Below are 56,427 nucleotides of genomic sequence, written 5' to 3'. Positions count from 1 at the left end.
GCCATCCGCGACGTCGAGAGCCGCTCCCGCAACGACTACGGCGAGGCCGCGATCGACATGTCGTCCGGCCACACCGGCGAGCCGACACTGCCCGGCACGTTCGTCGACTACGACCTCGCCCCGCGCGAGTACGAGCTGAGCGTGGCCCAGACCATCCTGCGCGTCCACACCCGCGTCTCTGACCTGTACAACCAGCCGATGAGCCAGCTCGACCAGCAGTTGCGGCTCACCATCGAGGCGCTGCGCGAGCGCCAGGAGCACGAGCTGGTCAACAACCGCAGCTTCGGCCTGCTGCACAACGCCGACTTCTCCCAGCGCATCCGCACCCGCGGCGGCGCGCCCACCCCCGACGACCTCGACGAGCTGCTCGCCAAGGTGTGGAAGGAGCCGGCCTTCTTCCTCGCCCATCCGCAGGCCATCGCCGCCTTCGGCAGGGAGTGCTCCAAGCGCGGCCTGTACCCGCAGGCCGCCGAGGTCGGCGGGCACCGCGTGCCGGCCTGGCGCGGCGTGCCCATCTTCCCGTGCAACAAGATCCCGGTGACCGACACCCGCACCACCTCGATCATGCTCATGCGCACCGGCCAGGAGAGCCAGGGAGTCGTGGGCCTGCACCAGACCGGCATCCCGGACGAGTACCAGCCAGGCCTGTCGGTCCGCTTCATGAACATCAACGAGAAGGCCGTCATCTCCTACCTCGTCACCGCCTACTACTCCGCCGCCGTCCTGGTGCCCGACTCGCTCGCCGTCCTGGAGGACGTCGAGCTCGGTCACGAGCACTAACAGGTCATCGGTCAGGTCATCAATCAGGTCGAGGGATGGGTGGTGCCGGTTTGACGGAGCAGCATCGGGAAGCAGAGCGCCAGAGCCTCGACACCCAGGCGGCGCGGCTGCTGGCCACGACGACCAAGACACCGCCGCAGACCCGCGAGATCACACCTCGCTGGCTGACGCGGGTCCTGCCCTGGGTGGAGGTGGCCGGCGCCGTCTACCGGGTCAACCGCCGGCTCACCTATCCCGTGGGCGGCGGCCGGGTGGGCTTCACCCACGAGGGGGCGCGGGTCCGGGTGATCCCGCCGAGCCTGGCCGAGCTGCCGCCGCTGAGCGGTCTCGGCGACGCCTCCGTCCTGGAGCGGCTCGCCGGCCTGTTCGAGCAGCGCGAGTACGCGCCGGGCGAGGCCATCGCGCGGGCCGGCGAGCCCGCCGGCGGCCTGGTGCTGCTCGCGTTCGGCAAGGCCGCCCGGCTCCAGCCCGGCCCGTACGGCGACGACCTCGTCCGGGCGACGCTGTCGGCCGGCGACCACGCCGGGTTCGAGCGGTCCGGGCCCGACGCCCGCTGGCCGTACACGCTGGCGGCCCGCACGCCGTGCACGGTGCTCTACCTGCCGTGGGAGGCGTTCGAGGCGCTGGCCGCCCGGTCGCCGTCGCTGCGGGACCGGCTCGACCGGCACCGCGCCGACCTGGCCAGGCCGCACAACAAGCACGGCGAGGCGGCCATCGCCGTGGCCGCCGGCCATCGGGGTGAGCCGGTCCTGCCGGGCACGTTCGCCGACTACGACCCCGGCCCGCGCGAGTACGAGCTGAGCGTCTCGCAGGCCGTGCTCCGGGTCCACACCCGGGTCGCCGACCTGTACAGCGAGCCGATGGACCAGACCGAGCAGCAGCTCCGGCTGACCATCGAGACGGTCCTGGAGGCGCAGGAGCACGCGCTGGTCAACGACCCGGGCTTCGGGCTGCTGCACAACGTGGACCCCCGCCAGCGGATCCCCACGCGCGGCGGCCCGCCCACCCCCGACGACCTCGACGAGCTGATCAGCCGCCGCAAGAAGACGCGTTACCTGCTCGCCCACCCCCGGGCGATCGCCGCGTTCGGCCGGCAGTGCAACCACCTCGGCGTCCATCCGGAGCCGGTCACCGTCGAGGGGCGGACACTGCCGGCCTGGCGCGGGGTGCCGCTCCTGCCCTGCGACAAGCTGCCCGTCAGCCCGGCGGGCACGACCGCGATCCTCGCCTTCCGCACCGGGGAGGACGACCAGGGCGTGGTGGGGCTGCGGCAGACCGGCCTGCCGGGCGAGCGCCTTCCCGGCCTGAGCGTGCGGTGCACCGGCATCGACGACCGGGCCATCGCCTCCTACCTGGTCAGCGCCCACTACTCGGCCGCCGTCCTGGTGCCCGACGCGCTCGGCATGCTCACCGACGTAGAGGTTCACGAGCAAGGTCAACGAGCCAGAGGTTGACGAGCCAGAGGTTAACGAGCCAGAACGGAGCGACCCCATGACCGACCAGCCGTTCGAGCTGCCCGACTTCTACCTGCCGTATCCCGCCCGGCTCAACCCGCACCTGGAGGAGGCCCGTCAGCACTCCAGGCAGTGGGCGCGCTCCATGGGCATGCTGGAGGGCTCAGGCGTCTGGGAGCAGCGCGACCTCGACGCCCACGACTACGCCCTGCTGTGCGCCTACACCCATCCTGACTGCGACGGGCCCGAGCTCAGCCTGATCACCGACTGGTACGTGTGGGTGTTCTTCTTCGACGACCACTTCCTGGAGCTGTTCAAGCGCACCGGTGACCGCCGGGCCGGCAAGGAGCACCTCGACCGGCTGGCCGCGTTCATGCCGCTGGACCTCTCCGCCGGCCTGCCCGAGCCGGCCAACCCGGTGGAGGCCGGCCTTGCCGACCTGTGGGCCCGCACGGTGCCCAGCCGCTCGCCGCAGTGGCGCGAGCGGTTCGCCGAGAGCACCCGCAACCTGCTGAACGAGTCGCTCTGGGAGCTGTCCAACATCAACATCGGGCGGGTGCCCAACCCGGTCGAGTACATCGAGATGCGCCGCAAGGTGGGCGGCGCGCCGTGGTCGGCCGGCCTGGTCGAGCACGCCGTGGGGGCCGAGGTCCCGGCGGCCGTGGCGGCCTCGCGGCCCATGAGGGTGCTGCGTGACGCGTTCTCCGACGGCGTCCACCTGCGCAACGACCTGTTCTCCTACCAGCGGGAGGTCGAGGAGGAGGGCGAGCTGAGCAACGGCGTGCTGGTGCTGGAGACGTTCCTCGGCTGCACCACCCAGGAGGCCGCCGACGCGGTCAACGACCTGCTCACCTCGCGGCTCCAGCAGTTCGAGCACACGGTCGCCACCGAGCTGGGCCCGATGTTCGTGGAGCACGGCCTCGACCCGTTGTCGTGCGCCGGCGTGCTCGCGTACGTCAAGGGGCTGCAGGACTGGCAGTCGGGCGGCCACGAGTGGCACATGCGCTCCAGCCGCTACATGAACGAGCGCGCCTCCCGCGGCGCCGGGCTCGGCATGCGCTCGGTCGTCGACCTGCTCGGCGCCAAGCGGTTCCGCTCGCACGCGCACGTCCCCCACCGGCGGGTCGGGCCGTCGGTGATCCCCGAGCTCGCCATGCCGTTCGAGCCTCGCCTGTCGCCCCACCTCGGCTCAGCCCGCGTCAACGTCATCACCTGGGCGCGCGAGATGGGCATCCTCGAAGCGCAGCCGGGCGTGGTCGGCTCAGCCGTGTGGGACGCGGACAAGCTGGTCGACTACGACCTGCCGCTGTGCGCGGCGGGCATCCATCCCGACGCCTCACCCGAGCAGCTCGACCTGTCGTCGGCCTGGCTGGCCTGGGGCACCTACGGCGACGACTACTTCCCCGTCGTGTTCGGCCGCACCCGCAACCTGCCCGCCGCCAAGGTGTGCGTCGAGCGGCTGTCGGCGTTCATGCCGCTCGACGGGCCGCCGCTCACGGCGCCGGTGAACGCGCTCGAACGCAGCCTGGCCGACCTGTGGGCCCGCACGGCCGGGCCGATGCGGCCGCCGGAGCGCCGCAGGTTCCGCGGGGCCATCGAGGACATGGTCCAGAGCTGGCTGTGGGAGCTGGCCAACCAGATCGCCAACCGGGTGCCCGACCCCGTCGACTACGTGGAGATGCGGCGGATGACGTTCGGTTCGGAGCTCACGATGAGCCTGTGCCGCCTGGCCCACGGTGACCGGGTGCCGCCGGAGATCTACGCGAGCGGGCCGATGCGGTCGCTGGAGAACTCCGCCATGGACTACGCGGCGCTGCTCAACGACGTGTTCTCGTACCAGAAGGAGATCGAGTACGAGGGCGAGACGCACAACGTCGTCCTGGTCACGGAGACCTTCTTCGGCTGCGGCTACCCCGAGGCGCTCGGCATCGCCGCCGACCTCATCAACTCCCGGATGCGGCAGTTCCAGCACGTCGCCGAGCACGAGCTGCCGGTGCTGTACGACGACGCCGAGCTGGGCGAGGAGGCGCGTGAGGTGCTGCGCGGGTACGTGACGGACCTGGAGAACTGGATGTCGGGCATCCTCGTGTGGCACCGCGACTGCCGCCGCTACGACGAGAGCTCCCTGCGCCGCCACCACCAGCCGCCCCGGTGGCGGCTGGCCGGGCCCACGGGCCTCGGCACCTCGGCCGCGATGATGTGGGGCTCGGCGGTCTAGGGCTTTCAGGGCGCGGCCTGCGGTGTGGCGCTGTCCGGCTCCGGGTTCAGCTCGTAGAACCAGCCGATCAGGCGCAGCAGCCGTCGCTGGTACGGCGTGACGTTGCGCAGGCGCACCCAGCGCTGCGACGCGGGCAGCGCCGGCATGAGCAGCGCCCGCAGGCCGGCCAGGTCGATGAAGGTGATGCGGCTGGTGTCGACGGTCACGCGCCCGCCGGCGACGCGGCAGCCGGCCAGCACCCGGGACAGCGCCTCGCAGTTGCTCACGTCGATCTCGCCGACGACGACGAGCAGAGGGTCCGCTGTCCCGAGCGGGAAGTCGAGATGGTGGGGCACCTTCCGCGGATCCCGTGCGGGTGCCCGCAGAGAGATCCGGACGAGCCGGTCCGCGTACAGCAACCGCTCGCTCATGTCCGTGTCACCGCTCATCGGCCGCGCACCCCCATCTCCTTGAGCGTGGGGGTCGTGTCCCGGCCCCTGCGCGCAGGGGGACGGACCGGCGTCGCGTCTTCGCCAGTCCGGAACCAGATTACACGAAATGTCTTTCGTTAAGTGATATTCAGGACAAAGAGGCGGTATGTCTGCTGGGGGTATGAGCGGACCCGGAGCTCTGCGGGTCCGTCCTCTGATATGTACCCGTTCCACGGCGATCGAAGTGCGCTCGACTCATGGCGAGTTCGTCTGCGCCTGCCGTGCCCGTTTCGCGGCGATGTCCGCCGGCTGGGGCGTGGGCTCCCTGTACCAGGTCGCCATCTCCCGCCCACGCCTGCCGGCGGATCACGCCATTCCTCCGATGTGACTCCGCTGAGGACGGCTTCATGACGGCCTCCTCAGCGGTCACGCAGGCCCGACCCTGTCGGTCGTCGTCGCCGTCGCCCTGCTGGCTCGCGAATCCCGGCTCCTACGACCGCCGGTCGTCAACGGCTTCGTGCTCGTGACCGCGCAGTTACCGGCCCGGGTCCACCTGGGAGTGCACTGTCCCACCGGCACCCGTCGTCTCGATCCCGGCGAGCACCGCCGCCATCCGGCTGGTGCTCCCCGCCTTCGAGCCTCTACGCGTACGAGCCACTCGGGGTGACCCCACACGGGCGCCGACCGGCCCCAGTCCGTCTGAGAACGCGGGCCCCCGATCATGCGAGCACGAAGCACCTACGTCCCGCCGGAGCGGACGGGCCTGTCCGTGCCCAACCGTGCTTACCTATGGTTCCCGCTGGTTCAGCAGGGGGCGAGCACGGAGGTGGACGACGCCTGGTGGTTGTTCAGCACGCCGACGTTGACCTTGTGCAGCTGACCGACGTTCAGAACGTTGATGTTCTTGACCGAGTCGTTGGCCACGTCGTTCAGCAGAACGAGGTCGTTGGCCGCGGCCCACTGGCTGCCGACCTGGGTGCCGGTGTTCACCGGGTTGCCCGCCGGCACGTAGCTGGTCGAGCTGGTGGCGGTGGAGGACGTGGCCGTGGAGCTGGTGGTGTGGTTGGTCGTGCACTGCGTCGTGCAGCTGGTGCACTGCGTGGTCGTGGTGGTGGTGACGACCTTGGTGCCGCAGGGAACCGCGATGACCGGCTTGGGGGCGCAGTCCGTCGCGACGGTCGGCTTGGGGGTGCAGTACGCGCTGGAGCCGCTGTCCGCGTAGGCGCTCACGGTTGAGAGGCCGAAGACGGCACCGGCGAGGGCTGCACCGACGAGAATGCGACGCATCATTTCGAGTTCTCCTTCGTGGGAATCAGCGCGGAAGGGGATGCGCTTCATCTGAATTCGCTCTCTCACAGGACTGGAAGAGGCCGGACAACGATCCCGCGCCATGGCGGTTCACCGCAACTCGAATTCGCTAAGCCGAAGTCAAATGCAACCCTCAATTGCTTGGCGCTTGATTATGCGTCGCCCGGATATGCCCCGATATTCGGGGTTCGACGGATTGCTATGAGGCGTTATTGATGGGCTTGTCGAGATATGCCCCCACCGATTTGTCCTGACGCCCAGGCCGGCGCGACCGGCCTCTCGGGGTAGTGGTGTGGCGGTCACCCTGCGTCCAGTCCTCAGCGACCTCGGCCGGCCACCCCGGCCACCTCCTGTAGGCCGCCACCGCCTCGGCGACACCCGCCGGCCGTTTCGGGGTGGCTCGCGGCGAGCCGCGCCTGTCGTCATGCGCGGGCGGTGAGGCGCTGGGCAGGGCGCGTGGCCCGGGAAGCGTCGAGGCGCGTGGCATGAGGATGCGCGCCGCCACGTAGGGCCCGAGGGCACGCAGCCCAACGGCGCGACACGGAACGCGGCGCTGTAGGAAGCAACACTTCAGGAGGCAGCGCTCCAGGAGGCGGCACTCCAAGAGGCGGCGCTGAGGGAAGGGCGCGCAGACCGAAGGGCACGGCCGAACGCGCACAAAGACGGACGAACCCGACCTGAAGCATGCGGCCCAGGAGGCGGAGGCGGAAGGAGCCGGAAGCGCCAGGACCGGCGCGGGGAAGAGTCCGGAGCGGGGAGGAGCCCGGGGCCGAGAAGGACCGGCGCGGGGGCGGTGGCAGGGGGAACGCGGAGGGGAGGGGGAACGCGGAGGGGAGTGGGTGTGGCGTCAAGGGCGGCGGCGGCCCGGGGCGTGTCGCTTGGAAGCGTACGTCCCGGGCCGTCGGCACATCAGGCCCCACCGGTGCGTCAGGCCCGGCGGGCTCGACCGGCTCGACCGGCCTGACCGACTTGGCCGGCTCGGCCGTGGATCTCATGGATCCCGTGTATCGGTTGGATCGTGTGGTTCCGTGCGGAGCCACGGGCGTTCTCGCGGGCGCTGGGTCGCGCGGGGATGGCGGCCGCCGGCCGACCGGCGCGGAGCCGGAGGGCTGGCGAGGGAACCGCGGGCCGGCGCCTCGCGACAGTGGGTCAGCCGTTGTTGAGGACCGCGACGTCGACCTGGTCGACCTGGCCGATGTTGAGCACGTTCACGTCCTTGACGGAGTCGTTGAGCACGCCGTTCAGCACGGTGGCGTTGTTCAGGGCGCTCCACTGGCTCAGCCAGCTCTGGCCGCTGTTGTACGGGTTGGAGTCGGCCGAGGCGGCGGCGGCGGAGAAACCGAGCGCGATGCCCGCGATGGCAGCACCGGCGAGAATACGACGGATCATGTTTGTTTTCCTCCATTGATCGGCGCGGAAATCACCAGCGCCATAGTCGTTTGTGCAGGGCGGTGAGGGTGCCGTCAATAACGATCCCGGCACCGGGCGGGTGCCGCAACCCAAGAACGCCTCCTGGCGGTCAAGGAGCCGCCTCGTTTTCTTGGCACACACGCTTTCCACGGCACGCGCGAATCACCGGCATATACAGAATGGCGCGGCTCCGGGACATCGTTGTTTAAGCACGATCATCCAAAACTTGAGCGCGCCATTCGCTCAGGAGGACAATTCGTCGACAGCGGCGGACAGGCGGCGCAATGCCCGCAGACAGTCCCGCGTGTCCGCTTCGCCCAGTCGGGCAGCCAGGCGCTCGGCGAAGCGCCGGTGTCCCGGGGTGATCCGCGCGATCGCGTCGCGGCCGGCCGGGGTGGGCTGGAGGAGCTTGGCGCGGCGGTGGGCCGGGTTGGGCCGGTATTCGGCGCGGCCCTTCTCCACCAGCAGGTCCGCGATCCGCCGCACCCCCTGGCGGGTCATCACGCGGGCGACGCCGGCCACGGGCAGCGGCTCGGGCATGACGGTGGCGAGCACCTGCCACCACGCGAGCCCCCAGCCTCCGCGCGTCGAGGAGCGCGCGGGCCGTCCGGGCGTTCCCACTCATGACACCATGCGTTACTACGACAACATACTGTCAATCCATTTGCGTGCGAGGATATGCCCATGGCACAGATCGTCGGCGGGGGACGTCCGGTCAACGACGCGGAGCGGCGCGTGATCGCCTATCTGCGCGACCAGGCCCCGGCCGACTGGCTGCTGCTCCACAACGTCGAGGTGCCCCGCGGCGAGGACGTGTTCGAGGTGGACCTGCTGGTCCTGACCGGCCACTCCCTGGTGGTCGTCGACGTCAAGGGCACCCGTGGCCGCATCCAGGTGTCGGGCCCGCGGTGGTTCCCGCCGCGCCGGGAGGCGTACGGCTCGCCGGTGACGAAGCTGAGGGGCACCGCGCGGGCGCTCAAGGGCCTGCTGGTCTCCCGCGCCACCCAGCTCGAACGTGTCTACGTCGACAGCCTCGTGGTGCTCACCTCGCCCGACGCCGAGCTGGTCGATCCCACCGGGCGCGACGCGGCCCACGTCACGGACCTGGACGGCCTGGTGCCGATGCTGGCCGACGCGTCGCGGGTCAAGCGCGGGTGCAGCCCCGACGCCCGGCCGTACCTGAGCGCGATCCTCGACGCGCTCCACCAGACGGTACGGCGGAGCACCGCGCCCCCCAGGTACGGCAACTGGGAGGTCGAGGAGCAGCTCGGCGGCGACACCAGGGTCACCGAGTACCGCGCGTTCAACGCGACGCTGCCCGGCAGCGAGACCGTGCTGCTGCGCGTCTACCAGGCCGACCCCCTCGCCGACGAGGCCGCGCGGGCCGCCGAGCGGCAGCGCATCGCCAACGCCTACCAGTCGCTGGCCCGGATCCCGCCCCACCCCTGTGTGGTCCGCTCGCGCGACTTCTTCGCGATCGACGACGAGAGCCGGTTCGTGCTGGTGCTCGACGACGTCCACGGCGAGGCGCTGCATCTGAGCCCGGGCCGGGGCGCCGGGTCGCCGTTCGTGATCCAGGACCTGCTGAGCGGGCTGGCGCACGCGCACGCCCACGGCGTCATCCACCGCGCGCTGACACCCGCGTGCGTGCTCGTCACCGACGACGGTCACGCCGTGCTGACCGGCTTCGACTACTCCAAGCCCGGCCCGCGCAACTTCACGGTGGCGCACGAGCTGACCAACGTGCTCGACGGCCACTACGTCGCGCCCGAGTGCCAGGACCAGCCCGACCGCATGACGGCCGCCTCCGACGTCTACGCGGCCGGCGTGATCGCCTACCAGCTCCTCACGGGCGAGCTGCCGGCGGGCCCCGACGCCCTGGGCCCGGAGGTGCCGGACGTGGTGCGGCGGATGCTCGACCACTCGCCGGCCAAGCGCCCCTCGGCGGCCGAGGCGCTCGACGCCCTCCGCGGGATCCCGCAGCGATCCCGCCTCAGGCGGCTGGTCCGCCGCATCGTCCCCGGTTCATGACGATCACCTAGGAGCCGGCCGCCCGGACACGGGCCGGCCTCGGCATCCAAAGGCCAGGCACGGGCGCGGGCCGGCCTCGGCGTCCAGACACGGTACGGCTAGACGGGCAGCCGACGGCGCAGGTCGCTGGCGTGCTTGAGGTAGTCGAGCGCCAGCCCCGTACGACCGGCCGTGCGGTGCAGCTCGCCCAGGAGCTGCGTGGTCGACGCCTCGCCGCTGCGGTCGCCCAGCTCCTGAAACACCCCGAGGGAGCGTTCGAGGCCGGCCGAGGCGGGGGTGAGCTCGCCGCGGCGCACCTGGAGCCGGGCCAGGCTCTGCAGCGCGTACGCCCCGCAGTGCCGGTCGCCGAGCGACTCGAAGATGTCCAGCGCGTGGTGGTGGAAGGACACCGCCTCGTGCAGCTGCCCCATCTGGAGGCACACGCAGCCCTCGCGGTGGGAGTCGCCCAGCTCCTGGGCCAGCCGCATGGCCTGGTTCAGCGACTCGGACGCCTGGGTCAGGTCGCCGGACTTGAGGCAGACCCGGCCGATGGCCTGCCGGGCGAGCGCCTCCCCCTGGGGGTCGCCGGCGGCCAGGAACATGGCCAGAGCGCGCTTGAAGTGGCCGAGCGACTGCGCCGGCAGGCCGCGGAACTGGCTGACCGCGCCGAGCCCGCAGATCGTGGTGGCCTCGGCCCGCACGTCGCCGACCTCGTGGAAGAGCTGCCGGGAGCGGACGAACCCGTCGACCGCCTCCTCGTAGCGGTCCTGGTAGAGGGCGACCTGGGCGAGCCCGCGCAGCATGGCGGCCTCGCCGTACGTGTCGCCGTTGGCGCGGGCGGCCTCCAGGGCGACACCGTGGGTGCGCTGCCACGTGTCGAGCCGGCAGTGCAGGTCCAGGTACGGGACCATGGCGGCGGCCAGCCCCCACGCCGACTCGGCGAGCCCGGCCTCGGCGGCCACGCCGACGGCGGCGACGAGCGAGTCGTGCTCGGCCTCGAACCAGCCCAGCGGGTTGGACGTCAGCCGGTTCAGGGTCTGCTCGGGCAGGCGCCAGCGCGGGGTCCTGGGCGCGATGAGGCTGAAGACGGTGGTGGGCAGCCGGGCCATGGCGTGCTCGGTGGTCGCGGTCCAGGCGGCGAGCACGCGGGCCAGGGCGTCGCGGTCGGGGGTCCGTTCGAGGGCGTGGCGGCGGATGAGGTCGGGCACGCGGTAGCGCGGCTGGCCGACGGGGTCGGTGCCGACGAGCTCCAGCAGGTTCACGTCGACGAGGAGATCGGTCACATCGTCGGCGCGATGCCGGTCGAGCGCCGCGTCGACCACCCAGCCGGGCTGCGCGAGAGCCCCGAGCCGGCCGAACGTGCCGAGCGTGCGCGCGGCCTCGTCGGGCAGGTCGCGGTAGCTGCGGTCGAGACGGACACGGACTTCCTGGAGCTCGTTGAGCCGGTCGTCCTCCAGTCGCTGCCGCAGCACGGCGAGGGACCAGCCGGGCCGGCCGGCGAGCCTGGCGCCGGCGCTGCGCACGGCCAGGGGCAGCCGGCCGCACGCCTCGACGATGGCGCGGGCGTCTTCCTGCTCGCGGGCCACCCGGTCGCCGCCGACGATCCGGGCGAGGAGCTGGAGCGCCTCGTCGGCCGACAGTTCGCCGAGGTCCACGTGCCGGGTGCCGGGCAGCTCGGTGATGCGCCGCCTGCTGGTGACGATGACCGTGGAGTCGTTGCCCGGCAGCAGCGGCCGTACCTGTGAGGCGTCGAGGGCGTCGTCCAGCAGGACGAGCATGGGCCGGTCGGCGAGCAGCGAGCGGAAGAGCGCGGAGCGCTCGTGCAGCGTGGGCGGGGGCGTGTCGGTGCCGAGCGCCCGCAGCGCCTCGGCGAGGAGGTCGGCCGGCTCCCGGCCGTCGAGGGCGAGGTAGAGCTGCCCGGCGGGGAAACCCTCGCGCAGGGTGTGCGCGGCGTGCACGGCCAGCGCGGTCTTGCCCGCTCCGGGCGGCCCGGAGACCACGGCGACCTGGAACGGCTCGGCCAGCGCGGCGAGGGCGTCGGCCCGACCAGTGAAGTCGGGGACGTCGGGCGGGAGCTGGCGGGGCGCGGCGGGCGGCGGCGCGTCGGCGAGGATCGCCTCGTACGCGGACCGCAGACCGGTGCCGGGCTCGACGCCGAGCTCGTCGACGAGAAGCTGCCGCACCGTGGCGTAGGCGCGCAGCGCCTCGGCCTTCCTGCCGCCCCGGTGCAGGGCGAGCAGTAATCGCCCCCACAGATCCTCCCGGTACGGGTGCTCGGCGAGCAGGCCGCGCAGCTCGGTGACCGCGCCGGTGTGGTCACCCTGGTCCATCCTCCGGCTGATCAGCTCTTCGGCGGCGCGCAGCCGCAGCTCGTGGAGGGGGTCGAGGCGGCGGTCCCAGAGCGGGCTGCCCGGCAGGTCGGCGAGCGGGGCGCCGCGCCACAGGGACAGTGCCTCCTCGTAGCGGGCCTGGCCCACCAGCTCCTCGAAGACCAGGAGGTCCAGCGCGTCGTGCGGCACGTCGATGGCGTAGCCGGAGCCGTTGCCCCGCAGGCATCCGCCGGCCTCGCCCAAGTCGGTCCGCAGAGAGCTGACGTAGGTGCGCAGGTTGGCCTGCGCGGAGCGGGGCGGCCGCTCCGGCCAGAGCACCTCGACCAGCTGGTCGGCGCCGACGACCCCGCCCGCTTCCAGCAACAACGTGGCCAGCAGCAGGCGTGGCTTCTTGCCGGAGATCCGGACCGGCAGACCCGATGTCCGGAGCTCCAGCGGTCCTAGCACGTGAAAAGTGACCGTCATGACCGCATCTGCTCCTTATGGAGGCGTGACAGCTCTTTGTACCGGGTCTGGACGTTTCTTGTGCGCCATATGCCGACCCTTGTCTCAGAGATCCCACCAGAAAGGATCACCCCATGAGGCCCAACGGAGCGCTGATCACGGGTTTCACGCGCTCAGTCAGCCTGGGCACGGCACCGGGATTCCGGCTGCCGTCCCGTGCGGCCGGAGCTGGATGGGTGACTCCAGCGGAAGCAGCGTCGGCACGGTTGCGGTCTCCACGCACCGGGGCCCGGCCAACGGCTTCGGCGATCTGGTCACGATCGACCACGGTGACGGCCACGCCACCTTCTACGCCTACCTGAACAGCCGCGCGGTCAGCCTGCAGGTCGCGGGCGCCCCCCGGCGAACCGACTCCGGCGACTTCGCGTACCCCGTGACGGCCGCCGCCAAGTGCGTCAAGTGGGGCGGCCAGGCCGGAAGCACCACCCACAACAATCCCTCTGAGCATTGCGGATGATGAAGACTACAACTCTTGTGATCGCCGGACTCATCGCCCTGTCCGGCCAGCAGGTGGCCTACGCCGCCACCGCGACCAACTCGACCGCCTCCGCCGCGGCCACTCCCCTCGGCGATGCCTTCACCAAGGCCGCCGGCACCTACGAGATACCCAGGGACCTGCTGGTCGCCCTGGGCTACGCCGAGACCCACCTCGACGGCCACGACGGCGAGCCGAGCGCCAGCGGCGGCTACGGCGTGATGCACCTGGTCAGCAACCCGGAGAACAAGGCTCTGGAGGAGGCGGCCAAGCTCACCTCCATCCCCGTCGCCAAGCTGAAGACCGACGACGCGTCCAACATCCTGGGCGGCGCCGCCGTGCTGCGCGCCAAGGCCGACGCGCTCGGGCTGGACGCCACCGCCCGCAAGAACCCCGCCAAGTGGTACGGCGCGGTGGCCGCGTACGGCAACCTGGCCGACGACACCACGGCGCGCATCTACGCCGACGCCGTCTACGAGGCCCTCGCCTCCGGCGTCGACGCGGAGGGCGTGCAGACCCAGCCGGTCCAGGTGACGCCGGACCTCGGCAAGTACGCCGACGACGCCCCGCGCACCCTCGCCGCGGCCGTCGACTACCCGGGCGCCATCTGGAAGGCGGCGCACAGCAGCAACTACGCCGTCTCCAACCGGCCGACCAGCGACAAGATCGATCGCATCGTCATCCACGTGACGCAGGGCTCGTACGCGGGCACGATCTCCTGGTTCCAGACCGGTCCCCGCCCGAGACCCACCTCCGCCCACTACGTGATCCGCTCCTCCGACGGTCAGATCACCCAGATGGTGCGCGAGAAGAACCGGGCCTTCCACGCCGGCAACTACAACCGGCGCTCGGTCGGCATCGAGCACGAGGGCTACATCAACAACGCCTCGTGGTTCACCGACCAGATGTACCGCGCCTCGGCCGCGCTGACGCGCGCCATAGCCAACCGGTACAACATCCCGAAGGACCGCACCCACATCCTGGGCCACAACGAGGTGCCCGGCGCGGACCACACCGACCCGGGCTCGCACTGGAACTGGACGAAGTACATGAGCTACGTGACCGGCGGCACCGGCGGCGGCGGGGCCACCAACCCGCACACGGCCGAGGAGGTCTGCGGCACCGGCTACAAGACCATCGACTCCCAGGCGCTCGGCACCAGCGGCACGGTCTACCTGATGTACAGCAGCTCGGCCGGCAAGAACTGCGTCGCCACGATCAAGAAGACCTCGCTCGGCAAGGCCAGCGCGACCAGCGCCTTCCTTGAGGTCAAGGGCGCGGCGCGCAAGACCGACTCCGGCAACTTCGACTACTACGCGGGCCCCGTCCAGGCCGCGGCCGCGGACAAGTGCGTCAAGTGGGGCGGCTCGGTGGGCACGGCCACCTACACGAGCGAGTTCGAGCACTGCGGCTGATCCAAAGCCATCTCCTTCCCCCCTCCCGGCGGCCCGGCGTCCTCTTGGACACCGGGCCGCCGCCCTTCGTCCCCGTCACCGGTACGGGTCAGAGCGGCTGGAGGGCGTCGATGACGTCGATGACGTACACGGTCCGGCCGCCGTCCGCCCCGCCGGCTCCGGACTCGGGCTCGTGCTCGGGCACGGGCACGGGCACGGGCACGGCCATGCGGGCGCCCACGTGCACGCCCACCAGCCCGGCCAGCCAGGCGGCGGGCGCCGACCCGGGCGCGAGCGTGACGGCGCTCGGCCCGCCGCGCCGGAAGGACGAGTCGACGATCCGGCGCTCGGGCACCCGCATCGCCAGGTACTGCACCACCACCCTCGCCCCCTCCTGGATCTCCGGGCCGGAGCCGTCGATGAGCGTGCTGGCCCTGTCCAGCGGCAGGCCGGCGGGCACGGTCGGCAGCGGCCGGCCCACCCGGCGCGCGTCCGGCGGGTAGCCGCCGAGGACGTCGAAGACCACGACCACCACCGCCTCCGGATCGACGCCGTCGAGCGGCACGCCCGGCCCGGCGGCCTCGGCCGCATGGCTGACGAGCACGACGCGGCTGCCGGCCGGCCGGTCCATGAGCGCCTCGTGCCAGGTCCTGGGAACCGTGCGGCCGTCGAAGACGACCGAGACGGGCTGCCGGGCCTCGTACGTGCCGGCCTGCCGGCTGCCGTCCGACCACAGGCGTACGGACACGTCCGCGAGCACCACGTCGCCGGGGAGCGTGCGGCGGCCCTGCCCGGCGGAGAGCACGGCCACGCGCGGCAGGCGCCCCGGCGCGCCGTCCGGGACGGCGACGGCCGGCTCGGTCCCGAACGCGCCGGTCACCACCGGCAGCCCGCCGTCGGCGACTCCGCAGGACGTGGCGAGCATGAGAACGGCCGGCCAGAACAGGCGCACGATCCCCTCCGGAATGCCGGAATTACCGGAGGCGCGAGGAGTCTCCGGAGCTGCCTGACCCGGCGCGCCGGATCCGCCTGCTTCCTTGCCGGGATCGACCCAAGCAAAGCCGATCGGAGGTCAAAGAGGCGGCACACTGGGTGCGTGAGCAAGCCCAACCTGTCCCGCCGGGTCGCCGAGGCGGCCGGGATCGCCCTGACCAACCGGAAGTACGTGACGTTCGTGGACGTGGTCACCGGACTGCGGTGGCTGCACTCGCGGCACGTCGACACCTGGCGGCAGGGCCGGGCCGCCACGCTGGCCGAGCTGGCGGCGGTCGACGACGACCGGCTGCTCGCCGCCGCCGCGCTGCTGCGCGACTGGGCCGAGGGGCAGGGGCTGCGCCCGGTGGAGGCGTCGTACGTGTCCGGCAGCCGTGACCGGCGCGAGCTGCGGTTCACGGCCGGCGACCATCCGCAGGAGGCGTTCCGCGTCCACTGGGTGTCGCCGGAGCTGAGCGAGGCCCGGGTGCGGCGGTTCGCCGAGCGCCAGAGCAAGGCGCCCGACCTGACGGTCGTCGTGCCGCAGCAAGCGTGGACGTGCGCCTCGTGCGGCGACACGGGACCGTACCTGATCATGGAGGACGACCGGCCGCACTGCCTGACCTGCGCGGACATGGACCATCTGGTGTTCCTGCCGTCGGGTGACGCGGCGCTCAGCCGGCGGGCCAAGCAGGAGAGCGGCCTGGCCGCCGTGGTCGTCGAGTACAACCGCCGGCGCAAGGTCTACCAGCGCAGGGGCCTGCTGGTGGAGGAGCGGGCGCTGACGCTGGCCGAGGAGCGCTGCCTGGCCGACGAGGAGGCCCGGCTGCGCCGCCGCGAGCGCGACAGGGAGCGCCGGGCCGAGCAGGACGACGACTTCCGGGCCCGGATGGCGGCCGAGATCCGAACCCTGTTCCCGGGCTGCCCCGCCGAGCGGGCCGAGGAGATCGCCGGGCACGCCGCCCTGCGCGGCAGCGGGCGGGTGGGCCGCACGGCGGCGGCCAGGGCACTCGACGCGAACGCGATCACGCTCGCCGTGGTCGCGTCGATCCGCCACCTCGACACCGACTACGACACGCTGCTGATGACGGGCGTCCCCCGGGCCGAGGCACGCGACCGGATCCGCGACGCCATCGACGCCAAGCTGGCCGACTTCAGGAGGAGGACGACATGAACGACACGGCTGCGTGGTCCCGGGTGCGCGACGAGCTGCGGGACTTCGCGCTCGGCCTGCCCGAGACCCGCGAGGACCACCCGTGGGGCGAGACCGTCGTCAAGGTCGGCAAGAAGGTCTTCCTCTTCCTCGGCCTGGACGAGGCGACCGAGAAGTGGGCGCCGACCTTCGGGGTGAAGCTGCTGTCGGAGGCGCACGGCCATGCGCTGACCGTCGAGGGCGCCAGGCCCAGCGGCTACGGGCTGGGCAAGGCCGGCTGGGTGACGGTCCCGTTCACGGCCGAGCTGCCCGAGACCGAGGTCCTCCTCGACTGGGTCGAGGAGAGCTACCGGGCCATCGCCACCAAGCGGGCCATCAAGGCCCTGGACGAGCGGGCATAGCGGCGAGGCCCGTCCCCGGCCGTGACTACTGGGCGAAGGCGGCCAGCGCGACGGCCAGCGTGCGCTCGTTCTGGCCCTGCGCCTTGGCGTCGGTGGAGTTGACCGAGTAGACCAGGGTGCGGCTCAGGTCGCGGGTGGCGCCCACGCCGGCGGACGAGCCGTACCGCGCGCCGGTCTTGCCGAAGGCCACGATGCCGCCCGGCAGCTCGATCCGTGACAGGCCGGAGGTGTAGACGGCGGGCTTGTCCGTGCCGTACAGCTTGACGTCGGGGACCGTGAACATCGGCTTCAGCTGCGCCGCGGGCACGACCTTGCCGGAGAACAGCGCCCTGACGAACTTCTCCAGGTCGGCGGTCGTGGAGATGAGGTCGCCCGAGGCCCACGTGGAGGTGACGCTCATTGCCGTCATGTCCACCACGTACGCGTCGCCGTACGCGAAGGAGTCGGGGAAGCCCTTGGGCACCACCTGGTAGCCGTGGTTGTGCCGGCCCTTGATCTTGACCGAGTCGCCGGGCAGGTAGCTGTCGCGCATGCCGACCGGGCGCAGGATTCTCGTGGTGACCTCGTGCTCGTACGAGCGGCCCGTGACCTTCTCGATGAGCATGCCGGCGACGAACGTGTTGGTGTTCAGGTAGTGCTGCCGGGTGCCGGGGGTGAACTCGATCGGGTTCTCCACGGCCTCGGCGACGTACTCCTCCGGGGTCCACTGCTGGAATCGGGTCTCGTAGACCCACTCCAGGCCGCCCGGGACCTTCGGCGAGGGCAGCCCGCTGGTGTGGTTCAGGAGCTCTCCGACGCTGATCGCCGGGTAGCCCGCCGGAAGGAGGCCGGGCAGGTACTCCTGGACGGTGCCGTCGAGCGAGAGCTTCCCCTCGGCGACGAGCTGGAGGACGACCGCGGTGGTGAAGATCTTCGTGACGCTCCCGGCGCGGAACCGCGCCCCCTCGCGGGCGGGCCGCTTGGTGCGCAGGTCGGTCACGCCGGTGACGCCCTTCCAGGAGCCCCGGGAGCCGCCGATGCGGACCTCGGCGGCGGTGGCGTCGGCCGCGGGGAGGCCGGCGATGCTCGCCTTGAGCGCCGCCGCGTTGATCGGCGGCACCCCCGCGGCCGTGGCCGTCACCGCGGTGGGGGCGGCGGCGAGTGCGGCCGGGCCGGCGGCGACGGTCGTGAGGGCGGCTACGGCGAGTGCGGCGGCGGCCAGGCGGGTGCGGTTCATGATGGCGTGTCTCCAGCTCGGAAGGGGTTTTCCTGGATGGCTCCATCCTGTCGATCATCCGCTCCCACCGGATCGCCGAGACCGGCGATCTTCCGGCTCCCTCTCACGAGGGAACCGGCCTCGCCCCCTCGGGCGAGCGATCCCCCCGTCAGCCCGTGGGCGGGATGGTGGCGATGACCCGGTTGACCCCGTTCTCGTACCGCAGGGCGTACCACGTCTGCACCGGGCTGTGCGTCACCGGATCGAGCCGGAACGTGCCCCGCGGGCTGTCCACCTCCCGCACCCGGCCGAGCGCCCGCGTCAGGTCGCCGCTGTCCGCCCCGCCCTCCGACACGGCCAGGTCGATCAGCCGCATGGCGTCCCAGCCCTGCACGGCCACCGTCGAGGGGTCACGCCGGGTCGCCGCCCGCCACCGGGCCACGAACGCGGTGTTGGCCGGGTTGGCCAGCGCCGGTGAGTAGAGGCCCACGCTGGTCGTGCCCTCGGCGTCGGCGCCGACGGCCGCCGCCACGTCCTCGTCGGTGAGCTGCTGGCAGGCCAGCAGCTCCACCTTCCGGTCGTAGCCGAGCTGCTTGTACGTCCTGGCGAACGAGACCGCCTCGGCCCCGGCGTAGAACGCGTACAGCAGCTGGGCGTCCGCCGGGATCTTCTCCAGGTACGGCCCGAGGTCGGTGGCCCCGCCGAACGGCGTGAGCACGCGCTTGAGCGGCTCGGCCCCGTAGCCCTCGGCGAAGCCGTCGAGGGTCTGGACGCCCCCCGAGTAGTCGGACGCCATCGCCACGACCCGCACCCGGCCGTGGCTGCGGGCCGCGTACCTGCCGGCCGCCTCGCCCTGCTCCCGGTTGGTGAACGACACCCGGAACACCCCGGGGCCGTCCAGCTCGTCCGCGCCCGCGTTGGCGATCACCACCGGGGTGCCCGCCACCTCGCGCACCACCTCGACCGCCACCGGGGAGGCGACCAGGCCGGTCACCACGCTCACGCCCTCGCCCGACACCAGCCGCCGGGCCTGCTGCCGCGCCTGGTCGGGACTGCCCGAGTCGTCGGCGACCAGCAGCCGGGCCGGCCGGCCGCCCAGCATGCCGTCATGGGCGTCCAGGTAGAGGCGCATGGCGGTCTCCATGTCCTCGCCCAGCTTCGCGTACACACCGGTCCGGGAGACGATCGCGCCCACCTTGACCACGGGGTCGTGCCGCACCTGCATGGCCGGCGAGGCACCGCACCCGGCCACCAGCAGCAGCACCACCGCCGCCGCGGCCGCTCTCACGCGGCGAACACCGCGCACACGGACCCCAGATCCTCGATCCACGCCTCGAACACGTCGCCGGGCGCCACCGGGACCATCTGCCCCAGCGCGCCGGTCAGCACGACGTCGCCCGCGCGCAGCGGCCGGTCGGTACGGCCCAGCGCCCCGGCGACCCAGGTGGCCGCGTTGAGCGGGTGGCCCAGGCAGTCCGCGCCCGAGCCGGCCGACACCTGCGTGCCCGCCCGGGTCATCGTCATCGCCGCCGTCCGCAGGTCGAGCCCGGCCAGCGGCACTGGGGCGCCGCCCAGCACGAACGCGCCACCGGAGGCGTTGTCCGCGATCGTGTCGACCGGCGTGATGTCCCAGCCGGCCACGCGCGAGTCGGCGATCTCGATCGCGGGCAGCGCGAAGTCCACCGCCCGGATCACCTCCGCCACCGTGAACGGCCCGCCCACCAGGTCACGGCCCAGCACCAGGGCGACCTCGGCCTCCGCCATCGGCTGGAGGAACCGCCCCACCGGCACCGGCACCCCCTCGGGGAGGGCCATGTCGGCGAAGAGGGCGCCGTGGGAGCACTCGCGAGCGCCGAACCGCTCCCGCACGAGCGCGTTGGTCAGCCCCGCCTTCCGTCCGACGAGCCGCCGGCCCTCCCCCAGCGCCCGCCGGGTGCCGATCTCCTGGACGGCGAAGGCGTCGCCCACCGTGCCGATGAGATCCCTGACCGGCGGGCACGGCTTGCCCGAGCGCGCGGCCTCGGCCAGCCGCCCGGCCGCCTGCGCCCGGATGTCCACCGCGTCCGACCAGGTGTCCGCCGCGTCCGACCGAGTGTCCGCCGCGTCCGACCGGGTGTCCACCGCGTCCGACCATTCGTCCTGCATGCCGCACCGTCCTGTCCGCGTCGACTGCCATCTGCCAGCTTCGCACCGCCGGCGGCCGCACGGCAGCGGTCATTTCACGCGGCTCTCGTCCGGGATGCGCCATCCTGGGAGCATGGACAAGCGCATCGACCAGGTGACCGCCCACGACGGCTCATTCGACGTCCACGTCTGGCTTCCCGACGGCGGCAGCGGGCCGGGGATCCTCCTGGTCCAGGAGATCTACGGCGTCGGCCCGTACATCGCCAAGGTCGCCGAGGAGCTGGCCGGGCGCGGTTACGTGGTGGCGGCGCCCGACCTGTTCTGGCGCCTGCGGCCCGGCTGGGTCGGCGAGCACACCCCCGAGGGGACCGCGGCGTCGATCGAGCTGGCCTCCGGCTTCGACCTGCCGCAGGGCGTGGCCGACTGCGCGCTGACGCTCGTCCACCTGCGCGGGCTGCCCGAGGTGACGGGCGGGCTCGGGGCGCTCGGGTTCTGCCTGGGCGGGTCGGTGGACTTCATGCTCGCCACGCAGGCGGAGCTCGACGCCGTCCTGTCCTTCTACGGCTCCGCCGTGCCGGAGGCGACCGGGCTGATGGAGCGGATCTCCTCGCCGCTGCTGCTGGTCTTCGGCGGTAGCGACCCGTACATCCCGCGCGAGCAGGTGGCGAAGGTCGAGGAGGCGGCGCAGGGGCGGCCGAATGTGCGGGTGTACGTGGACGAGGAGGCGGGGCACGCCTTCCACAACAGCGAGTCGCCGATGTTCCACCACCCGGAGGCGGCCGAGCGCGCGTGGCGCATCGCCCTCGACTTCCTCGGCACCCATCTGCCCGTCTCCTGACGCCGTGCGGGGCTGTCCTGGAGGACAGGTTCTCGTACCCCCGGTCCGGCCATCATGATGTGCCGATGGGGCAAACCTGGGAGCTGTGGGGAAATATCATCATCGCTGCGGTTCTGGCGCTTCCGCTGGCAGCGGCCCTGACGTACCTCCTGGCCCGGCGCCGCGCCCGCGCCGGGCACCCCGCGCCCGCCCGCACCGCCCTGGCCGACGTCGGCATCCTGGCCGGCACGCTTCCCTGGCTGTGGATGATCCTCACCCCGGCCACCGGTCAGGAAGGTGTCAGTCTCGTCCCGTTCACCGACCTCGTCACTCTCGCCAGCGCGCCGCCGGGCGCGGTGTTGACGCAGGTCGGAGGCAATCTGCTGGTCTTCGCCGCGCTGGGCGGCCTGCTGCCCGTGCGCAGCCCGCGCTTCGCCTCCACGGCGCGGGTGGCCGCCGCCGGCGCCGCCGCCTCGGTCACGGTCGAGGCTCTCCAGCACGTCCTTCGGCTCGGCCGCTACTCGTCGATCGACGACGTTCTCGTCAACACCACGGGCGCCGTGCTGGCCGCGCTGGTTACTCGCCGCTGGTGGGCCACCCGGATAACGACGCGCACGGTTCCCCGATAAAGGGCGGCGGAAACCGGTTTCGGCTCGCCACATGGGCACGATCCGCTCAAAAGAAGCACGCGACCATCCTGCGTATCTGTGCGATCGTGGACAAGACGGGGCAAGTTCTCTGGAGACGCCAAACCCGGTTGGTGACAGAGGGTGGTATCAAACGTGTCTGAATCCCCGGTACCCCATGATCTCCCCATCTACCGCCGTATCGCCGACGGCCTCCGCTCCCGGATCCTCGCCGGCGAGCTGAGAGACGGGGACCGGCTACCGGGCGAGAACGCGCTGATGGCCGACTACTCGATCGCCCGTGCCACCGCGAGGCAGGCGCTGGCCGTCCTCATCAACGAAGGTCTGGCCGTCCCCAAACGAGGGTCGGGGGTCTATGTGCGCCTGTTCAAGCCGATACGCAGGCACGGCTCGCGCCGCCTGGCGCGTGACCAGTGGGGTGAGGGGCACTCCATCTGGGACGCCGACGTGCGCGGCCGGCCGTTCACCGTGGACGAGGTGGAGGTGCTCAGCGAGGAGGCCCCCGAGGACGTGGCCGAGGTGCTGGACAGCCGCCAGGCGTGGATCAGGCGGCGGCGCTACTCGGTCGACGGGCGGCCGGTGCAGCTCGCCACCTCGTACTTCCCCGCACGGGCGGTCGAGGGCAGCGCCATCACACTGCCCGACACCGGGGCGGGCGGCGTCTACGCCAGGCTGCGCGACCTCGGGCTCGCGCCGGCGCACTTCACCGAGGAGATCCGGGCCCGCATGCCCGCGCCGAGGGAGAGCGAGCTGCTGGGCCTGCCGGGCGGCACACCCGTGATCGTGATCGCCCGCACGGCGTACACGTCGAGCGGCGTGCCGGTCGAGTACAACGAGATGGTCCTGGACTCCGCCGCCTACGTACTCCAGTACGACTTCGACGCCTAGGTCAAGCAAGGTTGTCAAGCGATAGGTTGACCTGTCCTTTGCGATCATTTACTTCTCTAGAGAACACGCGCACCCTTCAAGGAGATGGAACCTCGCAGGAGGCCCCGGAGGGATGACGCGCATGTCCTTTGACCGGCACCTCGCCGACATCGCCCGGGAGTTCTCCCAGTGGACCATCTGGCGGAGCGACGCGGGCCGCTGGTGGGCGACACGCCACCAGCCACTCAGCGACGCGCAGCGCGACGCCGGATGCGCGATGACCATCGACGCGGACGACCCGGACGACCTGCGCGAGCGGATCCGGGAGCAGGAGATCAGGGCCGGTGATCCGCAGGGCGCGGCCGGGGACCCGGGGCGGCGCGCCGGGCCCGCGCCCTCCTGACGCGCGCCCCGGCCGCACACCGGCCGGGGGGCGCGCACGAGCAGCCCGGTGCCGGGTCCAGCGTCTCGGCGGCCCCGGCACCGGGCCACCAACGGGGCCATGTGCGCGGAAGCCTCCGACCCGATCGGGGGCGGAGGCTTCCGCTCTCCATGGCCACGACCTCAGGGCCGCGCCTGGCTTCCCGGCGTCCGGCCTACTTACGCAGGTCGGACAGACGGCCCAGGTTCACGTCGGTGTCGTCGGAGACCAGGGGTGCGTTCGGTGTTCCCGGTCGCGGCTCGTCATCCTCCACGATGACGCGTACGTCGTCCTGGTCCACGGGCTCCTGCGGGGCGCCGAGCAGCGGACCGACCGCCTCCGGCTCCTGCTGAGCCGGCACCTGCTCGACCGGTGCCGGCCCGACCAGCGCCAGCCCCACCCGCCCCTGCCCGACCGGCTCCTGCTCGACCGGCCCCTGCCCGACCGGCGCAGGCTCGCCCTGCGCCCGCTCGCGCGGCTCCTCCGGCGCCGGGGCCGGCTCGCGCGGCGGGCCCGCCTGCTCCACCACCAGCGGTCCGGCCGCGTTCTCGGTCCGCATCAGGTCCCCCAGCACCGAGCCGATCTCGCTGAGCCGGCGCACGACCTCGGAGTGCGTGTTGGTGAGGTACTCGACGCGCCGGCCCGCGTGCTCGTCCAGCGCGGCCGCGCGCCGGTTGGCGTCCGCGAGCGTCGACTCCGCCTCGCCGCGGGCGGCGGCCAGGGTCCGGTCGGCCTCGGCGCTCGCCGACTCCAGCAGCCGGGCCGCCTCCTGCTCGGCGCCCGTGACCAGCCGCTCGGCCTCGGCCCGCGCGGACCGCAGGGTCTCGTCGGCCTCCGTGCGGGCGGTGGTGAGCTGCTCCTCGGCGTCGGAGCCGGCCTGCGCCAGCATGCCCTCGGCCGCCGCCGTGGCGTCGGCCACCCGCCGCTCCGCCTCGGCCTGGGCGGAGGTCAGGATCTCGTCGGCGGTCGCGCGGGCCGACGACACGAGCCGCTCGGCCTCCTCCGCGGCCTGCTCGCGCAGCTGGGCGGACTCGGTCTCGGCGTCGGCCCGCTTGGCGGCGGCCTCCTCCTCGCCCAGCTTGAGGATCTGCGCGAGCCGGGGGCTGAGATCCTCGTAGCTCTGCGGCGCCTCGACCATGCGCCGCCTGGCCTCGGCCAGCTCGACGCGGCCCTGCTCGGCCTGCTCGATCGCCCTGGCCAGCCGTTCCTCGAGATCCCGTATCTGGTTGCGGGTGCGCGTCATGTAGTCGTGGACCTGACGGCGGTTGTAGCCGCGCATCACGACCTCGAAGGTGTCCTCTTGCATCAGATCGGGAATGCTCTCGTGCTGGTTTGTCATGGGGGTTACCTAAAGGTTTGCGTGAGCCGGGGGAAAACTGCGGGTTGTGAGGGTCTGGCAGCGAGACGTCAGGAAACGACTCTCCTGCCATCTGCCCACGTCCGCAAGCGGAACGCCTGACGTGGAGCGGGAATTACGATGGGCCGGGTGTACATCGCAGCGCTGGACGGCGGGGCCGTCCCCGACATTCACCCCGAGGCGTACATAGCGCCTGGCGCCGTCGTGGTCGGACGGGTGCGCGTGGGACGCGCGTCCAGCATCTGGTACGGCTCGGTCCTGCGCGGGGACGACGAGCGGATCGAGATCGCCGAGGAGTGCAACGTCCAGGACCTGTGCTGCCTGCACGCCGACGCGGGCCAGCCGGCGATCCTGGAGCCGCGCGTGAGCCTGGGCCACAAGGCCATGGTCCACGGCGCCCACGTGGAGAGCGGCGCGCTCGTCGGCATCGGCGCGATCGTGCTCGGCGGCGCCCGCATCGGCGCCGGCACTCTGGTCGCGGCCGGCGCCGTGATCGGCCCGGGCAAGCGCATCCCGGCCGGCGTGCTCGTCGCGGGAGTCCCGGGCCGCGTGGTCCGCGAGCTCACCGACGACGACCGTGCCTCCTTCGCCCGCACACCCGACAACTACATGGCCAAGGCGGTCAGGCACCGGCAGGCGTCAACGTCTTGATCAGCGCCGCGTCCGACACCGACGCGGTGTTGAGCGGGTCGGCGTACTCCGGCAGCTCGGGGCGCAGGAAGTGGACGAAGTCGACGGTCAGCTTCAGGTCGGGCAGGCCCTTGATCTGCTTGGCGTTGCCCTGCGCCGCGTCCTTCTTGAGCGCCGCGTAGCTGTCCCAGTCGGTGTACGCGGTGACGCCCCACTGGAGCACCTCGGGCAGCTCCGACGGCCAGCGGCGGGCGACCTTCCAGGCGCCGCCCTCCTCCCGGTACAACGCCGCGGCGAGCCGGCCGGCCCTGGCTAGGACGAGATCGACCCAGCCCGCCTTGACGGGGACCTCCAGCGGCTTGGATCCGCCGTTCAGCGTGTACTTCGCCTCGACCTGGCCGCTCTTCTCGGCGGTGCCCGTGGTCACCGACATCCAGGTCGGCTTGTCGTACGTGCCGGGCACCCGGGCCATCAGCCCGCCGAGCGAGAACTTCCGCTTCGGCTTGGCGCCCTTCTTGCCCTCGACCTTGACCCGGGCGTGCATGACGATGTCGCCGGCCAGCTCCTGGTACACGAACGGACCACGGAAGCCGTCGAACCACGTCGAGGTCTTGGGCTCCAGGTAAAGCGAGCCCTTCACCGTGGTGTTCACGTCGAGCTTGGCGATGCGGTCGACGTCCTTCTCGGTGTCGCTCAGCTTGACCCAGGCGGCCAGGTCGGTCGCCGCGGCGAACTCGGTGGACGCACCGCCCACCTCGCCTCCGGGTGCGGGCGGGGAGGCCCTGGCCACGTCGAGCACGCCGGGGCCGGTCGGGGAGGGCTGCGCCGCAGTGGTCGTCCCGCATCCCGCGAGTCCCATCGCCACCAGCACTATCACAGTCCTCTTCAACCTCATAGTGGGACATTCTGCCGTGTATGGGCGGTCGATGATCCCCGGACGGCAAGTACGATGGCCGCCGTGCGCCCCTGGGATGCGTTCGCCGCCACGGAAGCGGACGTCCGCGCGATGGTCGCGGACCCCCGCTGGCAGGACCTTCCCGTACCCGTGCGCGCCGAGGCGATCGCCTCGCGGACGCTGGTGACACCCGACGGCGACCGGTGGTTGTTCGGGGCGCATGCGCGGTGGCACCTGCACGACCCGGCCGACGGCCGCTGGCACCCGGCCCCGCCGCCGCGGGGAGCGCGGGTGCGGCCGGCCGAGCACGCCGCCGCGGTGCTGCCCGCCCGGGTGATCCCCCGCGGGCCGGACTTCGCCGCCGAGCCCGGCTCCACGCAGGCGTTCGTCGGACCGGACGTGCCCGACCATCTCACGGAGCAGGTCCGGGTGCTCGTACGGGCGGCCGGGCGCCGGTCGGAGAAGGACTTCCCGCTGACGGCGTTCGACGAGATCCTCGCCGGTGACGTGCCGAGCACGGTCGCGGCCGTCTGGGGCACGGTGATGTGGTGCGCGTACGCGCCGGCCTTCGACGGCAACGAGCGGCTGCTGACCGTCTTCGGCGAGTACCTGCGCCGGCCCCTGCCCGGCGACGAGTGGGTGCGCTGGCTGCCCGCGCCGCCGCTGCTGGACCTGGTCCGGCTCGTGGCCGAGCGGCTGCGGGGGGGCCGCTCGCGCGAGGCGCTCCGGCTGACGGCGATCATGGCCGACACGGCGCAGATCCTGCTGTCCGACACGCGCTTCCGGCCGCGCGCGCTGGCGCTGCTCACGATGGTGGAGCCGGCGCTGTCACGGCCCGGCCTCGACGACCGCGCCGCGCTGCGCTCCGACGAGTCGGTACGGCTGGCGTGGCTCGACCGCTGCCCGGCCCGGCTGGCGCGGGCGATCCTGCCGGAGACGGACCCGGAGGCGCACTTCGCGCACACGGTGTACGACCTGATGGAGGCGCTGTCCTTCACCCGCGACCCGGCCCGCGCGGCCGCCACGCTGCTGGCCGACCTGTCCGACTCCCGGGGGCTGCTGCCGGGGCGGCTGGACCATCGGCTGCGGCACGCGTACGAGGAGCTGGCCCGCGCGGGGCTCACGGGCACGTCGGCGGCGGAGACGACGCATCCGGACGGCTTCGCGGTCCTGGGCCCCTCCCAGCCGCTCCCGGGCCCTCCCGGCGCCCTGGGCACCCCCACGGGCGCCTGGGCCCCGCCGCACCCGCTGGACACCACGGGAGCCTGGTCCCCGGGCGGCCCCGGCGGGAGGCGGGACGGACCGGACGAAGCCGGGGACCCCACCGGCGCGTGGAGCCCCGCCGACGAAACCGGCGCGTGGACGCCGGGCGGGCCGGCGGGCACCGGCTCGGGCCACTTCAGCCGGCCTGGCGGCCTCAGCCAGTCCGACGGCCTCAGCCAGTCAGGCGGCCTCCGTCGTACCGGCGGGGAGGACGCGTCCAGGACCGGCGCGCAGGCCCCGCACAGGACCGGTGGGCAGGACGCGCGCAGGACCGGTGGGGCGGGAGCGGGTGATCGGAGCGACCCCGTGACGAGCGGCGGAGAGGGGACGCGCTCCGGGCGGCTGGCGGCGGCGGTGGCGCGGCGGGTGCTGTCACGGATGCCGCGCCAGCGCGTCACGTCGGGCTTCGAGATCGAGCCGCCCGACCGGGCCACCGCGGCGGCCGTGCTGGGGGCGGCGTACGCGGCGGGGCTGGCGTGGCAGGCCGTGTCGGGGGCAAGGGTGCCGGAGCGCGGGTTCGCCGGACAGGCCGCGCTGGTGCGCAGGATCGTCCACGAACGCGATGATCTTCCCTCCTAAACCCACTAATACCGTTATTTCTCACTTACCTCGCCTATATCGTTCTAAGACGCCAAGCACCAGCCATCCGCTGAATTGTGATCTCTGATTGGGGAAATGACCCTCGTGGGGCCCCGGCGGCGCGCAAAGGAATGACTCCGATGGGCCATGTCGCCCGCAGGCCCCCGGCCGTAACCTCGTAGAGGGTGTGGGCTGCGGAAGGAAGGACGACGCGGTGGGGCACGACGACCTGGACTCTCGGGTCCACGACCGTGTCGCGTTGGACGAGATTGCGCTCTACGCCGAGGTACTTACCGCTGTTGCCATCAGCGAGCGGCGGCTGACCTTGGACGAGCTCGACGACGCGCTCGGATTGCGGACTTCAGCGAGTCATTGACGAACGATCACCATGACATGGTCCCGGACTCCTGAGGGGTCCGGGACGGTGGTGCGGGGGGTGGCTCACCTCCCACGACATGACTAGTCAGTCGTGCCGGCCACCCTCCTACGAGCTCCTACGAACGGACGAGTCGCGCGATCGCCGCCGACGCCTCCTTGACCTTCGCCTCGGCCTCGGGACCGCCGCTGTTGATCGCGTCGGCCACGCAGTGGGCGAGATGGTCCTCCAGCAGCCCCAGCGCCACCGCCTGGAGCGCCCGGGTCGCCGCCGACACCTGCGTGAGCACGTCGATGCAGTACGCGTCGTCGTCGACCATCCGCTGCAGGCCCCTGATCTGTCCCTCGATGCGCCTGAGCCGCGTCAGATATGCCTGCTTGTCACCGGTGTAGCCGTGCATGGTCACCACGATATCCGTATCCCTGTCGGTCATCTGAGGTCCGCGATCAACTTCTCCCACTGCACGGCCACCTCGGCGGCCGAGTGGCGCAGGGCGGTGTCGAGCGCGCCGGCGGCCAGCGACCGGCGCCTGCGCTCGTCGTCGATGAGGGCGAGCAGCGCGGCCGCGAACATCTCCAGCCCGGCGTCGCCGTCGTCCTCCGGCACCAGCACCCCGTTGTAGCCGGTCGCCACGAACTCCATCGGCCCTCGCGAGCCCTCGACGGCCACCACGGGCACCCCGCAGCCCATGGCCTCCAGCACGGTCATCCCGAGGTCACCGTTGCGGGAGGTGTTGGCCACGATCGACGCCTTGGCGAACTCCCCCGCGAGGTCGGGGGTGACGCCCATGAAGTAGACGTGGTTGTGCAGATCGAGGTCGCGCACCAGCTCGCGCAGCCGCCGTTCCTCGGGGCCGCCGCCGTACAGCCGCAGCCGCCAGTCCGGCCGCTTGTCGGCCACGGTGGCGAACGCCCTGATCAGCCGGTCGTACCCCTTGACCGGCACCCACCGCCCGCCGGCGGCGACGATGCGGTTGTCCATGCGCGAGCGCGGCCACGGGCCGGCCGGCAGCGCGTCGGGGACGGTGTGGACGGCGGGAGGCCCTTCGAGCAGCCGGGTCCACTCCTCGCCGGCCGCGTCGGTGGCGGTGGCGACCGCGTGCAGCCGGGGGTAGAACCGCTTGACCGGTCCGGGAACAGCAGGTCGCCCCCACTCGCGGGCGATCTTGAGCAGGTCGCGCGGGGCGTGCCGGGCGGCCTGGACGCCGAGCGCCGGCCGCGTCGTGATCAGTACGTCGGACTTGAGGCTGCGCAGCAGCCGCCAGAGCGCCACCTCCGCGCGCACCTGCCCGCGCGGCAGGAGACGCCTGCTGCCCGGCCTGGCGTCGATCACCGAGCGCATGACCACGTCCGGCCCGACGGGGAAGAACGGCCGGTCCTTGTGCCTCCTGACGCTGATCACCTCGACGTCGTGGCGTTCGGACAGCGCGGTGGCGAGGTTGAGGGTGGAGCGCACGTCGCCACGCATGCCGTACGCGGAGGAGACCAGCAGGGTGATCCTCACCCGCCCACCTCGATCCGCAGCTCGTCGTCGGCGGTGTAGCAGGGGCGGATGGGGACCCCGTCGATCCGGGTCGACGGGTAGTGCAGGCGGCGGCGTTTGCCGTCGACGTCGTCGAGCCGCGAGCCGAGCTTCAGCGGTGTGGCCACGCCCTCGACCTCCAGCGAGGGCTCCCAGGTGCCGGCCCCGTCGGGGTCGGCCGCGAGCACGTCCACCAGGGAGAACGCGGCGTGGAAGCGCACGCCCTGCACGGTCGCCCAGGTGCGCCGCATCTGATCGCCGGACTGCCTGCGCTGGAGGGCGAGCCTGGCCTCGTGACGGGCGTCGTCGTCCTCCAGCCCGGTGAAGGCCAGCAGGCCCATCACCTCGAAGCGGCCCTCCCTGAACCAGATCGAGCGCACCTCCGCGATCGGCTCGGCGTCGGCGATCTTCAGCGCGAGGTAGCCGTTGCGCGTCCGGTAGGAGCGGTAGGCGAGGGTCCGTTTGCACAGCGCGTACGTGTCGAGGTGGTCCAGCGAGAACCCCGGATCGACGCTGCGCAGCCGCACGCGCTTGCCGTCGCGCCGCAGGTAGGCGTCCCAGCGCCCGGCCGTCAGCATGAGCGGCGCCAGCGAGACCGCCAGGGTGGCCTCCCCGGCGCGCGCCCCCGGCGTGCCGAGCAGGACCTCACGTTCGACCCCCGTCGTCCGGTGCCTGAGGACGAGCTCCGTGCCGTCGCTCAGGGACTCCTCCATGGCCAGGCGGAGGGAGAGCACATCGGCGAGCGTGACTTCCGCGTCTGTGACCACGACGCGCATCGCGAGCCCCCTCCCCGTCGAATGAAGCCATGCGACGTTGAGGTTACCGTGATTTTCCCGTTATGTGGATGGCGGATTTCTTCCGAGGGTGTCCTCTGACATGCGGAACTCCTCCACATTACCTGTGGAGGAGTCCGACTTTTCGGTGTCAGGTAGGGGTTTTCACGGATTTGATCAAGAGCTGGGCAACGTCCACGACCTCCAGCGACTCCTTGGCCTCACCGTTGTTCTTCTTCTCGTTGATGGCGTCACCGAGCATCACCATGCAGAACGGGCACGCGGTGGAGACGGTGTCGGGATTCGTGGTCAGCGCCTCGTCCACGCGCTCGGTGTTGATGCGCTTGCCGATGCGCTCCTCCATCCACATGCGCGCGCCGCCGGCGCCGCAGCAGAAGCCGCGGTCCTTGTGGCGGTGCATCTCCTGGGTCTGCACGCCGGGCACCTTGGACATGATGTCGCGGGGCTGGGAGTAGACCTTGTTGTGGCGGCCGAGGAAGCACGGGTCGTGGTAGGTGATCTTCTCCTCGATCGGGGTGATCGGGGTCAGCTTGCCCTCGTCCACGAGCTTGGCCAGCAGCTGCGTGTGGTGCACGACCTCGTACGTGCCGCCGAGCTGGGGGTACTCGTTGGCCAGGGTGTTGAAGCAGTGCGGGCAGGTGGCGACGATCTTCTTGACGCCGGCCTCGTTGAGCGTCTCGATGTTCTGCTGGGCCAGCATGTTGAACAGGTACTCCATGCCGAGGCGCCGGGCCGGGTCGCCGCTGCACGCCTCCATGGGGCCGAGCACGGCGAACTTGACGCCCGCGATGTGCAGCAGCTCCGCGACCGCCTTGGTGGTCTTCTTGGCCCGGTCCTCCAGGGCTCCGGCGCAGCCCACCCAGAACAGGTACTCGGCGTCCTCGGGCATCTTCTCGTCGACGACCTCGACCTCGAAGTCGAGCTCCCCGATCCAGTCGGCCCGCTTCATCTCGGACATGCCCCAGGGGTTGCCCTTGTTCTCCAGGTTCTTGACCATCACGCCCGCCTCGGACGGGAACGACGACTCCACCATCACCTGGTAGCGGCGCATGTCGAGGATGTGGTCGATGTGCTCGATGTCCACCGGGCACTGCTCGACGCAGGCGCCGCAGTTGGTGCACGACCACAGCACGTCGGGGTGGATGACGCCGTCCTCGCCGACCAGCGGCTTGTCCAGCAGCGCGAGCACGTCGGTGTCGGCGTGCTCGGTGGAGGCCCCGGCCAGCAGGTACGGGGCCACCTTGAAGGCGTGGTCACGCTGGTCCAGGATGAGCATCTTCGGCGACAGCGGCTTGTCGGTGTTCCACGCCGGGCACTGCGACTGGCAGCGCCCGCACTCGGTGCAGGAGTAGAAGTCGAGGAAGCCCTTCCACGTGGTGTCGCCGATCTTGCCGCGGCCCAGCCGTTCGGGGTCGAGGTCCTCGTCCTCGAAGTCCACCGGCTTGCCGTCCACGCGCAACTCCGGCGCGCCGCCCAGGCCGTCGGGGCGGCGGGAGAACAGCACGTTGAGCGGCGCGGTGAAGATGTGCAGGTGCTTGGAGTTGACCACGATCACCAGGAACACCAGCATGAAGCCGATGTGCAGGAGCAGCGCGATCTCCTCCAGCAGCGCGCTGTCCGGCAGCACGTTCCCCAGGCCCAGCGAGACGAACGCGCCCGAGGAGTAGGGGAAGTTGCCGTTGGCCGCCGACGCGCCGCGGGCCAGGAACAGCGTCCAGATGATGTTGAAGATCATGAACAGGACGAGCCACGCCCCGCTCAGGTGCGAGCCGGAGAAGCGCGAGCCGCGTCCCAGCGTCTTGGGCGAGTTCTTGATCCGGATGACGGCGAACGCCACCAGGCCCAGGAGACACGCGACGGCGATGAAGTCCTGCAGGAACCCGAGCACCGGCCACTGGCCGACGAGCGGGATGTGGAAGTCGGGGCGGCCGGTGATCGCGCCCTGCACGATCGCGCCGTACGCCTCGATGTAGACGGTCAGCAGGATGAAGAACGCCCACATCACGAAGAAGTGCGCGACGCCGGACGGCGTCCACTTCAGCAGCTTCTTCTGGCCGAACACCTCGACGAGCTGCGCCTTGACCTCCTCGCCCGCGTGCGCCTTGGCGTACTCGACGCGTTCGAGGGCGGGGGGGCCCACGGTGGCGAGCTTGTAGAGGAACAGCGCCCGACGGCCCGCCACGGCCACCGCCAGGACGGTCATGACGAGTCCGATGATGGCTACCCAGAGCACGGGTCCTCCCACAGACGACGTTGGCTGCCAGCGTACGAGTGCCGGTCGAGCACGCGACGACCAGGCTGCCCCCAGAATCCTACCCATCGGTAACATTTCTGGGGTAACGCGACCCACCCTACGGCCACGGGCCGTTACAGAACAATGCTCTACGCCGTGAAGTAGCCCTGGATCGTCGGCGCCAGCAGCTCCACCAGCTCCTCCGGATCGGCCCCGGCCATCGGCTCCAGCTTGAGCACGTAACGGGCCATCAGCACGCCGAACATCTGCGCGAACGCCGCCTCGATCCGCAGGTGCGGAACCCCCAGCGTGTCGGCCACCCTGAACAGCAGCGCGTTCGTGACGAACTCCCGGAACATCGTCACCGCGTGCTCGTGCGTCATCGCCGAGCGGATGAGCGCGATCAGCGGCTCGCGGGTCTCCGGTGTGGCGGTCACGGCGAGGATCAGCCGGACCAGCCGCTCCCCGAGCTCCTCGCGAGGGCCTTCGAGCAGCGCCGGCACCACCTGCTCGGGCGTCAGCGGCAGCCGCATCGCCGCCGCGAACATGCCCTCCTTGGTGTCGAAGTAGTGGTGCACCAGCGCGGGGTCGACCTGCGCCTCACGGGCGATGCCGCGCACGGTCGCCTTGTCGAACCCCTTCTCGGCGAACACCCGCCGGGCCGCCGCCAGGATCTCGCCCCGGGTGTCGGCCGAGCCCGGCCTGCGGCCGGGGCCCCTCTTGACCGTCATGCCGAGGCCGCGAGGTGGAGGCGGGCGAACGCCAGCGCCTCGGCGAGGTCGTCGATCCGCTCCGTGCGGCTGGACGCCTTGCGCGTGTTGATCTCCAGCACCACCAGCCCGGTGTAGCCGTTGCCCGCCAGACGCTCCAGGATCGGCGCGCACGGCTGGCTGCCGCGCCCCGGCACCAGGTGCTCGTCCTTGTTCGTCACGCCCAGGCCGTCGGCCAGGTGCAGGTGCGCCAGGCGGTCGCCGAGCTTGGTGGCCATCTCCATCGCGTCGGAGCCCGACACGGCCGTGTGCGACAGGTCCAGGGTGACGTGCGGGAAGTCGTAGTCGATCGGGTTCCAGTCGGGGGAGTACGGGACGACGTCGTTGTTCCTGGCGCGCAGCGGGAACATGTTCTCCACCGCGAAGACCACGTCGGTCTCGTCGCGCATGCGGGCGAGCCCGGTCTCGAAGTCGCGGGCGTACTCGCGCTGCCAGCGGAACGGTGGATGCACCACGACCGCCGACGCGCCGAGCCGCTCGGCCGCCTGCCGGGCCCTGACCAGCTTGGCCCACGGGTCGCGCCCCCACACGCGCTGCGTGACCAGCAGACACGGGGCGTGGATGGCCAGCACGGGCACGTGGTAGTGGTCCGACAGCCGCTCGATCACGTCGATGTCCTGGCTCACGGGGTCGGCGCCGACCATGATCTCGACACCGTCGTAGCCCAGGCGCGCGGCGAGCTCGAACGCGTCAGGAGTGCGTTCCGGATATACCGAGGCGGTGGACAATGCGATCTTCGCATTGGGCACGCGGATGACGTCAGCCACGTTGCCAGCCTAAGCCGGTGACGGGATTCTGGTGCGCGCCCCCTACGGTTGGGTCATGCCCCGGATCGCAAAAGGAGCCATTCCCAGCCCCAACATCTGGAACACCCCGCAGCTGTACGAGCTGGAGAACCGCGCCGTGGACCCCGACGGCGCCGCCGAGGCGGCCATGCGGGCGATCCGGCCGTGGGACGGCGCGACCGTGCTCGACATCGGCTGCGGCACCGGCTACCACCTGCCCGGCCTGTCGGCCACGGCGGCCCGGGTCGTCGGGGTCGAGCCGCACGGCGACCTGGTGACGCTGGCCCGCCGCCGCTGCGCCGGGCTGCCCGGCGTGGAGGTGCGCGCCGCCACCGCGCAGGACCTGCCGCTGCCGGACATGTCGGTGGACGTGGCCATCGCGCGGTGGGCGTACTTCTTCGGCCCGGGCTGCGAGCCGGGGCTGCGCGAGCTGTCCCGGGTGGTGCGGCGCGGCGGCGCGGCCTTCGTCATCGACCTCGACGCGGGCCGCGGCGCGTTCGGCCGCTGGTTCTCGCGCACGGTTCCGGCGTACTCGGCGCGGGAGGTGGAGGCGTTCTGGACGCGGCACGGCTGGCAGCGGCAGGAGCTCGACCTGCGCATGGTGTTCGAGCGGCGGGCGGACCTGGAGGCGGTGCTGCGCATCGAGTTCGCCCCGGCCGTGGCCGAGCAGGCGATCGCGGAGACGCCGGGGGTGGAGCTGGCCTACCCCAACGTGTTGCGCTGGCGCCTGTTCTGACCCCTTGACCTTGACACCGACGTCAAGGTTTACCGTGTCGTCATGCGCATCGGAGAGCTGGCCGGACGTACCGGTGCGAGCACCCGCTCGCTCCGCTACTACGAGCAGAACGGGCTGATCACCTCCCGGCGGAGCGTCAACGGCTACCGCGAGTACGCCGAGGACGACGTCCGTTTGGTGTCGGAGATCCGCACGCTGCTGTCGGTCGGCTTCACGCTGGAGGACACCCGGCCGTTCGTCGACTGCCTGCGCGCCGGCCACGCCACGGGCGGCTCCTGCCAGGAGTCCGCCGAGGTCTACCGCCGCAAGCTGGCCGAGATCGACGAGGACATCCGTACCCTGCTCGCCCGCCGCGCCGAGGTCGCGGCCCAGCTCGGCGAGTCCTGCTCCGGCTGCTTCACCCGAGGAGAGAAATGATCACCCTGACCACCGAGAACTTCGACGAGCAGGTCCTGAGCAGCGACAAGCCCGTCCTGGTCGACTTCTGGGCCGAGTGGTGCGGGCCGTGCCGCATGGTCGCACCGGTGCTGGAGCAGATCGAGGCGGAGTACGGCCTGACCATCGGCAAGCTCAACACCGACGAGAACCCCGACATCATGACCCGGTACGGCGTGCTCAGCCTGCCGACGCTGCTGCTGTTCGAGAACGGCGAGCCGGTGCGGCAGGTCATCGGCGCCCGCCCCAAGCGCATGCTGGTCAACGACCTCGGCCTGGCGTGACGGTCCGCCTGCCCGCGATTGTCGGTGGGGGCCGCTAGCCTGCTCCGCATGGCCAAGACTGCCCCCAAGCCCGGATACCGCTGTGCCGAGTGCGGCTGGCGCACCACCAAGTGGGTGGGCCGGTGCGGCGAGTGCCAGGCGTGGGGCACGGTCGACGAGGAGGGCGCCCGCGCCGGCGTCCACGTCGTCCAGGCCGGCGCCACCACCGCCCCCGCGATGCCGATCGGCCACGTCAAGGCCGAGGTGGCGGCCGCCCGCACCACCGGGGTGAGCGAGCTCGACCGGGTGCTCGGCGGCGGCCTGGTGCCCGGCGCGGTGATCCTGCTGGCCGGCGAGCCGGGCATCGGCAAGTCCACGCTGCTGCTGGAGGCCGCCGCCCGGATGGCCGAGCGCGACACCGTCCTCTACGTCACCGGCGAGGAGTCGGCCGCGCAGGTCCGCCTGCGCGGCGACCGCATCGGCGCCATCCGCGACCAGCTCTACCTCGCCGCCGAGACCGAGCTGTCGGCCCTGGTGGCCCACGTCGAGAAGGTCCAGCCCCGGCTGCTCGTGGTCGACTCGGTGCAGACCGTCGGCTCCGCCCAGACCACGGGCGTGCCCGGCGGGGTCACCCAGGTCCGCGAGGTCGCCGCCAACCTCGTGCGCCTGGCCAAGGAGCGCAACATGGCGACCGTCCTCGTGGGCCACGTCACCAAGGAGGGCTCCATCGCCGGCCCCCGCACCCTGGAGCACCTGGTAGACGTCGTCCTCAACTTCGAGGGCGACCGCCACTCCAGGCTGCGCATGGTCCGCGCCATCAAGAACCGGTTCGGCCCGACCGACGAGGTCGGCTGCTTCGACCTGCACGAGCGCGGCATCGAGGGCATCACCGACCCCAGCGGGCTGTTCGTCTCCCGGCGCAGCAGGCCGGTGCCGGGCACCTGCGTGACCGTGACCGTCGAGGGCACCCGCCCGCTGCCGGCCGAGGTGCAGGCCCTGGTCGCCCGCACCGAGGCGCAGCAGCCCCGGCGCACCTCCTCCGGCCTCGACACCTACCGCGTGCAGATGGTCCTCGCCGTGCTGGAGCGCCGCCTGAACGCCAAGCTCGGCGGCTGCGACGTGTTCACCGCGACCGTGGGCGGCATCAAGCTGGCCGACCCGGCCGTCGATCTGTCCGTGATGCTCGCGGTGGCCAGCGCCGCCGGCGACAAGCCGCTCCCGGCCGGGCTCGTCGCCCTGGGCGAGGTGGGTCTCGCGGGCGAGCTGCGGCCGGTCAAGGACGTGCGGCGGCGGCTCAGCGAGGCCGCCAGACTGGGCTTCCGCCGGGGCCTGGTGCCCGCGGGCTCCCTCGAAGAAGGCGGCCGAAAGCGCGACGGGCAGCGCTCTCTCGTGCCTGTCGGGCCGGTCACGTTCGCCCCCGGATTCGAGGTGGTGGAGGCGGAGAACGTCTGGGACGCTCTCACACACGTCACATAGCGCCGCTAAGCTGGACTCGACTATTTCGACACGGGGGTCTGGTGCCAAACGACAGGAGTCTGGACGACCGCCGTCGCGAAGCCCTGGCCGCGGTGGCCCCGGGCACACCGCTGCGCGACGGCTTGGAGCGGATCCTGCGCGGGCAGACCGGCGGGTTGATCGTGCTCGGCTACAACCGCGAGGTCGATCAGCTCTGCAGCGGCGGCTTCGAGCTCGACGTCGAGTTCTCCGCCACCCGCCTGCGCGAGCTGGCCAAGATGGACGGCGCGATCGTGGTGAGCGGCGACCAGAAGATCGTGCGCGCCGCGGTCCACCTCGTCCCCGACCCGGCCATCCCCACCGACGAGTCCGGCACCCGCCACCGCACCGCCCAGCGCGTGGCCCGGCAGACCGGCCTGCCGATCATCGCGATCAGCAAGTCGATGCGGATCATCGCCCTCTACCTCGACGGCATCCGCTACGTCCTGGAGGAGTCGGCGGCGATCCTGTCCAAGGCCAATCAGGCCCTGGCCACCCTGGAGCGCTACAAGCACCGCCTCGACGAGGTGTCCGGCACGCTGTCGGCCCTGGAGATCGAGGACCTGGTGACCGTTCGGGACGTGGCGGCCGTCGCCCAGCGGCTGGAGATGGTCCGGCGCATCTCCGACGAGATCAAGGGCTACGTGGTCGAGCTGGGCACCGACGGCCGGCTGCTGTCGCTCCAGCTCGACGAGCTGGTGGCCGGCGTCGACTCCGAGCGGGAGCTGGTGGTGCGCGACTACCTTCCGGCCCCGTCGGGGCGGCGCACCCGGCACCTGTCGGAGGCCATGCACGACCTCGACGAGCTGTCCGGCAGCGCGCTGCTCGACCTGCCGACGGTGTCCCGCATCCTCGGCCACGACGGCGGCGAGACGCTCGACACGCCGGTCAGCCCGCGCGGCTTCCGCCTGCTGGCCAAGGTCCCCCGGCTGCCGGCCACGGTGGTCGACCGCCTGGTCAACCACTTCGGCGGGCTGCAGAAGCTGCTCGCGGCCAGCATCGACGACCTGCAGGCCGTCGGCGGCGTCGGCGAGTCACGGGCCCGCAGCGTCCGCGAGGGCCTGTCCCGCCTGGCCGAGTCGTCCATCCTCGAACGCTACGTCTGACACGCCCGGCCCGCCCACCCACCTTCGAGATCCCGGCTTCGTAGACCCGGCTTCGCCGCCCCGCCTTCGCGGCCCGGCCTTCCAGACGTGCCTTGGCGGCCCGGCCTTCCAGACGTGCCTTGGCGGCCCGCCTTCGGTCATCTGAGGTGGAAGACCCCCTTGGGGCTGCGCAGCTTCCCCATGCGCGCCACCGCCACGTACGTGCCCGGCAAGGCCGCGGCCGGGGTGGTCCGGCAGTCCTCGCTGGAGCGGCGCCGGTCCCAGTCGAGGGTGCGGACGTACGGGATGCCACGCTCCAGCTCCCGCACCTCGGCGGCGGGCCCGCTCACGCAGTCGGCCGTGGACCAGATGCGGTCCTCGCCCGAGGTGATACGGATCTCCAGGGCGCGCGGCCCCACGTCGGCACGGCACATGGCGGGGCCGGTGTTGACCAGAGTGACCAGGAAGTTGGGCCACGCGCTACCGGTGTAGACGTCCTGCTTGCCCTGCAGGCTCAGCACCAGGTCGCCCTCGGCGCACAGTTGTCCCGGCCGGTCGGGCTTGTTCGCCCCCGCCCCCGCCGCGGCTGACGCCGACGCCGACGGGCTGGTCATGCCGGGACTCGGCTGGGGCGTCGGGGTGGCCGTGCCGAGCGCGAGGGTGCGCAATCCGGCCAGCAGGGGGTCGACTGAGGGCGAGGCGCTCGCGGAGGACTCGGCGCTGGAAGTGCGCTGCGGCCCGCTGGAGCCGCTGGAGCACGCCCATGCCACCACGGCGACGACCACCAGCACTGCGATGAGCACGCTCATCCGCCGCCGCCAGTAGACGTCACCGCCACCGTCGCCGCCGTCGCCACGCATCGTTTCCGGGTCCATACACACAGCATGGTAATGGTACGGCTACTAAGCGTGACGACACGCCGATGAGTTCAGTCTCGGCATACGCTGGGGCGCGTGGTTGAGCTGAACCTCCTACACGTACCCATTCTGGAATGGTACGAGTCCAACGCCCGGGATCTCCCGTGGCGCGCCGCCGACGCGACCCCCTGGGGCGTGCTCGTCAGCGAGATCATGCTCCAGCAGACCCCCGTCGTACGCGTGCTTCCGATATGGCACGAGTGGATGGAGCGCTGGCCCACCCCCGAGGCCCTGGCCGCCGAGCCGCCGGGCGAGGCCGTGCGCCACTGGGGCAGGCTCGGCTACCCGCGCCGCGCACTGCGGCTGCACGCCTGCGCCCGCGCCATCACCGAGGAGCACGGCGGCGAGGTGCCGTCCGACCACGCCACACTGCTGTCGCTGCCGGGCATCGGCGAGTACACCGCCGCCGCGGTCGCCAGCTTCGCGTACGGTGGCCGCCACGCGGTCCTGGACACGAACGTGCGCCGCGTGTTCGCCCGGGCCGTGCGGGGCGAGGAGTACCCTCCGGTGGCCACGTCGGCCGCCGAGCGGCGGCTGGCCGAAGCGCTCCTGCCCGAGCTGGGGGCGCCCCGGTGGGGGGTGGCGGTCATGGAGCTGGGGGCGCTGGTGTGCACGGCCCGCGGCCCCCGCTGCGCCGACTGCCCGATCACGCAGGTCTGCGCCTGGCGGCTCGCCGGCAAGCCGCCGCACGCGGGGCCGGCCCGCAAGGGTCAGACGTACGCGGGCACGGACCGGCAGTGCCGGGGCCGCCTGCTCGCGGTGCTGCGCGCGGCACACGGCCCCGTGCCGAAGGAGGCGCTGGACGTGGTGTGGGACGACGCGGTGCAGCGCGAACGCGCCCTGGACGGCCTCATCACCGACGGCCTGGCCGAGCACCTCGACGACGGCACCTACCGCCTCCCCCACACCTGACCTTGCACCCACCGGCGGATCGGGCGTCCTCCCCCGCACCTGACCTCCCCGCCCACCGGCGGATCAGGCGTCCTCCCCCGCACCTGGCCTCACCGCCCACTGGAGGATCGGAGGTTTCAGGAGGTCAAGCGCACGGGCGAGGCATGTGGAGGGGCAGAGGGCTCAGGCGTACGGAAAGGGCCGGACTCAGGCGATCCACGGGGGGACGCCGAAGTCGGCGCCGTCGGCTGTGATGGCGCGGGCGCCGGCCGGCGCCGTGACGATCACGGTGTAGCCCTGGGCGGCGTCGGCCAGGACCCGCCGCCGCGTGTGCGGGGGCATCACCACCGTGTCCCCGGCCCCCACATCGAACGTCTCCTCCCCCAGCTCCACCGTCGCCGCCCCGGCGAGCCACGTCCACACCTGCTCGGAGTCGAAGTCGTGCACCGGTCCCTCGGCGCCCGGCTTGGCGTCCACGCGCCAGATCGACCGCGTGGCGTCGCCCTGCGTGGGCGAGGCCAGCGTGGTCATCACGCCACCCGGCGTCTCGGATCGGCGGGCCTGCGAGTCACGAATGACAGCCATCGGCCACTCCACTAAGATAGACAATGTCGTTGTCCATATAGTTAACCAGGTTGTCTATCGTGTCAAGTGATGTCCCGGGCTTCGAGCTTCCCCTACGCCTCCTGCTGGGCTTCAGGGTGCTCATCGACGAGCTCCACGCCGAGCTGGCCAGGCAGGGGCATCCGCATGCCCGGCCCTTGCACGGGTTCGTCCTGCAAGCCATCGGCGCGGGCGGCACCACCGCCGTGGAGCTCGGCCGTCTCCTCGGCGTCTCCAAGCAGGCCGCGGGCAAGACCATCGAGACGCTCGAACGCGTCGGCTACGTGGAGCGCACCGTGGACCCGGACGACACCAGGCGCAAGATCGTCCGCCTCACGCCCCACGGGGTGGACGTCCTCGTCCGCTCGGCGCGCATCTTCGCCGACCTGCGGGCGCGATGGGCCGCCGAGCTGGGCGAGGAGCGACTGCGGGCACTGGAGGCGGACCTGCGGAAGGTCACTCCGCCCGACATGTTCCGCCTGGACATGCCGGGCTGGTTCGGCTCCCTCTGACGCCCTCCGAGGACGAATCCGGACGTCCTGAGCCGACCGTGGGCTTCGTGTGGCGAGCCGCAGCGTCAGGCGGCGAACCGCGACATCAGGTCACGAGCTGCGGCGTCACGTCGCGAACCGCATGTCGAGCCGCGGCGTCAGGCGGCGAGCTGGAGGCCCAGGCCCGTGAGGTTCGTGCGGGCCCAGTCGAGCTCCTGCGCCAGCATCGACACCAGCGCGCCTGGGCCCTTGGCGCGGCCGGGGACCGCGAGGTTGTGGGTCTCCACCTCGATGTGGGCGCTGCCACTGACCGCGCCCGACAGCATGGCCGTGAGCGTGTCGTGCAGGACCGCGCCCGTGCTGGGCGTCTCACCCGTGTGATTGTGGACGTGCCCGAGCTTGACCACCGGCGCCCCGGCGGCGGCCAGGCCGCGCAGCGCCGCCCCGGCCTCCTCGGAGCCGCAGGCCAGATGGCAGGCGTCGAGGCAGACTCCCAGGTGCTCGGAGTCGATGCCACACACCCGCTCCAGCGCCTGCTCGGTCGTCTCCAGGACGCAGCCCGGCCACGGCTCGAAGCCGACGCGGATGGTCTTGCCCGTGACGCTGTAGATGCCGCGCAGCTCGCGGGCCAGCCGCTCCAGGCGGCGCGTGGCGATGGCGTGCAGGTCGGCCGGCCAGTCGCGCCGCCAGCCGATCGGGATGGTGGAGATGCTGCCGAACCGGACGTCCTCGGGCAGCAGGAAGGCGAGGATCTTGGCCAGCGCCATCGTGTAGCGGTAGCGCTCGGGCTTGGCCCAGTCGGGGCCGGGGACCTCCTGGTTGCGGCCGCCCGTTCCGTTCAGGCTCACGACCTCCAGGCCGCGCTCCTCCAGGGAGCGGCGCAGCCGTACGAGCTCGATGCGGTCGGCCGTGAGGTGGTCGGCCACGCTCGGCGACAGCCACAGACCGATGCCCATCCGCTCGACGCCCAACCGCCTGCGCACCGGCACTGCGTAGCGGGTCAGGTGGGCGATCAGGTTCTCCAGGTCCTCGGCGGGGTGGACGCCCGCGTTGTAGGCGAGGTGCACGAGCGTTCCGTCGTCGTGACGCAGGCGCATCGGTTTCCTCCACGGCTTGGCATTGATCGTTGGCATCACCCGGTCAGGGAGCGCGCGGACGCTGCCGAGCATGCCCGCTCCGGCTGACGTGCGCGTCCGCCCTGGGTTGACTGCCTCGTACTCCCCAGGGAGCAGCCACACCCCAGGACAACGATCTTTCTGCTTACTTGGGGGAGACTTGGTGCTGCTCTACACAGAGTAGTACTACTCGGCGTCGCGGGCACACTTTCGGGCCAACAATTCCGCAACGGGCCGTGAAACAGGCCGCGCCGCGGCTCCGGGCACCGCGCCTGACCGGCGGGACAGAGCCCGCGGCCCCGGGTCGCCGCGCGAGACCCCACCAGAGACGGCCGGAAAAGGAGACAGCCGGAAAGGGGCAGCCCGAAAGGAGACGGCCCGAAAGAGGCGGTAGACAAGGAGACGGCCGGAAAAGGAGAAGCCCCCGTGTGAGCGAGTCACACGGGGGCTTCGGTGCGCCCTTAGGGGCGTCAGTTCTGGATCGAACCCGCGATCGCGGCGGCCGAGTCCGGAACGTGGGCCGGCGCGTTCTCACCCACGAAGGTGAACTTCGCGTTGTCGCCCTCGCCCTCGATGGCCACCTTGATGACCTGCCCCGGACGGAGCTCGCCGTACAGGATCTTCTCCGACAGCGAGTCCTCCAGCTCGCGCTGGATGGTGCGCCGCAGCGGACGGGCGCCCATGACCGGGTCGTAACCGCGGTCGGCCAGCAGCTGCTTGGCCTCGGGCGAGACCTCGAGCCCCATGTCGCGGTCCTTCAGCCGGGCCTCGACCTGCGCGAGCATCAGATCCACGATCTGGATGATCTCGAGCGGCGTCAGCTGGTGGAAGACCACGATGTCGTCGACACGGTTGAGGAACTCGGGCCGGAAGTGCTGCTTGAGCTCCTCCTGGACCTTGCCCTTCATCCGCTCGTAGTTGGACTCGGTGTCGTTGGACTTGGCGAACCCGACCCCGATGCCCTTGGAGATGTCCCGGGTGCCGAGGTTGGTGGTCATGATGATGACCGTGTTCTTGAAGTCCACCACGCGGCCCTGGGCGTCGGTCAGGCGACCGTCCTCCAGGATCTGCAGCAGCGAGTTGAAGATGTCGGGGTGGGCCTTCTCGATCTCGTCGAACAGGACCACGGAGAACGGCTTGCGCCGCACCTTCTCGGTGAGCTGACCGCCCTCCTCGTACCCGACGTAGCCGGGAGGCGAGCCGAACAGCCGCGAGACGGTGTGCTTCTCCATGAACTCCGACATGTCCAGGCTGATCAGCGCGTCCTCGTCGCCGAACAGGAACTCCGCCAGAGCCTTGGACAGCTCGGTCTTACCGACGCCGGACGGGCCGGCGAAGATGAACGAGCCGCCGGGACGCCGCGGGTCCTTCAGACCGGCGCGGGTACGCCGGATGGACCGCGACAGGCCCTTGATGGCGTCGTCCTGGCCGATGATCCGCTTGTGGAGCTCGTCCTCCATGCGGAGCAGGCGTTGCGACTCCTCCTCGGTCAGCTTGAAGACCGGGATGCCGGTGGCCGTGGCGAGGACCTCGGCGATGAGCTCCTCGGTGACCTCGGCGACGACGTCCATGTCGCCGGCCTTCCACTCCTTCTCGCGCCGCTCACGCTTGAGCTGGAGCTGCTTCTCCTGGTCGCGGAGGGCAGCCGCCTTCTCGAAGTCCTGCGCGTCGATCGCGGACTCCTTGTCGCGGCGGACGTTGGCGATCTTCTCGTCGTACTCGCGCAGGTCCGGCGGAGCGGTCATCCGGCGGATGCGCATCCGCGAGCCGGCCTCGTCGATGAGGTCGATCGCCTTGTCGGGAAGGTAGCGGTCGCTGATGTAGCGGTCGGCCAGCTGCGCGGCGGCCACCAGCGCGCCATCGGTGATGGACACCCGGTGGTGCGCCTCGTAGCGGTCGCGAAGACCCTTGAGGATCTCGATCGTGTGGCTGAGGGAGGGCTCGGCCACCTGGATCGGCTGGAAGCGCCGCTCCAGCGCCGCGTCCTTCTCGAGGTACTTGCGGTACTCGTCGAGGGTCGTGGCACCGATGGTCTGCAGCTCGCCTCGGGCCAGCATCGGCTTGAGGATGCTGGCGGCGTCGATCGCGCCCTCGGCGGCGCCCGCACCCACGAGCGTGTGCAGCTCGTCGATGAACAGGATGATGTCGCCGCGCGTGCGGATCTCCTTGAGCACCTTCTTCAGGCGCTCCTCGAAGTCACCGCGGTAGCGCGAGCCGGCGACCAGGGCGCCGAGGTCAAGCGTGTAGAGCTGCTTGTCCTTCAGCGTCTCGGGCACCTCGCCCCTGACGATCTTCTGCGACAGGCCCTCGACGACGGCGGTCTTGCCGACGCCGGGCTCGCCGATGAGAACGGGGTTGTTCTTGGTCCTCCGGGAGAGGACCTGCATGACCCGCTCGATCTCCTTCTCGCGGCCGATGACCGGATCCAGCTTGCCCTCGCGGGCGGCCTGGGTCAGGTTGCGGCCGAACTGGTCGAGCACCAGGGAGGTCGACGGGGCCGACTCCTGCGGGCCGCCCGCGGCGGCCGGCTCCTTGCCCTGGTAGCCGTGGAGCAACTGGATGACCTGCTGCCTGACACGGTTGAGATCGGCTCCAAGCTTGACCAGCACCTGAGCCGCCACACCCTCACCCTCGCGGATGAGCCCGAGCAGGATGTGCTCGGTGCCGATGTAGTTGTGGCCCAGCTGCAGAGCCTCACGGAGCGACAGCTCAAGAACCTTCTTGGCCCGCGGGGTGAACGGAATGTGCCCCGACGGAGCCGACTGGCCCTGGCCGATGATCTCCTCGACCTGCTGGCGCACTCCTTCAAGGCTGATGCCGAGGCTCTCCAGAGCCTTGGCGGCTACGCCTTCTCCTTCGTGGATCAAACCAAGAAGAATGTGCTCAGTGCCGATGTAGTTGTGGTTGAGCATCCTGGCTTCTTCTTGCGCCAGGACGACAACCCGCCTCGCTCGGTCGGTGAACCTCTCGAACATCTCGTCGCTCCTCACAGAGCGGTCAGTCAGGCCGGTTTAGTCCGGTCCCGTCATCCCGCATGCTAGCCCTGGCTCGGCGAACCGTGCCCACTGCCGCTGACACGCTCTATAGCAGAGACGTTCCCCGAGAGCAGGGCGTTCACCCTCTATCCAACTACCGTTCGGGGGTGACATGTTCCCGATACGCCGCAAGCGAACGATGTTTAGGGGGCTCGGGGAAGCGACTCCAATTCGCCGCTCCTGCAGGGGATGGATCCGCGTGGACGGTCGTCCGATCACCTTGTCATCGGACGCCGCCGGACGCCGTGTGGTAACCGGCCCGGGAGTGGCGCCCGCCCGCACATGACGTGAGCCGTGTCCGAAACCCCTGCGTCAACATCCTACGTGCCGCGTCAAAGGGCGGCCAATCGTTCATGAACGGGCCCGCCTGCGGTGAAATCCATGGTCTGGTCAGCCCGGTTACCAGTGGCCTGGAGACCGCCCGCCGGGCCTGTCACCAGGCGGCCGGGCCGGCGGGCCGGATTTGCGCGGGAGGACGGCCCGTCGGATGGGACGGGCCACGGCGAAGAAACAGCGTCCGGAGAGCGCCCGGGCAAAAGGGCTTGCGCCTGCGGCATTCGGCGACGGGAAGGAGAACGGGCGTCAGGCCCCAAATACCGGCTCACCCGGCGATACCAAGATCCATAAGGGCGCCAGACGTCCAGTATTTGAGAGGCGCATAAATGATCATGCGCTTATGGCGTTCGCCGGGGTCCTGGGCGAGCGCCATAAGCGCATGGTCCGCGTCGCTCAGTGGGCCCGCTCGTACTGCTCGACGACGGTGGAGGCGATACGGCCACGCTCACTGACCGGCAGGCCATGGGCCTTCGCCCACTGACGGATCTCCGAGCTCTTCTCGCGGCTCATCGCCCGCTGGCCGCCGCGCCCGCGCCGCCGCGTCGACACGGCGCCTGACCGGCGAGCGTGCTGAACGAAAGGCGAGAGGGCGTCCCGGAGCTTCTTGGCGTTCAGGTCGCTGAGGTCAATCTCATAGGAGGAGCCGTCAATGGCGAAGCTGACCGTCTCATTGGCCTCGCCCCCATCGAGGTCATCGATGAGAATCTCCTGGATCTGCTTGGCCATCTACGCAATCCTTTCCCGGAGCATTGTTTCATTCGCTGGCCCAAACATATACCCGGAAAGGCGCTAAGACAATTCAGCGGTGCGGAGATTCGGCTGACTGGCCGCTCAGCGTGGATCAGTTGCCGTTCTCGGCCTCATCCGGCCGGTTTGACCTGCGCCCGGCCGCCTCCCACCGCACCAACTTCACGACGCCAAAGATGAAGGCGCCGCCGACCACCACCGGGGGGATGAGCGCCGACAATACGTCTGTAACGGCTTGCATTCGTCCTCGCCTCCACAGCGGACGGGGGTTTCAGAGGGCTCCCTTTATGCACCACGGGCGCGGGAGCATGAGCGGGCCTCATGCCGCTCTAGGTCAACAGGCATCCGCTCACGACCATAGCGGCACGCGAGCGCTCCACGCCTGACAGGACCACCGACATCGGGCCGCCCTGGTTGCCCCATAGCCTAATGCCAGTCTCTCCAGGCTCCTTACCGGATCAAGCGAAAATTTTGCTGAATGGCATCGCCGCAGGTACGCATGCCTCAACGAAGATCTTTGACGACGAGCGTTCCGGCCAGTCGGTCATGCGGCCCACGCTGCAGTGGCTTGTCGATCAAGATGAGCATCCCCACGGCGAACACGTAGATTCCGCCCAGCAGATTGACCAGCGGAATACCCATCAGCATGACCGGGCCGGGATACACCAGGGCACGTTTCAGCAGTGCCGCCCGAGGAAGGCCGGGCGGCGCCACCCGAATCTTCATGATCGCTTTGCCGAACGTGCGGCCGGCGCCGGAAAGAGCCGCCCACTCATAGGCGGTATATCCCAGCCCGGCCAGGAACCAGGCCGCCGCCCCGGGCGGGCGACCGGCCGTCGCCTCGGACACGCCGACAGTTCGGAAGGCGGCCCATAGGACGATGAACAGAATGTAATAGAACACCCCGAACACGAGGCCCTCAATGAGGCGCGCGGCAAGTCGTTCCCACCATTCAGCGGGCGTCCCGCCCGGCCGCGTACCCGCCATAACCCACCTCGGCTCGGCGCCGAACCCGTGGCTTCATATTGGCACGGCCCGGCTGCGCACGTACCCGGGTACAAAACAGAGGCCGGCACGGAGCCGGCCTCTGCTGCTGTTGGCGATTACTTGATCTTGACCACCACGGTGCCGGCCACCTTGTCGGCGAACGTCTGCTGCAGCGGCTTGTCCCAGAGCTGCGACGCGCCGTTGACGGCCACCAGGAGCCAGCCGATGAACGACGCGAGCGGAACGAAGGCCAGGATCGCGAAGGCGTAGCCGCCCCACGTCACGCCGGCCCGCTTGAGCGCGACGTCGGTGGGCAGGCCGGCCGACGGCACGGGGCCGCCGACAGGAGCGATCTTGATGCCCATGACCATCTTGCCGAGGGTCTGGGCCCTCATCTTGGTCATGAGGAGCTCGTAGCCGACGTACAGGGCGGTCAGGACAATGCCGACCAGGACCCCGACCATCGTCCCGCTGAACATGCCGGACGAGCTGCCGCTGGACCAGTCGTAGGTGGCCACGAAGATCGCCGTGAAGATCCCCGAGATGATCAGGCCGATCACGAAGAAGATCACCCAGTCGATGAGCCGGGCCACCAGCCGCTGCCACCACTCCGCGAGCGGCGCCGGGGCGCCCGGAGGCTGCACGCCCACCGGCTGACCGTATCCCGGCTGACCGTAGCCGGGCTGGCCGTACTGCTGCCCCGGGCCGTAGCCCTGCTGCGGCTGACCGTACGCCGGCTCACCGTAACCGGGCTGGCCGTAGCCCTGCTGACCGTAGCCCTGCTGGGGCTGGCCGTAGCCGGGCTGCGACTGGCCCTGGGGCCCGTAGCCCTGCTGCGGCTGGCCGTAGCCGGGCTGCGAAGGCGGCTGCTGGCCGTACTGCTGCTGGCCGGGCTGGCTGTAGCCCTGCTGCTGGTAGCCCTGCTGCGGCGGGGGCGCGTAGCCGGGCTGGCCGTACTGCTGGCCCGAGGGCGGCTGCTGGCCGTACTGCTGCTGCCCGTAGTCGGGCTGCGAGGGCTGCTGCTGGCCGTACTGCTGCTGGCCGGGCTGCCCATAGCCCTGCTGGGGCTGGCCGTAGCCCTGCTGGGGCTGGCCGTAGCCGGGCTGCGACTGACCCTGGGGTCCGTAGCCCTGCTGCTGCTGCCCGTAACCGGGCTGGGACTGGCCCTGCTGCCCGTAGCCCTGCTGGCCGTACTGCTGCTGGCCGGGCTGGCCGGGCTGGCCGTAGCCCTGCTGTTGGTAGCCGGGCTGGCCGTAGTCCTCGGCGCGGTAACCCACCACCGTCGCGTCGGGGTCGGCCTCACCGTGGGGGCGGTTGGGAGTGTGTTGTCCGTACTCGGGATTCCCGGCAGCGTTCTCGCCGGATTCGTCCTGTGGATACGGCGGCTGTCCGGTGCTCACCGTGTCACCTCGCTTCGAGAGTGCATGTAGCACATGTCAGGACACATGCCTGTGCTGCCCAACGTATCGACATAGGTATCAACAATCACCTTTCTCGGCGGTCAAGGTCGGCGTCACCGGATGTCAGATGGAGCAGCATGCGGGTGTTGCCCAGGGTGTTGGGCTTGACGTGCTCAAGGTCGAGGAACTCCGCCACACCCTCGTCGTACGAGGCCAGCAGCTCGGCGTAGACCTCCGGGGAGACCGGGGTGCCCTGGATCGGCCGGAACCCGTGGCGGGCGAAGAAGTCGACCTCGAACGTCAGGCAGAACACCCGGCTGAGCCCGAGATCCCGCGCCGTGCGGATCAGCGTGGAGACGATGCGATGGCCGATGCCCAGCCCGCGGAAGGCCGGGTCCACGGCGACCGTGCGGATCTCGGCCAGATCCTCCCAGAGCACATGGAGGGCGCCGCAGCCGACGACCTGGCCGCCGCGCTCGGCGACCCAGAACTCCTGCACGTCCTCGTACAGGGTGACCGTGGCCTTCTCCAGGAGGCGAGGACCGGCACCGGCGTAGGTGTCGACCAGGCGCCTGATCGTCCTGACATCCGACGTGCGGGCGCGGCGCACCACGAGCTCGGTGTCAGTCACGGTGACTTCGGCGACCTGTTCCATGGGCATCCAGAGTACAGATCCCATTACGGCTCGTACCAAAATCCGCCCTGCCTACGGCATCCGACATGTCACTTCCGTGCACTCCCCTCGGGCAACGTACTGCTCAAGCCATGGCAAAGTAGGCATAAAGACGGACCGGCATCGGGTGACGCGTCGTCCACTCGTGACCCTTCGGTAGCGATACCTCTACAGAGTTGGCAGTTCTGGTTGAGCACGAACCCGAGGTGCACTAATGTCCAGCGACGATGTCACCCGCGCGACCCCCGCGCGGAGACGCGCCCAATCCCCGCAGGGGGAGCCGGGGACCCGCCGGTGGCGAGCTCTCAGTGCCACCACATGGGGTGAATCCGAGCATCACGCTCGGTAGGGCTGCTCCGGCCCGAACCCGTCAGCTAACCCGGTAGGCGTCGAAGAGAGGAGCTGGTCGGTGGAGCGCACGCGCCGTCGCGAAAGGACGAGAGCGGGCCTGGATGCCCGCCCTCCGAAACAGGCGCTCCTGCGCCGTTTCGCCGTCCTGAGCGCCGCCGTCGTGGCGCTGGCGTTCGCGGTCCCGGCCGGGCCCGCCGCCGCCGACCCCGAGCCCTCCCTGAAGGAGCTGTCCAAGCGGGTCGAGGCGATGCACACCGAGATCGAGACCCTCAGCGAGCAGTACAACGGCTCGCGGGAGAAGCTCAAGACCGCCCGCAAGACCGCCGAGCAGGCCAAGAAGGTCCTGGCGACCAGCCAGGCCGACCTCGACGCCAAGCGCGCCAGGACGAGGCTGCTGGCCCAGCAGGAGTACATGACCGGCGGCTTCAGCCGCGCCATCGCCCTGATGGACGACGGCGACCCCAGCGCGTTCCTCAACCGGGCCGCCACCACCTACGCGCTGGCGCAGGAGTCCGGCGACGAGGTCAACCAGGTCGTCAAGGCCATGGAGACGGCCAAGCAGGCCCAGTCCGAGGCGAAGGCCCACATCGACGAGGTGGAGAAGCTCGTCACCGACCTCGACACGAAGCGCGACAAGATCGTGAAGCTGGTCGCCAAGGTGGAGAGCAACCTGTTCAGGCGGGCGATCGGCGAGGCGGGCCGTCCGGGCACGCCGGCCGTCCGCGTCGCCCTGCCGATCTCGGGCGCCGGCAAGGCCGCCGAGGCGGCCAGGTGGGCGCTCACCCAGCAGCTCAAGCCGTACGTCTGGGGTGCCGAGGGGCCGAGCTCGTACGACTGCTCCGGCCTCGTCATGGCCGCCTACCAGCGGGTCGGCATCTCGCTGCCCCACTACACCGGCAGCCAGTGGACCGCCGGCCGGCACATCTCCAAGGAGGAGCTGCGGCCGGGCGACCTGGTCTTCTTCTACAGCGACCTGCACCACGTCGGCATCTACATCGGCGGCGGCATGATGGTCCACGCGCCGCGCACGGGGGACGTCGTCAGGGTGACGTCCCTGGCCCGCAGGCCGTTCGTGGGCGCCGTCCGCGTCGCCGACTGAGACTTTCGCGGGCCGCTCAGATGAGCTGCCGGCGGGCGGCCCAGGCCACGGCCTCGATGGCCGTGGCGACCCCGATGCGGTCGCAGATGCCGCGCAGCCGGCGGCGCACGGTGCGCCCGCTGATGTCGAGGCGCCTGCCCACCCGATCGACGGTGACTCCCCTGGCAAGCTCCGCCAGCAAGGCTAGATCGGCGTGGCTAAGCTCAACCTGATCGGTGAGCACATCCATCGGGAGCCCTCCCCCCAACAGCAGTCTCGGAGTCGTCGTCGGCCCGTGCAAAGCTGTTCGCTCCGCAGACGTTAAACGCATACGGGAAAGGCCGTCAAGCGCGATAACCGTGGCACTTGACGGCCGTCATTGACTTGATCCGTCGTATATGGGGGACTCGGCGGATGTCGGCACTTCGGGGCACGCTGCGCGATCACAGCGGCCCTTACAGGCCCTCACCGGGAATCTTGACGCGGGCGCCCGCCGGCGCATTTAGTCCGGCACGATCCCGCAATTGCGCATGACCCGTTCTCAGGGCCCTTGGCCGTGCCGCCACGGGTGCGGCGGCACGGCCCGGGGCTCAGTGGGTCGGCTTGACGAGCGGGAAGAGGATCGTCTCGCGGATGTTCTTGCCGGTGAACGCCATGATCATCCGGTCGATGCCGGCGCCCATGCCGCCGGTGGGCGGCATCGCGTACTCCAGGGCCTGCAGGAAGTCCTCGTCGAGCTGCATGGCCTCCGGGTCGCCGCCCGCCGCCAGCAGCGACTGCTCGACCAGGCGGCGGCGCTGCTCGATCGGGTCGATCAACTCGGAGTAGGCGGTGCCCAGCTCCGTGCCGAACCCGATGAGGTCCCACTTCTCCGTCAGCAGCGGGTTGTCGCGGTGCTGGCGGGTCAGCGGCGAGGTCTCCAGCGGGTAGTCCATGACGAACGTCGGCTGGATGAGCGTGTGCTCCACGAGCGCCTCGAACAGCTCCTGGACCAGCTTGCCCGGACCCCACTTGGGGTCGTGGTGGACGTCGTGCTTGTCCGCCAGGTCGCGCAGGCGCTCGATCGGCGTCTCGGTGGTGATCTCCTCGCCCACCGCCTCCGACACGGTGCCGTACAGCGTGACGCGCGGCCACTCGGGGATGCCCAGGTCCACCTCGACGCCGTCGTGCACGACCACCGAGGTGCCCAGCGCCGCGACCACGGCCTTCTGGTACATCCGCTGGGTCAGGTCGGCCATGTCGTTGTAGTCGAGGTACGTGCCGTACGCCTCGAGCATGGTGAACTCGGGGTTGTGCGTGGAGTCCGCGCCCTCGTTGCGGAAGTTGCGGTTGATCTCGAAGACCTTCTCGATGCCGCCGACGACGAGCCGCTTGAGGTAGAGCTCGATCGCGATGCGAAGGTAGAGCTCCATGTCGTAGGCGTTGATGTGGGTCTTGAACGGCCGGGCCGTCGCGCCGCCGTGGATCGGCTGGAGCATGGGCGTCTCGACCTCGAGGTAGCCCTCCTCGTGCCAGAAGTCGCGCACCGCGCGCACGGTGGCACTGCGGATGCGGGCCATCTCCCGCGCCTCGTCGTTGACGATGAGGTCGACGTAGCGCTGGCGGACCCGCGCCTCCGGGTCGGTGAGGCCGATGTGCTTCTCCGGGAGCGGGCGCAGGCACTTGGAGGTGATCTGCCAGCTCTCAGCCATGATCGACAGCTCGCCGCGCCGGGAGGTGATGACCTCGCCGATCACGCCCACGTGGTCGCCCAGGTCGACGTCGCGCTTCCAGGAGGCCAGGGACTCCTCGCCCACCCGGTCGAGGGAGATCATGACCTGCAGGTCGCCGGTGCCGTCGCGGAGCGTGGCGAAGCAGAGTTTCCCGCCGATCCGGTTGAGCATGACGCGGCCCGCGACCGCGACCTGCTCACCGGTCGCGGTGTCGGGCTCCAGGCCCTCGTGTGTCGCTCTGACCTCGGCGTTGGTCGCCGTGCGCGGGAAGCTCACCGGGTAGGGGTCGACGCCTTCGCTGCGAAGGCGGTCGAGCTTCTCCCTCCGGATGCGCATCTGCTCGGGAAGTTCGTCGCTCACAGCATCAAAGAGTAGGGGATATGGCGAACTGCAAGGGCTCGTCGGTTCGTTGCAGGGACATCGCAACGGCGCCGCAAGACCTCCGCGTTACCAATGACCCACGAGCTCAGGGGGATTCGGCAGGGAGCCGGCCCGGGGAGAGAGCTCAAGGAGAGATCATGATCAAGAAGCTCGCGACCGGTGTCCTGGCCGCCGCTGCGACCACCGCCGTGGCGCTGTCGCTGCCGACGGCCGCCGGCGCCACCACCGCGACCGCGTCCTCCGCGTCCTCGGCGGCCCACTACGACAGCGACTCCTGGGGCCCGGTGTTCTCGCGCCACCACCTCGCCAAGGCCGACGGCCGGATCAGCGTCGACTGGGACGACGAGCAGGAGTCCAACTCCGTCGACGTCAGGGGCAGGCTGTTCGACCTGGACGACCGTGACTACGACGAGGGCGGCAAGTGCGCGTACGTGAAGTTCGAGGCGAGCGACTTCGACCACGAGTGGTCCCAGGTCTACAGCAAGAAGTACTGCGGCTTCCCCGGCTACAAGCGGTTCCACTTCGAGACCGAGGACGCCACCAGCGTGCGGGTGAAGGTCTGCCAGACCGGCCAGCACGGCTCGTACCCGACGAAGTGCGGTCCCTGGGAGTACATCTACACCGCCGAGAGCGAGTAGCCGTCGCCCGCCTCCGTCCCGAGCGGCCCCCTTCCCGAGCGGGGGCCGCTCTTCCGTTTTCCGGAACGTCAGCTCGTGTTGCGGTTGTAGATGAGCCGCAGGCCGATGAGCGTCAGCCAGGGCTCGTGCACGTCGATGGAGCGGGACTCGCTGACCACGAGCGCCGCGTGCCCGCCGGTGGCGACCACGGTCACGTCGTCGGGGTCGTCGGCCAGCTCGGCGACCATCCGCTCGACGATGCCGTCCACCTGGCCGGCGAAGCCGTAGATGATGCCGGCCTGCAGGGCCTCGACGGTGTTCTTGGCGATGACCGACCGGGGGCGGACCAGCTCGACCTTGTGCAGCTGGGCGCCGGCCGCCGCGAGCGCGTCCACGGAGATCTCGATGCCGGGGGCGGTGACGGCTCCCACGTACTCGCCCTTGGCCGACACCGCGTCGAAGGAGGTCGCGGTGCCGAAGTCGACGATGATGCACGGGCCGCCGTACTGGTCGATGGCCGCGAGCGCGTTGACGATGCGGTCGCTGCCGACCTCCTTGGGGTTGTCCATGCGCACCGGCACGCCCGTGCGCACGCCGGGCTCCACGATCACCGCGGTCACGTCGCCGTAGTAGCGGCGGCACATCTCGCGCATCTCGTTGAGCACGCTCGGGACCGTGGAGCAGATCGCGATGCCGCTGACGTCGGCGCCCTTCAGCAGGGGCGACTGGGCGAGCAGCCCCTGCAGGACGACCGCGATCTCGTCGGCGGTGCGGCGCGCGTCGGTGGCGAGCCGCCAGTGCTCGATGACCTCATCGCCCTCGAACAGACCGAGCACCGTGTGCGTGTTGCCGACGTCGATCGTGAGCAGCATCCGTTTACCCCCGTAGGTCCAGTGCGATGTCCAGGGCCGGCGCCGAATGGGTGAGCGCTCCCACCGCAAGGTAGTCGACGCCAGTTTCGGCCACAGGACGCGCCGAATCCAACGTCAGGCCGCCGCTCGCCTCCAGCTTCACCAGATCGTTCCTTCTCGCCGACTTTTCCGCACTCGTCCGATTTTGGACCATTTGTACGGCGATGGCGATCTCTTCGACGGTGAAGTTGTCCAACAATATTTCCTGGGCCCCCTCTCGCAGCACGGGACCGAGCTGGTCCAGACGGTCCACCTCCACCTCGATCGGCAGGTCCGGGTACCTCTCGCGGACCGCGCGGAACGCCTCGGCGACCCCGCCCGCGGCCACCACGTGGTTGTCCTTGATCAGGGCGGCGTCCGAGAGGGACATCCGGTGGTTGACGCCACCGCCGCAGCGCACCGCGTACTTCTCCAGCGCGCGCAGGCCCGGCAGCGTCTTGCGGCTGTCGCGCACGCGCGCCCGGGTGCCGCTGACCGCCTCCACCCACCTGGCGGTGAGCGTGGCGATCCCGGACAGGTGGGTGAGCAGGTTCAGCGCGGTGCGCTCGGCCGTCAGCAGGCCCCTCGTCGTGCCCTCCACGGTCATCAGCACGTCGCCCGCGCGCACCCGCTCGCCGTCCTTGGCCCGCCGCTCCGCGCGGGTGGCGCCCAGCCGTACGAACACGGCCTCGGCGGCGGCGAGGCCGGCCACGACGCCGTCGGCGCGGGCCACCACGTCGGCCACGGCGCGGGCGTCCGCCGGGATCGTCGCCAGGCTCGTCACGTCGCCGGCCTCCTGCAGGTCCTCGGCCAGCGCCCGGCCGATCAGCGCGTCCACCTCGGCGGGGTCGAGCCCGGCGGCGCCCAGCTCCTGCGCCAGGCGCGGCGGCAGCCCGTCGGCGTGCGGGGTGTAGGTCATCCTCAGGCCCTCCTCGGTCAGGGTCACGTCCAGGTGGCCCAGCCATTCGTCGTCGTCCCGCTGGGGGAAGTCCTCACGCCAGTGGGACCCGCGCGTCTCCAGCCGGGCCGCGGCCGCGGCGGTGAGCACGGTGGCGACCGTGAGCAGGTTCGTCGCCTCCCACGACTCGGTGCAGGGAGCCACCTGGACCGGGGTCCAGCGGGCGTCGCGCAGGGCCCGCGCCGTGGCGGCCAGCGACTCGCGCTCGCGCAGCACGCCGGAGCCGCGGCTCATGTGCGCCTGGATCCGCGCCCGCGCCCGCGGGTCCACCAGCCCGCCCAGGTCGGCGCCGCTCACTCCTGCCGGGTCGGCGGGGGTCCGGCGGGCGCGGGAGGCGGCGTGGACGTCCTCGGCGATCCGCTCGGCGAAGACCAGGCCCTCCAGCAGCGAGTTGGAGGCCAGCCGGTTCGCGCCGTGCACGCCCGTGCAGGCCACCTCGCCGCACGCGTACAGACCCTCGATGGACGTACGGCCCGACAGGTCCGTACGGACCCCGCCGCTGGCGTAGTGCGCCGCCGGGGCGACGGGGATCAGCTCGGTGGCCGGGTCGATCCCGTGCTCACGGCAGAGCGCGTAGATGGTGGGGAAGCGCGTCGCCCACTTGTCCGCGCCGAAGTGCCGGCCGTCCAGGTACACGTGGTCGCGGCCCGTCTCGCGCATCGTCCGCGTGATGGCCTTGGCGACGACGTCGCGCGGCGCCAGGTCGGCCAGCTCGTGGACGCCCCGCATGAACGCGTTGCCCTCGTGGTCGACCAGGAACGCCCCCTCCCCGCGCACCGCCTCGGAGATCAGCGGCTGCTGGCCCGTCGAGCCCTCGCCGAGCCAGAGCACCGTCGGGTGGAACTGGACGAACTCCAGGTCACGGACCACGGCCCCGGCCCGGAGCGCGAGCGCCACGCCATCGCCCGTGGAGACGGCGGGGTTCGTCGTGGCCGCGTACACCTGACCCATGCCGCCGGTGGCCAGCACCACGGCCCCGGCCCGCACCGCGCCAACCCCGTCGCGCGCGCCCTCGCCCATGACGTGCAGCGTCACGCCGGCGGCGCGCCCTTGCGCGTCCTTGATCAGGTCGAGCACCAGGGCGTGCTCGATGATCTCGATCGAGGCGGCGCGGACCGCCTCGGCCAGGGCCCGCTGCA

General features: G+C 71.1%; 53 protein-coding genes and 1 riboswitch (2 of these 54 only partly in view). Of the genes, 24 read left to right on the top strand and 29 right to left on the bottom strand.

The window, feature by feature from the left end:
* The 3 genes in view from AB0H64_RS11460 to AB0H64_RS11450 are tightly spaced (at most 50 nt apart) and all read left to right on the top strand, a layout consistent with a single transcriptional unit that may run on beyond the window.
* Positions 1-780 carry the 3' portion of a family 2B encapsulin nanocompartment shell protein gene (locus AB0H64_RS11460; protein ID WP_357622846.1) on the top strand. Its footprint begins 630 nt before the window's first position, so only the last 780 of its 1,410 coding nucleotides appear in the window; its start codon lies off the left edge, out of view; it ends in the stop codon at positions 778-780.
* 50 nt (positions 781-830) lie between these two features.
* On the top strand, positions 831-2,234 hold the full coding sequence (locus AB0H64_RS11455; protein WP_357622844.1) for a family 2B encapsulin nanocompartment shell protein: 1,404 nt from the start codon (positions 831-833) through the stop codon (positions 2,232-2,234).
* A 37-nt stretch (positions 2,235-2,271) separates the two neighbouring features.
* The gene (locus tag AB0H64_RS11450; RefSeq protein ID WP_357622842.1) at positions 2,272-4,452 is read left to right on the top strand and encodes a terpene synthase family protein; all 2,181 of its coding nucleotides are present in this window, start codon (positions 2,272-2,274) and stop codon (positions 4,450-4,452) included.
* A 5-nt stretch (positions 4,453-4,457) separates the two neighbouring features.
* Here the strand turns inward: AB0H64_RS11450 and AB0H64_RS11445 are convergent, their stop codons facing one another.
* The 4 genes from AB0H64_RS11445 to AB0H64_RS11430 form a co-directional block, all read right to left on the bottom strand.
* Positions 4,458-4,880, bottom strand: a complete 423-nt coding sequence (locus tag AB0H64_RS11445) for an STAS domain-containing protein (protein ID WP_357622840.1) — start codon at positions 4,878-4,880, stop codon at positions 4,458-4,460.
* A 786-nt stretch (positions 4,881-5,666) separates the two neighbouring features.
* Positions 5,667-6,152 (bottom strand): hypothetical protein, encoded by a 486-nt coding sequence (locus AB0H64_RS11440; protein WP_357622838.1) that lies wholly within the window; start codon positions 6,150-6,152, stop codon positions 5,667-5,669.
* A gap of 1,167 nt (positions 6,153-7,319) precedes the next feature.
* Positions 7,320-7,559 (bottom strand): hypothetical protein, encoded by a 240-nt coding sequence (locus AB0H64_RS11435; RefSeq protein WP_355437552.1) that lies wholly within the window; start codon positions 7,557-7,559, stop codon positions 7,320-7,322.
* 264 nt (positions 7,560-7,823) lie between these two features.
* Entirely contained in the window at positions 7,824-8,201 is a 378-nt protein-coding gene (locus AB0H64_RS11430) for a MarR family winged helix-turn-helix transcriptional regulator (protein WP_357622836.1), read from the bottom strand.
* Positions 8,202-8,264: 63 nt separating this feature from the next.
* On the opposite strand from AB0H64_RS11430, the gene AB0H64_RS11425 reads away from it, so the two are divergent.
* Positions 8,265-9,611: an NERD domain-containing protein kinase family protein gene (locus AB0H64_RS11425; RefSeq protein ID WP_357622834.1), complete on the top strand. Its 1,347-nt coding sequence runs from the start codon at positions 8,265-8,267 to the stop codon at positions 9,609-9,611.
* 98 nt (positions 9,612-9,709) lie between these two features.
* Here the strand turns inward: AB0H64_RS11425 and AB0H64_RS11420 are convergent, their stop codons facing one another.
* Positions 9,710-12,385, bottom strand: coding sequence for a BTAD domain-containing putative transcriptional regulator (locus AB0H64_RS11420; protein WP_357622832.1), 2,676 nt, complete (start codon positions 12,383-12,385; stop codon positions 9,710-9,712).
* 211 nt (positions 12,386-12,596) lie between these two features.
* Here AB0H64_RS11420 and AB0H64_RS11415 point away from each other — a divergent pair, with 211 nt between their 5' ends.
* A complete protein-coding gene (locus AB0H64_RS11415; RefSeq protein ID WP_357622830.1) occupies positions 12,597-12,881 on the top strand; it encodes a hypothetical protein in 285 nt (94 codons plus the stop codon).
* The gene (locus tag AB0H64_RS11410; RefSeq protein ID WP_357622828.1) at positions 12,878-14,314 is read left to right on the top strand and encodes a peptidoglycan recognition family protein; all 1,437 of its coding nucleotides are present in this window, start codon (positions 12,878-12,880) and stop codon (positions 14,312-14,314) included. The genes AB0H64_RS11415 and AB0H64_RS11410 overlap by 4 nt, the downstream gene beginning before the upstream one ends.
* Before the next feature lie 88 nt (positions 14,315-14,402).
* On the opposite strand, the gene AB0H64_RS11405 is transcribed toward AB0H64_RS11410, so the two are convergent.
* Positions 14,403-15,245: an FKBP-type peptidyl-prolyl cis-trans isomerase gene (locus AB0H64_RS11405; RefSeq protein ID WP_357622826.1), complete on the bottom strand. Its 843-nt coding sequence runs from the start codon at positions 15,243-15,245 to the stop codon at positions 14,403-14,405.
* A gap of 144 nt (positions 15,246-15,389) precedes the next feature.
* On the opposite strand from AB0H64_RS11405, the gene AB0H64_RS11400 reads away from it, so the two are divergent.
* Both AB0H64_RS11400 and AB0H64_RS11395 read left to right on the top strand, forming a co-directional pair.
* Positions 15,390-16,439: a DUF2293 domain-containing protein gene (locus AB0H64_RS11400; protein WP_357622824.1), complete on the top strand. Its 1,050-nt coding sequence runs from the start codon at positions 15,390-15,392 to the stop codon at positions 16,437-16,439.
* Entirely contained in the window at positions 16,436-16,819 is a 384-nt protein-coding gene (locus tag AB0H64_RS11395) for an MmcQ/YjbR family DNA-binding protein (RefSeq protein ID WP_357622822.1), read from the top strand. Before AB0H64_RS11400 ends, AB0H64_RS11395 begins: the two co-directional genes overlap by 4 nt.
* A 25-nt stretch (positions 16,820-16,844) precedes the next feature.
* Here the strand turns inward: AB0H64_RS11395 and AB0H64_RS11390 are convergent, their stop codons facing one another.
* From AB0H64_RS11390 to AB0H64_RS11380, 3 genes are all read right to left on the bottom strand, one after another.
* Positions 16,845-18,035 (bottom strand): serine hydrolase domain-containing protein, encoded by a 1,191-nt coding sequence (locus AB0H64_RS11390; protein ID WP_357622820.1) that lies wholly within the window; start codon positions 18,033-18,035, stop codon positions 16,845-16,847.
* Between the two features lie 148 nt (positions 18,036-18,183).
* Entirely contained in the window at positions 18,184-19,302 is a 1,119-nt protein-coding gene (locus AB0H64_RS11385; RefSeq protein WP_357622818.1) for an ABC transporter substrate-binding protein, read from the bottom strand.
* The gene (locus AB0H64_RS11380) at positions 19,299-20,159 is read right to left on the bottom strand and encodes a fumarylacetoacetate hydrolase family protein (protein WP_357622816.1); all 861 of its coding nucleotides are present in this window, start codon (positions 20,157-20,159) and stop codon (positions 19,299-19,301) included. Before AB0H64_RS11380 ends, AB0H64_RS11385 begins: the two co-directional genes overlap by 4 nt.
* Before the next feature lie 112 nt (positions 20,160-20,271).
* Here AB0H64_RS11380 and AB0H64_RS11375 point away from each other — a divergent pair, with 112 nt between their 5' ends.
* From AB0H64_RS11375 to AB0H64_RS11360, 4 genes are all read left to right on the top strand, one after another.
* Positions 20,272-20,976: a dienelactone hydrolase family protein gene (locus tag AB0H64_RS11375; RefSeq protein ID WP_357622814.1), complete on the top strand. Its 705-nt coding sequence runs from the start codon at positions 20,272-20,274 to the stop codon at positions 20,974-20,976.
* A gap of 65 nt (positions 20,977-21,041) precedes the next feature.
* Positions 21,042-21,584, top strand: a complete 543-nt coding sequence (locus AB0H64_RS11370; RefSeq protein ID WP_357622812.1) for a VanZ family protein — start codon at positions 21,042-21,044, stop codon at positions 21,582-21,584.
* Positions 21,585-21,737: 153 nt separating this feature from the next.
* Positions 21,738-22,490: a GntR family transcriptional regulator gene (locus AB0H64_RS11365; RefSeq protein ID WP_357622810.1), complete on the top strand. Its 753-nt coding sequence runs from the start codon at positions 21,738-21,740 to the stop codon at positions 22,488-22,490.
* Between the two features lie 121 nt (positions 22,491-22,611).
* Positions 22,612-22,872, top strand: a complete 261-nt coding sequence (locus AB0H64_RS11360) for a hypothetical protein (RefSeq protein WP_357622808.1) — start codon at positions 22,612-22,614, stop codon at positions 22,870-22,872.
* A gap of 193 nt (positions 22,873-23,065) precedes the next feature.
* On the opposite strand, the gene AB0H64_RS11355 is transcribed toward AB0H64_RS11360, so the two are convergent.
* Positions 23,066-24,229 carry a hypothetical protein gene (locus AB0H64_RS11355; RefSeq protein ID WP_357622806.1) on the bottom strand — a complete coding sequence of 388 codons (1,164 nt, stop codon included), beginning with the start codon at positions 24,227-24,229 and terminating at the stop codon, positions 23,066-23,068.
* A 147-nt stretch (positions 24,230-24,376) separates the two neighbouring features.
* Between AB0H64_RS11355 and AB0H64_RS11350 the strand changes: the two genes are divergently transcribed.
* The gene (locus AB0H64_RS11350) at positions 24,377-24,898 is read left to right on the top strand and encodes a gamma carbonic anhydrase family protein (RefSeq protein WP_310708078.1); all 522 of its coding nucleotides are present in this window, start codon (positions 24,377-24,379) and stop codon (positions 24,896-24,898) included.
* Here AB0H64_RS11350 and AB0H64_RS11345 read toward each other — a convergent pair.
* Complete coding sequence (locus AB0H64_RS11345; protein ID WP_357622804.1) at positions 24,870-25,742, bottom strand: hypothetical protein; 873 nt, start codon at positions 25,740-25,742, stop codon at positions 24,870-24,872. The two genes, AB0H64_RS11350 and AB0H64_RS11345, sit on opposite strands and share 29 nt — an antisense overlap.
* Positions 25,743-25,835: 93 nt before the next feature.
* On the opposite strand from AB0H64_RS11345, the gene AB0H64_RS11340 reads away from it, so the two are divergent.
* Together AB0H64_RS11340 and AB0H64_RS11335 are read left to right on the top strand one after the other, a co-directional pair.
* The gene (locus AB0H64_RS11340; protein ID WP_357622802.1) at positions 25,836-27,614 is read left to right on the top strand and encodes a hypothetical protein; all 1,779 of its coding nucleotides are present in this window, start codon (positions 25,836-25,838) and stop codon (positions 27,612-27,614) included.
* A gap of 214 nt (positions 27,615-27,828) precedes the next feature.
* Positions 27,829-27,990 (top strand): hypothetical protein, encoded by a 162-nt coding sequence (locus AB0H64_RS11335; protein ID WP_181019825.1) that lies wholly within the window; start codon positions 27,829-27,831, stop codon positions 27,988-27,990.
* A gap of 118 nt (positions 27,991-28,108) precedes the next feature.
* Here the strand turns inward: AB0H64_RS11335 and AB0H64_RS11330 are convergent, their stop codons facing one another.
* The 6 genes from AB0H64_RS11330 to AB0H64_RS11305 form a co-directional block, all read right to left on the bottom strand.
* Positions 28,109-28,390 (bottom strand): metal-sensitive transcriptional regulator, encoded by a 282-nt coding sequence (locus AB0H64_RS11330; RefSeq protein ID WP_310708167.1) that lies wholly within the window; start codon positions 28,388-28,390, stop codon positions 28,109-28,111.
* A 29-nt stretch (positions 28,391-28,419) separates the two neighbouring features.
* Complete coding sequence (locus AB0H64_RS11325; RefSeq protein ID WP_357622800.1) at positions 28,420-29,493, bottom strand: glycosyltransferase; 1,074 nt, start codon at positions 29,491-29,493, stop codon at positions 28,420-28,422.
* Positions 29,490-30,287 carry a hypothetical protein gene (locus tag AB0H64_RS11320; RefSeq protein ID WP_357622798.1) on the bottom strand — a complete coding sequence of 266 codons (798 nt, stop codon included), beginning with the start codon at positions 30,285-30,287 and terminating at the stop codon, positions 29,490-29,492. The genes AB0H64_RS11325 and AB0H64_RS11320 overlap by 4 nt, the downstream gene beginning before the upstream one ends.
* A gap of 148 nt (positions 30,288-30,435) precedes the next feature.
* Positions 30,436-32,538, bottom strand: a complete 2,103-nt coding sequence (locus AB0H64_RS11315; RefSeq protein WP_357622796.1) for a (Fe-S)-binding protein — start codon at positions 32,536-32,538, stop codon at positions 30,436-30,438.
* 149 nt (positions 32,539-32,687) lie between these two features.
* Complete coding sequence (locus AB0H64_RS11310) at positions 32,688-33,269, bottom strand: TetR family transcriptional regulator (protein WP_357622794.1); 582 nt, start codon at positions 33,267-33,269, stop codon at positions 32,688-32,690.
* A complete protein-coding gene (locus AB0H64_RS11305; protein WP_310708071.1) occupies positions 33,266-34,075 on the bottom strand; it encodes a sugar phosphate isomerase/epimerase in 810 nt (269 codons plus the stop codon). The genes AB0H64_RS11310 and AB0H64_RS11305 overlap by 4 nt, the downstream gene beginning before the upstream one ends.
* Before the next feature lie 55 nt (positions 34,076-34,130).
* Between AB0H64_RS11305 and AB0H64_RS11300 the strand changes: the two genes are divergently transcribed.
* From AB0H64_RS11300 to disA, 5 genes are read left to right on the top strand one after another with little or no spacing between them, the layout of a single operon-like run.
* A complete protein-coding gene (locus AB0H64_RS11300) occupies positions 34,131-34,829 on the top strand; it encodes a class I SAM-dependent methyltransferase (RefSeq protein ID WP_357622792.1) in 699 nt (232 codons plus the stop codon).
* Positions 34,830-34,871: 42 nt separating this feature from the next.
* Positions 34,872-35,246, top strand: a complete 375-nt coding sequence (locus AB0H64_RS11295) for a MerR family transcriptional regulator (RefSeq protein ID WP_357622790.1) — start codon at positions 34,872-34,874, stop codon at positions 35,244-35,246.
* Entirely contained in the window at positions 35,243-35,548 is a 306-nt protein-coding gene (gene trxA, locus AB0H64_RS11290) for a thioredoxin (protein WP_357622788.1), read from the top strand. Before AB0H64_RS11295 ends, trxA begins: the two co-directional genes overlap by 4 nt.
* Positions 35,549-35,596: 48 nt before the next feature.
* Entirely contained in the window at positions 35,597-37,003 is a 1,407-nt protein-coding gene (gene radA / locus AB0H64_RS11285; protein WP_357622786.1) for a DNA repair protein RadA, read from the top strand.
* A 41-nt stretch (positions 37,004-37,044) separates the two neighbouring features.
* Positions 37,045-38,127 (top strand): DNA integrity scanning diadenylate cyclase DisA, encoded by a 1,083-nt coding sequence (disA, locus tag AB0H64_RS11280; RefSeq protein ID WP_357622784.1) that lies wholly within the window; start codon positions 37,045-37,047, stop codon positions 38,125-38,127.
* Positions 38,128-38,264: 137 nt separating this feature from the next.
* On the opposite strand, the gene AB0H64_RS11275 is transcribed toward disA, so the two are convergent.
* The gene (locus AB0H64_RS11275) at positions 38,265-38,981 is read right to left on the bottom strand and encodes a hypothetical protein (protein WP_357622782.1); all 717 of its coding nucleotides are present in this window, start codon (positions 38,979-38,981) and stop codon (positions 38,265-38,267) included.
* Between the two features lie 78 nt (positions 38,982-39,059).
* Here AB0H64_RS11275 and AB0H64_RS11270 point away from each other — a divergent pair, with 78 nt between their 5' ends.
* Positions 39,060-39,935 (top strand): A/G-specific adenine glycosylase, encoded by an 876-nt coding sequence (locus AB0H64_RS11270; RefSeq protein ID WP_357622780.1) that lies wholly within the window; start codon positions 39,060-39,062, stop codon positions 39,933-39,935.
* Between the two features lie 186 nt (positions 39,936-40,121).
* On the opposite strand, the gene AB0H64_RS11265 is transcribed toward AB0H64_RS11270, so the two are convergent.
* Positions 40,122-40,499, bottom strand: coding sequence for a cupin domain-containing protein (locus AB0H64_RS11265; RefSeq protein ID WP_357622778.1), 378 nt, complete (start codon positions 40,497-40,499; stop codon positions 40,122-40,124).
* A 59-nt stretch (positions 40,500-40,558) separates the two neighbouring features.
* Here AB0H64_RS11265 and AB0H64_RS11260 point away from each other — a divergent pair, with 59 nt between their 5' ends.
* Positions 40,559-41,029 (top strand): MarR family winged helix-turn-helix transcriptional regulator, encoded by a 471-nt coding sequence (locus AB0H64_RS11260; RefSeq protein WP_357622776.1) that lies wholly within the window; start codon positions 40,559-40,561, stop codon positions 41,027-41,029.
* A 137-nt stretch (positions 41,030-41,166) separates the two neighbouring features.
* Here AB0H64_RS11260 and AB0H64_RS11255 read toward each other — a convergent pair whose 3' ends face one another.
* From AB0H64_RS11255 to AB0H64_RS11230, 6 genes are all read right to left on the bottom strand, one after another.
* Positions 41,167-42,105, bottom strand: coding sequence for a TIM barrel protein (locus tag AB0H64_RS11255; RefSeq protein WP_357622775.1), 939 nt, complete (start codon positions 42,103-42,105; stop codon positions 41,167-41,169).
* Positions 42,106-42,593: 488 nt separating this feature from the next.
* Positions 42,594-45,098, bottom strand: coding sequence for an ATP-dependent Clp protease ATP-binding subunit (locus tag AB0H64_RS11250; protein ID WP_355437609.1), 2,505 nt, complete (start codon positions 45,096-45,098; stop codon positions 42,594-42,596).
* Positions 45,099-45,887: 789 nt separating this feature from the next.
* Positions 45,888-46,220, bottom strand: coding sequence for an Lsr2 family protein (locus tag AB0H64_RS11245; protein ID WP_310708059.1), 333 nt, complete (start codon positions 46,218-46,220; stop codon positions 45,888-45,890).
* Between the two features lie 525 nt (positions 46,221-46,745).
* Positions 46,746-47,228, bottom strand: coding sequence for an RDD family protein (locus tag AB0H64_RS11240; protein ID WP_357622772.1), 483 nt, complete (start codon positions 47,226-47,228; stop codon positions 46,746-46,748).
* A 116-nt stretch (positions 47,229-47,344) separates the two neighbouring features.
* Positions 47,345-48,628, bottom strand: a complete 1,284-nt coding sequence (locus tag AB0H64_RS11235; RefSeq protein WP_357622770.1) for an RDD family protein — start codon at positions 48,626-48,628, stop codon at positions 47,345-47,347.
* Positions 48,629-48,713: 85 nt separating this feature from the next.
* Positions 48,714-49,283: an amino-acid N-acetyltransferase gene (locus tag AB0H64_RS11230; RefSeq protein ID WP_357622769.1), complete on the bottom strand. Its 570-nt coding sequence runs from the start codon at positions 49,281-49,283 to the stop codon at positions 48,714-48,716.
* Between the two features lie 266 nt (positions 49,284-49,549).
* Positions 49,550-49,705, top strand: a riboswitch (cyclic di-AMP (ydaO/yuaA leader).
* Between the two features lie 5 nt (positions 49,706-49,710).
* Here AB0H64_RS11230 and AB0H64_RS11225 point away from each other — a divergent pair.
* Complete coding sequence (locus AB0H64_RS11225; protein WP_357622767.1) at positions 49,711-50,751, top strand: NlpC/P60 family protein; 1,041 nt, start codon at positions 49,711-49,713, stop codon at positions 50,749-50,751.
* Positions 50,752-50,767: 16 nt separating this feature from the next.
* Here AB0H64_RS11225 and AB0H64_RS11220 read toward each other — a convergent pair whose 3' ends face one another.
* Entirely contained in the window at positions 50,768-50,980 is a 213-nt protein-coding gene (locus AB0H64_RS11220) for a LuxR C-terminal-related transcriptional regulator (protein ID WP_310708054.1), read from the bottom strand.
* 340 nt (positions 50,981-51,320) lie between these two features.
* Complete coding sequence (lysX, locus tag AB0H64_RS11215) at positions 51,321-52,802, bottom strand: bifunctional lysylphosphatidylglycerol synthetase/lysine--tRNA ligase LysX (RefSeq protein WP_357622765.1); 1,482 nt, start codon at positions 52,800-52,802, stop codon at positions 51,321-51,323.
* A 158-nt stretch (positions 52,803-52,960) separates the two neighbouring features.
* Between lysX and AB0H64_RS11210 the strand changes: the two genes are divergently transcribed.
* Positions 52,961-53,461, top strand: a complete 501-nt coding sequence (locus AB0H64_RS11210) for a hypothetical protein (RefSeq protein WP_357622763.1) — start codon at positions 52,961-52,963, stop codon at positions 53,459-53,461.
* A 68-nt stretch (positions 53,462-53,529) separates the two neighbouring features.
* Here AB0H64_RS11210 and AB0H64_RS11205 read toward each other — a convergent pair whose 3' ends face one another.
* Positions 53,530-54,312: a type III pantothenate kinase gene (locus tag AB0H64_RS11205; protein ID WP_310708050.1), complete on the bottom strand. Its 783-nt coding sequence runs from the start codon at positions 54,310-54,312 to the stop codon at positions 53,530-53,532.
* A 4-nt stretch (positions 54,313-54,316) separates the two neighbouring features.
* A protein-coding gene (locus AB0H64_RS11200) for an L-aspartate oxidase (RefSeq protein ID WP_357622761.1) crosses the window boundary here: on the bottom strand, positions 54,317-56,427 show its 3' portion. Its footprint extends 454 nt past the window's final position; the window shows 2,111 of its 2,565 coding nt (coding positions 455-2,565); its start codon lies off the right edge, out of view; the stop codon is at positions 54,317-54,319.

The sequence above is a fragment of the Nonomuraea sp. NPDC050733 genome (assembly GCF_040654215.1).
Classification (GTDB): Bacteria; Actinomycetota; Actinomycetes; order Streptosporangiales; family Streptosporangiaceae; genus Nonomuraea.
Note: the sequence above shows the minus strand (reverse complement) of the source record. Positions and strands in the feature narration are given on the sequence as shown.

Bases quoted from the DNA above. Each gene is read 5' to 3' on its own strand.
- AB0H64_RS11440 (WP_357622838.1), bottom strand. From the start codon at position 6,152: ATGATGCGTCGCATTCTCGTCGGTGCAGCCCTCGCCGGTGCCGTCTTC.
- AB0H64_RS11255 (WP_357622775.1), bottom strand. From the start codon at position 42,105: ATGCGCCTGCGTCACGACGACGGAACGCTCGTGCACCTCGCCTACAAC.
- AB0H64_RS11355 (WP_357622806.1), bottom strand. From the start codon at position 24,229: ATGACAAACCAGCACGAGAGCATTCCCGATCTGATGCAAGAGGACACC.
- AB0H64_RS11390 (WP_357622820.1), bottom strand. From the start codon at position 18,035: ATGAACCGCACCCGCCTGGCCGCCGCCGCACTCGCCGTAGCCGCCCTC.
- AB0H64_RS11450 (WP_357622842.1), top strand. From the start codon at position 2,272: ATGACCGACCAGCCGTTCGAGCTGCCCGACTTCTACCTGCCGTATCCC.
- AB0H64_RS11245 (WP_310708059.1), bottom strand. From the start codon at position 46,220: ATGGCCAAGCAGATCCAGGAGATTCTCATCGATGACCTCGATGGGGGC.
- AB0H64_RS11310 (WP_357622794.1), bottom strand. From the start codon at position 33,269: ATGACGGTCAAGAGGGGCCCCGGCCGCAGGCCGGGCTCGGCCGACACC.
- AB0H64_RS11265 (WP_357622778.1), bottom strand. From the start codon at position 40,499: ATGGCTGTCATTCGTGACTCGCAGGCCCGCCGATCCGAGACGCCGGGT.
- AB0H64_RS11360 (WP_357622808.1), top strand. From the start codon at position 22,612: ATGTCCTTTGACCGGCACCTCGCCGACATCGCCCGGGAGTTCTCCCAG.
- AB0H64_RS11320 (WP_357622798.1), bottom strand. From the start codon at position 30,287: ATGCGCGTCGTGGTCACAGACGCGGAAGTCACGCTCGCCGATGTGCTC.
- AB0H64_RS11275 (WP_357622782.1), bottom strand. From the start codon at position 38,981: ATGGACCCGGAAACGATGCGTGGCGACGGCGGCGACGGTGGCGGTGAC.
- AB0H64_RS11375 (WP_357622814.1), top strand. From the start codon at position 20,272: ATGGACAAGCGCATCGACCAGGTGACCGCCCACGACGGCTCATTCGAC.
- AB0H64_RS11420 (WP_357622832.1), bottom strand. From the start codon at position 12,385: ATGACGGTCACTTTTCACGTGCTAGGACCGCTGGAGCTCCGGACATCG.
- AB0H64_RS11295 (WP_357622790.1), top strand. From the start codon at position 34,872: ATGCGCATCGGAGAGCTGGCCGGACGTACCGGTGCGAGCACCCGCTCG.
- AB0H64_RS11370 (WP_357622812.1), top strand. From the start codon at position 21,042: ATGGGGCAAACCTGGGAGCTGTGGGGAAATATCATCATCGCTGCGGTT.
- AB0H64_RS11395 (WP_357622822.1), top strand. From the start codon at position 16,436: ATGAACGACACGGCTGCGTGGTCCCGGGTGCGCGACGAGCTGCGGGAC.
- AB0H64_RS11250 (WP_355437609.1), bottom strand. From the start codon at position 45,098: ATGTTCGAGAGGTTCACCGACCGAGCGAGGCGGGTTGTCGTCCTGGCG.
- AB0H64_RS11415 (WP_357622830.1), top strand. From the start codon at position 12,597: ATGGGTGACTCCAGCGGAAGCAGCGTCGGCACGGTTGCGGTCTCCACG.
- AB0H64_RS11330 (WP_310708167.1), bottom strand. From the start codon at position 28,390: ATGCACGGCTACACCGGTGACAAGCAGGCATATCTGACGCGGCTCAGG.
- AB0H64_RS11380 (WP_357622816.1), bottom strand. From the start codon at position 20,159: ATGCAGGACGAATGGTCGGACGCGGTGGACACCCGGTCGGACGCGGCG.
- radA (WP_357622786.1), top strand. From the start codon at position 35,597: ATGGCCAAGACTGCCCCCAAGCCCGGATACCGCTGTGCCGAGTGCGGC.
- AB0H64_RS11445 (WP_357622840.1), bottom strand. From the start codon at position 4,880: ATGAGCGGTGACACGGACATGAGCGAGCGGTTGCTGTACGCGGACCGG.
- AB0H64_RS11220 (WP_310708054.1), bottom strand. From the start codon at position 50,980: ATGGATGTGCTCACCGATCAGGTTGAGCTTAGCCACGCCGATCTAGCC.
- AB0H64_RS11210 (WP_357622763.1), top strand. From the start codon at position 52,961: ATGATCAAGAAGCTCGCGACCGGTGTCCTGGCCGCCGCTGCGACCACC.
- AB0H64_RS11435 (WP_355437552.1), bottom strand. From the start codon at position 7,559: ATGATCCGTCGTATTCTCGCCGGTGCTGCCATCGCGGGCATCGCGCTC.
- AB0H64_RS11300 (WP_357622792.1), top strand. From the start codon at position 34,131: ATGCCCCGGATCGCAAAAGGAGCCATTCCCAGCCCCAACATCTGGAAC.
- AB0H64_RS11230 (WP_357622769.1), bottom strand. From the start codon at position 49,283: ATGGAACAGGTCGCCGAAGTCACCGTGACTGACACCGAGCTCGTGGTG.
- AB0H64_RS11410 (WP_357622828.1), top strand. From the start codon at position 12,878: ATGATGAAGACTACAACTCTTGTGATCGCCGGACTCATCGCCCTGTCC.
- AB0H64_RS11240 (WP_357622772.1), bottom strand. From the start codon at position 47,228: ATGGCGGGTACGCGGCCGGGCGGGACGCCCGCTGAATGGTGGGAACGA.
- AB0H64_RS11205 (WP_310708050.1), bottom strand. From the start codon at position 54,312: ATGCTGCTCACGATCGACGTCGGCAACACGCACACGGTGCTCGGTCTG.
- AB0H64_RS11425 (WP_357622834.1), top strand. From the start codon at position 8,265: ATGGCACAGATCGTCGGCGGGGGACGTCCGGTCAACGACGCGGAGCGG.
- trxA (WP_357622788.1), top strand. From the start codon at position 35,243: ATGATCACCCTGACCACCGAGAACTTCGACGAGCAGGTCCTGAGCAGC.